58 protein-coding genes (2 of these 58 running past the window's edge) are annotated in these 55,321 nt (G+C 58.9%); 28 read left to right on the top strand and 30 right to left on the bottom strand.

Features of this window, described 5'->3' with window-relative positions; genetic code table 11:
* The 3 genes from PL640_RS15580 to rplS all read right to left on the bottom strand — a co-directional run.
* Positions 1-381 carry the start of an amino acid ABC transporter permease gene (locus PL640_RS15580; RefSeq protein ID WP_271362534.1) on the bottom strand. Its footprint begins 453 nt before the window's first position, so 381 of the gene's 834 nt are visible here — the first part of the coding sequence; its start codon is at positions 379-381; the stop codon falls past the left edge of the window.
* Positions 378-1,175 carry a transporter substrate-binding domain-containing protein gene (locus tag PL640_RS15575; RefSeq protein WP_271362533.1) on the bottom strand — a complete coding sequence of 266 codons (798 nt, stop codon included), beginning with the start codon at positions 1,173-1,175 and terminating at the stop codon, positions 378-380. The genes PL640_RS15580 and PL640_RS15575 overlap by 4 nt, the downstream gene beginning before the upstream one ends.
* Before the next feature lie 124 nt (positions 1,176-1,299).
* Positions 1,300-1,839, bottom strand: coding sequence for a 50S ribosomal protein L19 (gene rplS / locus PL640_RS15570; RefSeq protein ID WP_046799594.1), 540 nt, complete (start codon positions 1,837-1,839; stop codon positions 1,300-1,302).
* 267 nt (positions 1,840-2,106) lie between these two features.
* Between rplS and PL640_RS15565 the strand changes: the two genes are divergently transcribed.
* Positions 2,107-2,853, top strand: a complete 747-nt coding sequence (locus PL640_RS15565) for a sulfite exporter TauE/SafE family protein (protein ID WP_271362532.1) — start codon at positions 2,107-2,109, stop codon at positions 2,851-2,853.
* Here the strand turns inward: PL640_RS15565 and trmD are convergent.
* The 5 genes from trmD to ffh all read right to left on the bottom strand — a co-directional run bounded on the left by trmD (position 2,835) and on the right by ffh (position 6,536).
* Positions 2,835-3,533, bottom strand: a complete 699-nt coding sequence (trmD, locus tag PL640_RS15560) for a tRNA (guanosine(37)-N1)-methyltransferase TrmD (RefSeq protein ID WP_271362531.1) — start codon at positions 3,531-3,533, stop codon at positions 2,835-2,837. The two genes, PL640_RS15565 and trmD, sit on opposite strands and share 19 nt — an antisense overlap.
* 4 nt (positions 3,534-3,537) lie before the next feature.
* On the bottom strand, positions 3,538-4,104 hold the full coding sequence (gene rimM, locus PL640_RS15555; RefSeq protein ID WP_142842247.1) for a ribosome maturation factor RimM: 567 nt from the start codon (positions 4,102-4,104) through the stop codon (positions 3,538-3,540).
* Between the two features lie 120 nt (positions 4,105-4,224).
* On the bottom strand, positions 4,225-4,602 hold the full coding sequence (gene rpsP, locus PL640_RS15550; protein WP_035221728.1) for a 30S ribosomal protein S16: 378 nt from the start codon (positions 4,600-4,602) through the stop codon (positions 4,225-4,227).
* 33 nt (positions 4,603-4,635) lie between these two features.
* Positions 4,636-4,953 (bottom strand): chorismate mutase, encoded by a 318-nt coding sequence (locus tag PL640_RS15545; protein ID WP_142842248.1) that lies wholly within the window; start codon positions 4,951-4,953, stop codon positions 4,636-4,638.
* A gap of 11 nt (positions 4,954-4,964) precedes the next feature.
* Positions 4,965-6,536, bottom strand: coding sequence for a signal recognition particle protein (gene ffh, locus PL640_RS15540; protein ID WP_269701062.1), 1,572 nt, complete (start codon positions 6,534-6,536; stop codon positions 4,965-4,967).
* A 327-nt stretch (positions 6,537-6,863) separates the two neighbouring features.
* Between ffh and PL640_RS15535 the strand changes: the two genes are divergently transcribed.
* The 7 genes from PL640_RS15535 (at position 6,864) to PL640_RS15505 (ending at position 14,218) form a co-directional block, all read left to right on the top strand.
* Positions 6,864-7,937, top strand: coding sequence for an MBL fold metallo-hydrolase (locus PL640_RS15535; RefSeq protein WP_271362529.1), 1,074 nt, complete (start codon positions 6,864-6,866; stop codon positions 7,935-7,937).
* A gap of 121 nt (positions 7,938-8,058) precedes the next feature.
* The gene (gene dapF / locus PL640_RS15530; RefSeq protein WP_271362528.1) at positions 8,059-8,961 is read left to right on the top strand and encodes a diaminopimelate epimerase; all 903 of its coding nucleotides are present in this window, start codon (positions 8,059-8,061) and stop codon (positions 8,959-8,961) included.
* The gene (gene mtaB / locus PL640_RS15525; protein ID WP_269701066.1) at positions 8,958-10,232 is read left to right on the top strand and encodes a tRNA (N(6)-L-threonylcarbamoyladenosine(37)-C(2))-methylthiotransferase MtaB; all 1,275 of its coding nucleotides are present in this window, start codon (positions 8,958-8,960) and stop codon (positions 10,230-10,232) included. Before dapF ends, mtaB begins: the two co-directional genes overlap by 4 nt.
* A gap of 32 nt (positions 10,233-10,264) precedes the next feature.
* On the top strand, positions 10,265-11,698 hold the full coding sequence (ftsY, locus tag PL640_RS15520) for a signal recognition particle-docking protein FtsY (protein WP_271362527.1): 1,434 nt from the start codon (positions 10,265-10,267) through the stop codon (positions 11,696-11,698).
* A gap of 2 nt (positions 11,699-11,700) precedes the next feature.
* The gene (locus PL640_RS15515; protein ID WP_046799584.1) at positions 11,701-12,351 is read left to right on the top strand and encodes a septation protein A; all 651 of its coding nucleotides are present in this window, start codon (positions 11,701-11,703) and stop codon (positions 12,349-12,351) included.
* Complete coding sequence (locus PL640_RS15510) at positions 12,348-12,944, top strand: DUF2585 domain-containing protein (protein ID WP_271362526.1); 597 nt, start codon at positions 12,348-12,350, stop codon at positions 12,942-12,944. Before PL640_RS15515 ends, PL640_RS15510 begins: the two co-directional genes overlap by 4 nt.
* Positions 12,945-13,036: 92 nt before the next feature.
* Positions 13,037-14,218, top strand: coding sequence for a GGDEF domain-containing protein (locus PL640_RS15505; RefSeq protein WP_271362525.1), 1,182 nt, complete (start codon positions 13,037-13,039; stop codon positions 14,216-14,218).
* 17 nt (positions 14,219-14,235) lie between these two features.
* Here PL640_RS15505 and PL640_RS15500 read toward each other — a convergent pair whose 3' ends face one another.
* From PL640_RS15500 to ccmA, 5 genes are all read right to left on the bottom strand, one after another.
* On the bottom strand, positions 14,236-14,841 hold the full coding sequence (locus PL640_RS15500; protein ID WP_271362524.1) for a DsbE family thiol:disulfide interchange protein: 606 nt from the start codon (positions 14,839-14,841) through the stop codon (positions 14,236-14,238).
* Positions 14,838-15,011: a heme exporter protein CcmD gene (gene ccmD, locus PL640_RS15495; RefSeq protein ID WP_271362523.1), complete on the bottom strand. Its 174-nt coding sequence runs from the start codon at positions 15,009-15,011 to the stop codon at positions 14,838-14,840. Before ccmD ends, PL640_RS15500 begins: the two co-directional genes overlap by 4 nt.
* A gap of 4 nt (positions 15,012-15,015) precedes the next feature.
* Complete coding sequence (locus PL640_RS15490; RefSeq protein WP_065114310.1) at positions 15,016-15,777, bottom strand: heme ABC transporter permease; 762 nt, start codon at positions 15,775-15,777, stop codon at positions 15,016-15,018.
* Between the two features lie 74 nt (positions 15,778-15,851).
* Complete coding sequence (gene ccmB / locus PL640_RS15485) at positions 15,852-16,511, bottom strand: heme exporter protein CcmB (protein ID WP_271362522.1); 660 nt, start codon at positions 16,509-16,511, stop codon at positions 15,852-15,854.
* Positions 16,512-16,713: 202 nt separating this feature from the next.
* On the bottom strand, positions 16,714-17,355 hold the full coding sequence (gene ccmA, locus PL640_RS15480) for a heme ABC exporter ATP-binding protein CcmA (RefSeq protein WP_271362521.1): 642 nt from the start codon (positions 17,353-17,355) through the stop codon (positions 16,714-16,716).
* Between the two features lie 270 nt (positions 17,356-17,625).
* Between ccmA and acnA the strand changes: the two genes are divergently transcribed.
* The 3 genes from acnA to PL640_RS15465 all read left to right on the top strand — a co-directional run bounded on the left by acnA (position 17,626) and on the right by PL640_RS15465 (position 22,049).
* Positions 17,626-20,319 carry an aconitate hydratase AcnA gene (gene acnA, locus PL640_RS15475; RefSeq protein ID WP_271362520.1) on the top strand — a complete coding sequence of 898 codons (2,694 nt, stop codon included), beginning with the start codon at positions 17,626-17,628 and terminating at the stop codon, positions 20,317-20,319.
* A gap of 196 nt (positions 20,320-20,515) precedes the next feature.
* A complete protein-coding gene (locus PL640_RS15470; protein ID WP_225244922.1) occupies positions 20,516-21,256 on the top strand; it encodes a DUF1223 domain-containing protein in 741 nt (246 codons plus the stop codon).
* Between the two features lie 400 nt (positions 21,257-21,656).
* Positions 21,657-22,049 carry a DUF2794 domain-containing protein gene (locus PL640_RS15465; protein WP_142842262.1) on the top strand — a complete coding sequence of 131 codons (393 nt, stop codon included), beginning with the start codon at positions 21,657-21,659 and terminating at the stop codon, positions 22,047-22,049.
* Between the two features lie 129 nt (positions 22,050-22,178).
* Here the strand turns inward: PL640_RS15465 and PL640_RS15460 are convergent, their stop codons facing one another.
* The 3 genes from PL640_RS15460 to PL640_RS15450 all read right to left on the bottom strand — a co-directional run bounded on the left by PL640_RS15460 (position 22,179) and on the right by PL640_RS15450 (position 26,400).
* Complete coding sequence (locus PL640_RS15460) at positions 22,179-22,916, bottom strand: Bax inhibitor-1/YccA family protein (RefSeq protein ID WP_046799573.1); 738 nt, start codon at positions 22,914-22,916, stop codon at positions 22,179-22,181.
* Positions 22,917-23,131: 215 nt separating this feature from the next.
* The gene (locus tag PL640_RS15455; RefSeq protein WP_271362518.1) at positions 23,132-25,693 is read right to left on the bottom strand and encodes an ABC transporter permease; all 2,562 of its coding nucleotides are present in this window, start codon (positions 25,691-25,693) and stop codon (positions 23,132-23,134) included.
* Positions 25,690-26,400 carry an ABC transporter ATP-binding protein gene (locus PL640_RS15450; protein ID WP_271362517.1) on the bottom strand — a complete coding sequence of 237 codons (711 nt, stop codon included), beginning with the start codon at positions 26,398-26,400 and terminating at the stop codon, positions 25,690-25,692. Before PL640_RS15450 ends, PL640_RS15455 begins: the two co-directional genes overlap by 4 nt.
* 103 nt (positions 26,401-26,503) lie before the next feature.
* Between PL640_RS15450 and PL640_RS15445 the strand changes: the two genes are divergently transcribed.
* Together PL640_RS15445 and thpR are read left to right on the top strand one after the other, a co-directional pair.
* Entirely contained in the window at positions 26,504-27,154 is a 651-nt protein-coding gene (locus PL640_RS15445) for an arylesterase (RefSeq protein ID WP_271362516.1), read from the top strand.
* A gap of 68 nt (positions 27,155-27,222) precedes the next feature.
* Positions 27,223-27,816 (top strand): RNA 2',3'-cyclic phosphodiesterase, encoded by a 594-nt coding sequence (thpR, locus tag PL640_RS15440; protein ID WP_052818732.1) that lies wholly within the window; start codon positions 27,223-27,225, stop codon positions 27,814-27,816.
* Here thpR and PL640_RS15435 read toward each other — a convergent pair.
* Positions 27,750-28,229: a low molecular weight protein-tyrosine-phosphatase gene (locus PL640_RS15435; RefSeq protein ID WP_271362515.1), complete on the bottom strand. Its 480-nt coding sequence runs from the start codon at positions 28,227-28,229 to the stop codon at positions 27,750-27,752. The two genes, thpR and PL640_RS15435, sit on opposite strands and share 67 nt — an antisense overlap.
* 59 nt (positions 28,230-28,288) lie before the next feature.
* Here PL640_RS15435 and PL640_RS15430 point away from each other — a divergent pair, with 59 nt between their 5' ends.
* The 7 genes from PL640_RS15430 (at position 28,289) to PL640_RS15400 (ending at position 34,106) form a co-directional block, all read left to right on the top strand.
* Positions 28,289-28,594 (top strand): 4a-hydroxytetrahydrobiopterin dehydratase, encoded by a 306-nt coding sequence (locus PL640_RS15430; protein WP_271362514.1) that lies wholly within the window; start codon positions 28,289-28,291, stop codon positions 28,592-28,594.
* A 51-nt stretch (positions 28,595-28,645) separates the two neighbouring features.
* Entirely contained in the window at positions 28,646-29,026 is a 381-nt protein-coding gene (locus tag PL640_RS15425) for a YkvA family protein (protein ID WP_271362513.1), read from the top strand.
* Positions 29,027-29,322: 296 nt separating this feature from the next.
* Positions 29,323-29,826: an invasion associated locus B family protein gene (locus PL640_RS15420; RefSeq protein ID WP_003523183.1), complete on the top strand. Its 504-nt coding sequence runs from the start codon at positions 29,323-29,325 to the stop codon at positions 29,824-29,826.
* A gap of 266 nt (positions 29,827-30,092) precedes the next feature.
* Positions 30,093-31,265, top strand: a complete 1,173-nt coding sequence (gene rlmN, locus PL640_RS15415) for a 23S rRNA (adenine(2503)-C(2))-methyltransferase RlmN (protein WP_077998729.1) — start codon at positions 30,093-30,095, stop codon at positions 31,263-31,265.
* A gap of 108 nt (positions 31,266-31,373) precedes the next feature.
* Complete coding sequence (locus PL640_RS15410; protein WP_142842269.1) at positions 31,374-32,327, top strand: ABC transporter substrate-binding protein; 954 nt, start codon at positions 31,374-31,376, stop codon at positions 32,325-32,327.
* A gap of 106 nt (positions 32,328-32,433) precedes the next feature.
* Positions 32,434-33,315 carry an ABC transporter permease gene (locus tag PL640_RS15405; protein WP_080827112.1) on the top strand — a complete coding sequence of 294 codons (882 nt, stop codon included), beginning with the start codon at positions 32,434-32,436 and terminating at the stop codon, positions 33,313-33,315.
* Entirely contained in the window at positions 33,312-34,106 is a 795-nt protein-coding gene (locus PL640_RS15400) for an ABC transporter ATP-binding protein (protein ID WP_271362512.1), read from the top strand. The genes PL640_RS15405 and PL640_RS15400 overlap by 4 nt, the downstream gene beginning before the upstream one ends.
* 40 nt (positions 34,107-34,146) lie before the next feature.
* Here the strand turns inward: PL640_RS15400 and PL640_RS15395 are convergent, their stop codons facing one another.
* Both PL640_RS15395 and PL640_RS15390 read right to left on the bottom strand, forming a co-directional pair.
* Positions 34,147-34,794, bottom strand: coding sequence for a LysE family translocator (locus PL640_RS15395; protein WP_142842271.1), 648 nt, complete (start codon positions 34,792-34,794; stop codon positions 34,147-34,149).
* Positions 34,795-34,928: 134 nt separating this feature from the next.
* Entirely contained in the window at positions 34,929-35,783 is an 855-nt protein-coding gene (locus PL640_RS15390; RefSeq protein ID WP_271362511.1) for an SDR family NAD(P)-dependent oxidoreductase, read from the bottom strand.
* 315 nt (positions 35,784-36,098) lie between these two features.
* On the opposite strand from PL640_RS15390, the gene PL640_RS15385 reads away from it, so the two are divergent.
* The gene (locus PL640_RS15385) at positions 36,099-37,322 is read left to right on the top strand and encodes an argininosuccinate synthase (protein WP_046799755.1); all 1,224 of its coding nucleotides are present in this window, start codon (positions 36,099-36,101) and stop codon (positions 37,320-37,322) included.
* 54 nt (positions 37,323-37,376) lie between these two features.
* Here the strand turns inward: PL640_RS15385 and PL640_RS15380 are convergent, their stop codons facing one another.
* The 3 genes from PL640_RS15380 to PL640_RS15370 all read right to left on the bottom strand — a co-directional run bounded on the left by PL640_RS15380 (position 37,377) and on the right by PL640_RS15370 (position 39,527).
* On the bottom strand, positions 37,377-38,573 hold the full coding sequence (locus tag PL640_RS15380; RefSeq protein ID WP_271362510.1) for a multidrug effflux MFS transporter: 1,197 nt from the start codon (positions 38,571-38,573) through the stop codon (positions 37,377-37,379).
* Between the two features lie 5 nt (positions 38,574-38,578).
* A complete protein-coding gene (locus PL640_RS15375) occupies positions 38,579-39,037 on the bottom strand; it encodes a MarR family winged helix-turn-helix transcriptional regulator (RefSeq protein ID WP_142842275.1) in 459 nt (152 codons plus the stop codon).
* 133 nt (positions 39,038-39,170) lie between these two features.
* Complete coding sequence (locus PL640_RS15370; RefSeq protein ID WP_271362509.1) at positions 39,171-39,527, bottom strand: hypothetical protein; 357 nt, start codon at positions 39,525-39,527, stop codon at positions 39,171-39,173.
* Between the two features lie 244 nt (positions 39,528-39,771).
* Between PL640_RS15370 and PL640_RS15365 the strand changes: the two genes are divergently transcribed.
* The 4 genes from PL640_RS15365 (at position 39,772) to ppa (ending at position 45,229) form a co-directional block, all read left to right on the top strand.
* Positions 39,772-41,832 carry a M3 family metallopeptidase gene (locus PL640_RS15365; RefSeq protein ID WP_271362508.1) on the top strand — a complete coding sequence of 687 codons (2,061 nt, stop codon included), beginning with the start codon at positions 39,772-39,774 and terminating at the stop codon, positions 41,830-41,832.
* Positions 41,833-41,982: 150 nt separating this feature from the next.
* Entirely contained in the window at positions 41,983-43,803 is a 1,821-nt protein-coding gene (gene typA, locus PL640_RS15360; RefSeq protein WP_046799559.1) for a translational GTPase TypA, read from the top strand.
* 216 nt (positions 43,804-44,019) lie between these two features.
* Positions 44,020-44,526, top strand: coding sequence for a GNAT family N-acetyltransferase (locus tag PL640_RS15355; RefSeq protein ID WP_006310825.1), 507 nt, complete (start codon positions 44,020-44,022; stop codon positions 44,524-44,526).
* Between the two features lie 169 nt (positions 44,527-44,695).
* Positions 44,696-45,229, top strand: coding sequence for an inorganic diphosphatase (ppa, locus tag PL640_RS15350; protein WP_003492422.1), 534 nt, complete (start codon positions 44,696-44,698; stop codon positions 45,227-45,229).
* A 6-nt stretch (positions 45,230-45,235) separates the two neighbouring features.
* Here the strand turns inward: ppa and PL640_RS15345 are convergent, their stop codons facing one another.
* Together PL640_RS15345 and PL640_RS15340 are read right to left on the bottom strand one after the other, a co-directional pair.
* Positions 45,236-45,547: a DUF167 domain-containing protein gene (locus tag PL640_RS15345; RefSeq protein WP_271362507.1), complete on the bottom strand. Its 312-nt coding sequence runs from the start codon at positions 45,545-45,547 to the stop codon at positions 45,236-45,238.
* The gene (locus PL640_RS15340; protein ID WP_271362506.1) at positions 45,544-45,834 is read right to left on the bottom strand and encodes a YggT family protein; all 291 of its coding nucleotides are present in this window, start codon (positions 45,832-45,834) and stop codon (positions 45,544-45,546) included. The genes PL640_RS15345 and PL640_RS15340 overlap by 4 nt, the downstream gene beginning before the upstream one ends.
* A 137-nt stretch (positions 45,835-45,971) precedes the next feature.
* Between PL640_RS15340 and PL640_RS15335 the strand changes: the two genes are divergently transcribed.
* Positions 45,972-47,204 carry an MFS transporter gene (locus PL640_RS15335; RefSeq protein ID WP_271362505.1) on the top strand — a complete coding sequence of 411 codons (1,233 nt, stop codon included), beginning with the start codon at positions 45,972-45,974 and terminating at the stop codon, positions 47,202-47,204.
* Positions 47,205-47,317: 113 nt separating this feature from the next.
* Here the strand turns inward: PL640_RS15335 and PL640_RS15330 are convergent, their stop codons facing one another.
* The 6 genes from PL640_RS15330 to hemC form a co-directional block, all read right to left on the bottom strand.
* On the bottom strand, positions 47,318-48,049 hold the full coding sequence (locus PL640_RS15330; protein WP_271362504.1) for a glutamine amidotransferase: 732 nt from the start codon (positions 48,047-48,049) through the stop codon (positions 47,318-47,320).
* Positions 48,039-48,527 (bottom strand): tellurite resistance TerB family protein, encoded by a 489-nt coding sequence (locus PL640_RS15325; protein ID WP_142842282.1) that lies wholly within the window; start codon positions 48,525-48,527, stop codon positions 48,039-48,041. The genes PL640_RS15330 and PL640_RS15325 overlap by 11 nt, the downstream gene beginning before the upstream one ends.
* Positions 48,528-48,541: 14 nt before the next feature.
* Positions 48,542-50,164: a heme biosynthesis protein HemY gene (locus PL640_RS15320; RefSeq protein ID WP_271362503.1), complete on the bottom strand. Its 1,623-nt coding sequence runs from the start codon at positions 50,162-50,164 to the stop codon at positions 48,542-48,544.
* 4 nt (positions 50,165-50,168) lie between these two features.
* On the bottom strand, positions 50,169-51,620 hold the full coding sequence (locus tag PL640_RS15315; RefSeq protein ID WP_271362502.1) for a COG4223 family protein: 1,452 nt from the start codon (positions 51,618-51,620) through the stop codon (positions 50,169-50,171).
* A gap of 73 nt (positions 51,621-51,693) precedes the next feature.
* Positions 51,694-52,434: a uroporphyrinogen-III synthase gene (locus PL640_RS15310; protein ID WP_271362500.1), complete on the bottom strand. Its 741-nt coding sequence runs from the start codon at positions 52,432-52,434 to the stop codon at positions 51,694-51,696.
* Between the two features lie 4 nt (positions 52,435-52,438).
* Entirely contained in the window at positions 52,439-53,368 is a 930-nt protein-coding gene (gene hemC / locus PL640_RS15305) for a hydroxymethylbilane synthase (protein ID WP_271362499.1), read from the bottom strand.
* Between the two features lie 73 nt (positions 53,369-53,441).
* Here hemC and tsaD point away from each other — a divergent pair, with 73 nt between their 5' ends.
* Positions 53,442-54,539: a tRNA (adenosine(37)-N6)-threonylcarbamoyltransferase complex transferase subunit TsaD gene (gene tsaD / locus PL640_RS15300; protein WP_271362498.1), complete on the top strand. Its 1,098-nt coding sequence runs from the start codon at positions 53,442-53,444 to the stop codon at positions 54,537-54,539.
* Positions 54,539-55,321: the 5' portion of an NAD(P)H-dependent glycerol-3-phosphate dehydrogenase gene (locus tag PL640_RS15295; protein ID WP_271362497.1), read on the top strand. It continues 201 nt past the right edge of the window; only the first 783 of its 984 coding nucleotides appear in the window; it begins with the start codon at positions 54,539-54,541; its stop codon lies off the right edge, out of view. The genes tsaD and PL640_RS15295 overlap by 1 nt, the downstream gene beginning before the upstream one ends.

Here is a 55,321-nt window from a genome sequence, read left to right as displayed (position 1 = left end):
CAAGGTCAGCCAATTGTAGAGTGCCACCAGCCCCGGTGTGCCGACGAAAGCGATATAGAACAACAGGACGATAATCGGGATGCCGCGAATGACCTCGATGTAAAATCGCGCCACCTGCCGCAGCACGATATTGTCGGCCATGCCGATTAACGCGAGAGCGAGGCCGAACAGCACCGCCAGCGTGAAGGCGGCAAGCGTGACGGAGACCGTGATGCCGATGCCCTTGGCGACGGTGCTGAAAACCTGGGCGTAAATGCCATTCACTGCGATGACCGCCGCAAGGGCAATCCCGATCAAAACGATCGTGACCAGCCACCAGGGAAAATCCTCGCTCTTGCCGTTTGGCCCGCTCCGTTGCGGGGAAGTGTCGTGGAGCGTCATTCGCCGAGCTTGTAGTCGAGGAACCACTTCTTATCAAGCGCGGTAAAAGTGCCGTCCGCCTTCAGGGCTGCAATGGCGGCATTGACCGGGGCGACGAGATCCGAGCCTTTTTTGAAGATGAAGCCGAAATCGTCTCCGCCCAATGGCCCGCCAACCAGCTTCAGGGTGCCGTTGGAAGCATCGACATAACCTTTGCCCGCGACGCCGTCGGTCAGGACCAGATCGACATCGCCGGTCTTCAGCGCCTGAACGCTGGCGCCGAAGGTTTCCATCAACCGCAGGCGCGGGTTCTGTTCGTTACCATCAAGAACATCATAAACCGCGGTGTAGAAGGGTGTCGTGCCGGCTTGCGCGCCGATAAGGCCTTTTTCGAAGGCGGCGAAACTCTTCGCATCGGTGAAACGAGCCTCGTCGGCGCGCACCAGCATGAACATTTCCGATCGCATATAGGGGGCGGAAAAATCCACTTTTTGCCTGCGGTCGTCCTTGATGCTGATGCCAGTCATGCCGATGTCGTATTGCCCGGCGGAAACCGCCTGTATCATCGCATCCCAGGAGATGTTCTGGTATTCGAGCTTGAAATTCAGCCGTTGGGCGATTTCCTTCATCGCGTCATATTCCCAGCCGATGGCCTCACCGGATTTCGGATCGACGAATTGCAGCGGCGGATAGGCGTTTTCCGTGACGACGACGACGGTGCGTCCCTTCAGATCCGGCAGATCGGCGGCACTGGCGAGCGTGGGCACCATGGCCAAGGCGGCAAAGGCGGCGAGAAGCAAACGTCTGGCGATCATGGGAGCCTCCGGAAACGATTTTTCTGAAAATGCACGCTTGCCGAGGCAAGGGCAAGTCACGTCGGCACAACAAAAAAGGCGGCCCGAAGACCGCCTTTCCCGTAAATCCATTGAAATGGAAATCTTATTCCGCTGTGGCTTCTGCAGCCTTTGCTGCTTCTTCCGCTGCCTTGGCTTCTGCGGCTTCGGCTGCTGCCTTTTCGGCGGCGAGAGCCTGTGCTGCTGCTACCTTTTCGGCTTCCAGACGTGCCTTTTCTTCGGCAGCTGCCTGGCGCTCGGATTCGTTCAGCTTGCGAGCGCGCGTACCGGTGTTTTCAACGATACGGGCAGCCTTGCCGCGACGATCGCGCAGGTAGTACAGCTTCGCGCGGCGAACCTTACCACGGCGAACGATTTCAACGCCTTCAACCAGCGGGGAGTAGATCGGGAATACGCGCTCGACGCCTTCGCCGTAGGAGATCTTGCGAACGGTGAAGCTTTCGGAAAGGCCACCACCAGAACGGGCGATGCAAACGCCTTCGTAAGCCTGAACGCGGGTACGGTTACCTTCCGTCACGCGAACGTTGACGCGCAGCGTGTCGCCCGGAGAAAAGTCCGGCAGGGTGCGCTTTGCTTCGATCTTGGCAGCCTGTTCGGCTTCCAGCTGCTGAATGATATTGGTCATATTAACCTCTGATTTCTTCTGAAACAGCCAGAGCGCTCAACGGTCGTCTGTCGGTCAATGCCTTCAGACCATGCCTTGCGGCAGGAGCGGGTTCGCCATTCTTTGCTTGCGGTTAAAGGGGCAAACCCCAATTCCAAGCGCGCACATATACTAGCATGCGCCATTTGTCATCCCTTTCATGACAATATTTTATCAATTATGCGTCGCGTTGCAGCAGTTGCGAAGGGGCGTCTTGCCGGATATGGCATGAGAACCTTGGGAGGGGCCATGTCAGTTTTCATCGTTCTCATGCTGTTTGCGACCGGCTTTCTGTCTGGTGTCGTCAATGCGATCGCCGGTGGCGGCACTTTCCTGACCTTCGGGGCGATGACACTTGCCGGCCTGCCGCCCATCGTTGCCAATGCAACGTCGGCAATCGTGCAGTTTCCGGGCTACATTACCTCCGTGATCGCCTATGGGCCGGAAATTCGTGCGCACTGGCGTGAGGCGATCCTGCTGTCGGCCGTGTCTGTCGTTGGTGGGCTGGCCGGGTCGCTGCTGCTGTTATCGCTCGACAATCCCTCCTTCCGCCAGCTGGTGCCATGGCTGCTTCTGGCGGCCACCGCCGTTTTCGCTGCCGGTCCGTGGCTGCGACCCAAGACGAGTGCGGAACGCTCGCCCGGAAATCTGCCTAGCCTCGCCTTTCAGGGGCTTGCGTCGATTTATGGTGGTTTCTTCGGTGCCGGCATGGGCATCATGATGCTCGCCATCCTCGGAATAACCTCTGGCGGCAGCTATCATCACCTGAACGCGCTGAAGAACCTGCTGTCGGTGGTGATCGCCGTCATTGCAATCACAATTTTCGTCAGCGGCGGCGTCGTGTCCTGGTGGGCGGCACTCATCATGTTTCCGGCGGCGGCACTCGGCGGCTATGTGGGCGTGCACACCGCAAGGCGGGTGCCGCAATGGATCATCCGCTGGCTGGTAATTGCAGTCGGGCTGATTTTGACGGCCTATTATTTCGTCTCGGCCTGAGCTTTTTCGAGAAGGTCTGGCCGTCTTTCCTTGGTCAACACGAGCGCCTGTTCGTGCCGCCACTTGTCGATGACGGCGTGATTGCCCGATGTGAGGACGGCGGGAATGTCGCGGCCTTCCCAGACCTGCGGGCGGGTATAATGCGGATGTTCCAGCAGCCCGCCCTCGAAGCTTTCATGCACGCCGGAGAGATCGTTGCCCATGACACCAGGAAGTATGCGGACGATGGCGTCCAGCAGCGTCAGCGCCGCCGGTTCGCCGCCGGAGAGAATGTAATCGCCGATCGACACCTCCTCCAGCCCACGCGCGTCGATCACCCGCTGGTCGACACCTTCGAAACGGCCGCAGACGATGATCGCACCATCACCCGCCGCCAGTTCGCGCACGCGGTTCTGCGACAGCGGCTTGCCACGCGGGCTCATCAGCAGGCGCGGCCGCGTGTCGCCATCCGAAACATGGTCGATGGCTGCGGCCAGAATATCGGGTTTCAGCACCATGCCGGCACCGCCGCCTGCCGGCGTGTCATCGACGCTTCTGTGCCTGTCGGTGGCGAATTCGCGGATTTGCACGGCCTCGAGCGACCATTGTTCGCGCTCCAGCGCTTTGCCGGCCAGCGAATAACCCAGATGCCCCGGAAACATTTCCGGGTAGAGCGTCAGCACGGTAGCCTTAAAGGTCATGGCTTTATTTCTTGCCGAAAGGCGGTACGCCGGTTTCGTCCTTGTCGTCGGGATTGTCGATCAGGCCGGCGGCCATCGGATCTATGAGAATGCGTCCGGCTTCGAGATCGATCTCAAGTACGGCCGACTCGGAAAAGGGAATGAGGGCAGGCCGGCGGCCGGCGCCTTTCAGTTCGAGCAGATCGCCCGCGCCGAAATCGTAAACGGCGCTTACGGCGCCATAACTTTTGCCTTCAGCATCAACGGCTTCCAGCCCTTCGAGATCGGCATAATAAAACTCGTCATCATCAAGCTCGTCGTCCGGCAGATTGTCGCGGTCGATGAACAGTTCCAGCCCGTTCAGGCTTTCCGCCGCATTGCGGTCGTTGATGCCCCTGAAGCGGACGACGACGACATTCTTGCCCTCGCGCACTTCCAGAATTTCAAAGAGGCGGCCATCGGCGGTGACAAGATTACCGTAATCGCCGAGCGCCATCGGGTCGGCCGTATAGGTGCTGACACGGACTTCGCCGCGCAGGCCCTGCGCGCCGCCGATCTTTGCCATGAGTACCGGGTTTTCCAGCTTTGCCATCGGGCCGTCCGTCTTCTGGTGTTGGTTGCGTCAGCTTTAAGGTTTGTTGACGCCAAAATAAACAAAAAACGGGCGGCATGGAAAACCACGCCACCCGTTTTTCAAAAGTTACCGTGCAGATTATTCTGCAGCAGAGGCTTCTGCAGCAGCAGCGGCTGCATCTTCAGCCTTCTGCTTCTTTTCAGCAACGCGCTCCAGGGCGCGCTTGCCCGGCTTTGCCTTTTCCGGGTTGCTGCGAGCGGCGCGCTCGGCGAGACCGGCTTCGGCGAGGAAGCGCAGAACGCGGTCGGTCGGCTGTGCGCCCTTGGCGATCCATTCCTTGATGAGATCAGCCTTCAGCTCAACGCGCTGCGGGTTGTCCTTGCCGAGCATCGGGTTCCAGGAACCGACCTTCTCGAGGAAACGGCCGTCGCGGGGCGAACGGGCGTCTGCAACGACGATCTGGTAATACGGGCGCTTCTTGGAACCACCGCGTGCGAGACGAATTTTAAGTGCCATGTGATATACTCCTTAGGATGGCTTGTCCGCCGTTCAGGCGGTCTTTTCGTTACCGCCATGTTCGGCGGCGATTGCTTCATGATGCCGGATGACTTCCTTGATGATGAAGTTCAAGAACTTCTCGGCGAAATCCGGGTCCAGATTGGCGTCCTTGGCCAGATGGCGAAGGCGTTCGATCTGGTATTCCTCGCGCGCCGGGTCTGCCGGCGGCAAATTGTACTTTGCCTTCAGCACGCCCACCGCCTTGGTACAGCGGAAACGTTCGGCAAGAATGTGAACCAGTGCGGCGTCGATATTGTCGATCGACTGGCGATATTCAGAAAGCTGGGCTTTCACGTCTGTAGTGTTCACTGGCGTCCCCCTCACTTCTTTTTCGGGAAGCCGGGCAGGCCCGGCATGCCGCCGAGACCCGGCAGCTTTGCGCCACCAAGACCCGGCAATCCACCTGGCATGCCACCAAGACCCGGCATTGCACCCGGCTTGCCGAGACCGGCGGCTTCAGCCTGCTTCTGAAGCGCTTCGAGCTGCTTCGGATCGATATTCGACAGATCGGGCATACCGCCGCCCATCATGCCACCGAGCCCCATCTTGCCGGCAAGGCCGCCCATCATCTGCTTCATGATGCCGCCTTTGCCCTTGCCGCCCATGGCTTTCATCATGTCGGCCATGCCGCGATGCATTTTCAGGAGCTTGTTGATTTCGGCGGCATCCGTGCCGGAACCGGCGGCGATGCGCTTCTTGCGGCTGTGCTTGAGAATATCCGGATTGGCGCGTTCCGCTCTGGTCATGGAGGAGATGATGGCGATCTGGCGGTCGAACATCTTGTCGTTCATGCCGGCCGAAGCCATCTTGTCCTTCATGCCGGCCATGCCGGGCATTAGCCCCATGATGCCGCCCATGCCGCCCATCTTCTTCATCTGGCCAAGCTGGTCGGCGAGATCGTTGAGGTCGAACTTGCCCTTGGCCATCTTCTCGGCCATGGCGCGGGCTTTTTCCGCATCGATGTTTTCGGCGGCCTTTTCGACCAGCGAAACGATGTCGCCCATGCCGAGAATACGGTCGGCGATACGGCGCGGATGGAACTCGTCGAGTTCGTTCATGCGCTCGCCGATACCGATCAGCTTGATCGGCTTGCCGGTAACGGCGCGCATGGAGAGAGCCGCACCGCCGCGACCATCACCATCCATACGGGTGAGCACGAGGCCGGTGATGCCGACGCGCTCATCGAAATTGCGCGCCAGATTGACGGCGTCCTGACCGGTCAGCGAATCCGCCACCAGCAGGATTTCATGCGGGTTGGACTTCTTCTTGATGTCGGCCATTTCCAGCATCAAGGGTTCGTCGATATGGGTACGGCCGGCGGTATCGAGAATGACGACGTCATGGCCGCCGAGCTTGGCAGCCTGCACGGCGCGCGCGGCGATATCGGTTGGCGACTGGCCGGCGATGATCGGCAGCGTGTCGACGCCGGTCTGGACGCCGAGCTGGCGAAGCTGTTCCTGTGCGGCCGGACGACGCGTGTCGAGAGATGCCATCAGCACCTTCTTCTTCTCGCGGTCGGTCAGGCGCTTGGCGATCTTGCCCGTCGTGGTGGTTTTACCGGAACCCTGCAGACCGACCATCATGATGACGACGGGGGCGGCCGCATGCAGGTCGATCGAGACGCCTTCTGTGCCGAGCATTTCGACAAGTTCGTCATGTACGATCTTGACGACCATCTGGCCGGGCTTGATGGATTTCAGGACGGCGGCACCAACGGCCTTTTCACGCACCCTGTCGGTGAAGGAGCGCACGACTTCCAGCGCTACGTCCGCTTCCAAGAGCGCACGGCGAACCTCGCGCAGGGCGGCGGCAACATCGGCTTCCGTCAGCGCGCCACGGCCGGTCAGTCCATTCAGAATGGAACCAAGGCGGTCCTGGAGGTTTTCAAACATCGTTTCTTCCTTCTTCGTTCCGGGGTTTCCGAAACGTCGGTGCTTTCGCTGGCAAAAACAAGACGCAAAGCCAAAAAGCACCCGAGGGCGCATCGCGCTGTCGGGTGTTGACCTCCGGGATCTCTTTATACCTCTGCGGGTCCCGGTCGGCGGCTTGGAGTCGTGAAACTGCCAGCTGATTGGCGGGGATAAACAGGAAAGTGCCGGAAAAGTCAAGGCGGTGCCGGTTTTCAGCGATCGGGCCTTGCATTTCATCTTTGTGTGATCGGCTGCAAACCGCGATTGGTGCGGCTTGAACGGCACCATTCCGCTCCCTATACCTTTAGCATGAACCGTCGAAACTTCTTTCGTTTTTCAACCCTTGGATTGCTCGCTGTGGCGGGTGGTGCGCTGTTTGCCCGCCGTTCGAATGCCAGCGCCTATTATAGTGGCCCGATCTCCGATCATTTCGACGGGGTACGCTTCTTTAATCCCGGCGGCTCGCCGCCTGGCAATTTCATGGGCCTGTTGAAATGGCGTTTCAACGGCGAGCGCGCCACATGGCCGGAAAACTATCCGAGCCCTTTTCCCTTCGCGAAGCCCGAAAGCCGGGTCGAGGGCAAGGACATTCGTGTCACCTTCGTCGGCCATGCCTCCTTCCTGATCCAGACGGCAGGTCTGAATATTCTCGTCGATCCTGTGTGGTCGCAACGTACCAGCCCGTTCAGCTTCGCCGGTCCCAAACGGGTCAATCCGCCCGGCATCCGTTTCGAGGATCTGCCGCCCATCGATCTGGTGCTGCTGACGCATAATCATTACGACCATCTGGATATGGAAACGCTGAAGCGGCTGCATGTGGCGCACAAGCCGCTTTTCATCACGCCGCTCGGCAATGACGCCATCATCCGCACCGGCGTGGAGGCGGCGCGTATCAAGGTGGGCGACTGGGGCGATGTGCTGGAAGTCGGTTCGTCGGTTAAAATTCATTTCGAACCGTGCCACCATTGGTCTGCCCGCGGCCTCAACGACCGCAGCATGGCATTGTGGGCCGCCTTCGTCATCGAAGGGCCGGGTGGTAAAATCTACCACATCGGTGATACCGGCTTTCACGAAGGCCTCAATTATCACACTGCGCGCAAGAAACATGGCGAATTTCGCCTCGCCAACCTGCCTTTCGGTGCTTATGAGCCGCGCTGGTTCATGAAAGGCCAGCACCAGAACCCGGCGGAAGCCGTTGAGGGCATGAAGCTTTGTGGCGCCGCGCATGTCTGTGGCCATCATTGGGGTACGGTGCAGCTCACCGATGAGGCTGTCGATGCGCCACTTGCGGCGCTGAAAACGGCGCTTGTGGAGCAGGGTGTGGAGGAAAGCCGTTTTCGGCCCATGCGCCCCGGTGAGGTTTTCGACGTACCCTCCGCCTGAGCGCTGCCCGGTTTGCGCCGCAACAGTCTGGTAATTTGCCGGTCTTTCCGCCATATAGGGCGAAAGCGCGGGGAAAATCCCGTACGCAATCCAATTTCAGATGGTTTTCAGGTTCAAGGCGATGGCGGATACGGTCGAATTTGCGAAGATGAACGGGCTTGGCAACAAGATCCTCGTTATCGACATGCGCGGCCGCAAGGATATGGTCACGCCTGCGGCAGCCATCGCGCTCAATGCCGATCCCGCGACCCAGTTCGACCAGATCATGGCCATTCACGATCCGCGTGTCAGTGGCACGGATGCCTTTATCGACATTCTCAATTGCGATGGCACGAAGGCGCAGGCCTGCGGCAACGGTACGCGCTGCGTGGTGCAGGCACTGTCTTCCGAAACAGGCAAGACCAGCTTCACCTTCCAGACGGTGGCCGGCATTTTGAATGCCGTCGAGCATGAAGACGGCATGATATCAGTCGATATGGGCCTGCCGCGTTTCCGCTGGAGCGATATTCCGCTGTCGGAAGAATTCCACGATACGAGCCGCATCGAATTGCAGATCGGGCCGATCGATGCGCCGATCCTGCACTCGCCTGCCGTCATGTCGATGGGCAACCCGCATGCAATTTTCTGGGTGGACCGCGATCCGATGGATTTTGATCTTGAGCGGTTCGGGCCGCTGCTCGAAAACCATCCGATGTTTCCGGAAAAAGCCAATATCACACTCGCACAGGTGATGTCCGACAGTGCACTGCGCACCCGCACCTGGGAGCGTGGCGCCGGGCTGACGCTCGCCTGCGGTTCCGCCGCCTGCGCTGCCGCCGTTTCCGCTGCCCGCACCGGCCGCACGGCTAAGAGGGTCACCATCGATGTGGCCTCCAGCCCCATCCGCGTGCCGCTGACCATCGACTGGCGCGAGGACAATCATGTCATCATGACCGGCCCGGCCGAATGGGAATGGTCGGGTTCCGTCGATCCTGTTACGGGTGTCTGGTCACGGGATGCGGCGGCCGAGCAGGGGGCCGTATGAGCGGCGTCGAGGTCATAACCTTCGGCTGCCGTCTCAACACCTATGAATCGGAAGTGATGCGGGCGGAGGCCGAAAAGGCCGGGCTGAACAATGCCGTGCTGGTCAATACCTGCGCGGTGACGGGCGAGGCGGTGCGTCAGGCACGTCAGGCCATCCGCCGGGCACGGCGCGACAATCCGCATGCGCGCATCATCGTTACCGGTTGCGCCGCCCAGACGGAAAAACAGACCTTTGCCGAAATGCCCGAGGTGGATGCGGTGCTGGGCAATGAGGAAAAGCTGAAAAGCACTTCCTATCGTGCGCTGCCCGATTTTGGCGTCTCGGCGGAAGAAAAGCTGCGCGTCAACGATATCATGAGCATCAAGGCGACCGCGCCGCAGATGGTCAAGCACATTGACGGGCATGTGCGCGCCTTCATTCAGGTGCAGAATGGCTGCGATCATCGCTGCACCTTCTGCATCATTCCCTATGGGCGCGGTAATTCCCGCTCGGTGCCAATGGGTGCAGTGGTGGATCAGGCGCGCAGACTGACGGAAAGCGGTTATTGCGAGATCGTGCTGACCGGAGTGGATGCGACCAGCTATGGGGCTGATCTGCCGGGCGAACCCTCCCTCGGTTACCTCGCCAAGACTTTGCTAAAGCAGGTGCCGGATATTCTGCGCCTGCGCCTTTCCTCCATCGACAGTATCGAGGCCGACCATCATCTGATGGATCTGATTGCCGATGAGCCGCGTTTCATGCCGCATCTGCACCTGTCCCTCCAGCATGGCGATGACATGATCCTGAAACGCATGAAACGCCGCCATTCACGGGCCGATGCCATCCGCTTCTGTCGTGACGTGCGGTCGCTACGGCCGGATATCGCCTTTGGCGCGGATATGATTGCCGGTTTCCCGACCGAGACGGAAGAGATGTTCGAAAATGCTGCCACGCTTGCGGAAGAATGCGGCATTTCCAGCCTGCACGTGTTTCCCTACAGCCCGCGTGCCGGCACGCCGGCGGCGCGCATGCCGCAGCTCGACAGGGCGCTGGTGAAAGACCGGGCGGCAAGGCTTCGCGAACGCGGTGAAGCGCTTAAGGTGGCGCAGTTGCAGGATATGGTCGGTTCGGTGCAAACGATCCTGGTGGAAAACACCGGTTTTGCCCATACCGATAATTTCACGCTGGTGGCGGCGCCTGATCTTGCCCCGCGCACTCTTGCGCAGGTTGCGATTACCGGCCACAACGGCAAACATCTGAACATGAAGCTTCTGGCGGCGAATGCTGCCTGAGGCGGCTCAAGAGAAAAGACACGGGAACGACCATGGCCCTCGGCTTCATCAAAAAAGTCTTTTCGTTCGGCAAGGACAAGGCCGAAACGAATGAGCGGCCGCAAGAGGATGCTGCGCTTGAACGCGGCAATGAAAATGCCTCTTTCGAAGCGGCGCTGAGCGAGGCCGAAGCGCACACACCTGTCGACGAGGACCCGGTTTCCGAACTGGAGATGGAAACGGCTGGCGGGCCTGTTCCAGACGAGGCGGATGCCGCGCCTTCGGAAGAAGAAGATGAAGAGGACGCGCCGCTTCTGCCCGGGGCGGAGCTTTCAGGCGATATGGGGCTGGTGCCGTTGTCGTTGTTGCAGGCGGAAGCCGCCGCCGAAGAGCAGGCAGGGCCTTTGCCGGAAGCTGTCGATGCCGTGCTCGATGCTGACGCGATGGATGCGCTGCTGGATGAGGCGGAGTCGGTAGATGCCGTTGACCCCCCTGTCGTGCCGCAGGCTTTGCCGAAGGGCTTTTCATCGGCAAGCGAGCGCCAGGAGCCGGTTGTCGCCGCGCCTGAGCCGAAGCTCAGCTGGTTTCAGCGCCTGCGGGCCGGGCTTGCCCGCACCTCGTCACAGCTGACCACGCAGATTTCGGCGCTTTTTACCAAGCGCAAGCTGGACGAAGATACGCTCGACGAGCTGGAAGACCTTCTCATCCAGTCGGATCTGGGTGTCGAGACCGCCATGCGCATCACCGGCGCTTTGTCTTCGGAACGTTATGGCAAGGATGTGAGCGGTGAGGACGTGGCGCGTATCATGGCCGGTGAGATCACCAAGGTTCTGAAGCCGGTCGCCAAACCTCTGGAACTCGATCTTTCCCATAAGCCGCATGTCATTCTCGTCGTCGGCGTGAACGGCACCGGCAAGACGACGACTATCGGCAAGCTTGCCGCCAAACTCTCAGGCTCGGGCCTTAAGGTGATGCTCGCAGCTGGCGACACGTTCCGCGCAGCGGCGATAGAGCAGCTGAAGATCTGGGCGGATCGCACCGGCTCGCAATTTATCGGCACGAAGCTCGGGGCAGATGCCTCGGGTCTGGCTTACGATGCCTATGAGCAGGCGCGGGCGGAAAAGAGCGATGTGCTCATCATCGATACGGCCGGCCGTCTGCAGAACAAGACGGAACTGATGGCGGAACTGGAAAAGATCGTGCGGGTGCTCGGCAAGCTCGATCCAGATGCGCCGCACACCGTGCTTCAGACGCTGGATGCGACGACCGGGCAGAACGCCCTCAACCAGGTGGAGATATTCCGCAACGTTGCGGGTGTTTCGGGCCTGATTATGACAAAATTGGATGGCACGGCGCGGGGCGGTATCCTCGTCGCCATCGCTGCCAAACACAAGCTGCCGGTTTATTTCATCGGCGTGGGTGAAGGTGTTGATGATCTGGAGCCCTTCGAGGCGGAAGATTTCGCCAAGGCCATTGCGGGAGTTTGAGTATGGACATTGAAAGCAATTCCAAGGAAAGCGAAAAGATGGTGGCGGAAATCAGCCCGCTGCTGAAATTCGTGCTCGAACTTGGGCCGCTCATGGTGTTCTTCTTCGCCAATTCCCGCGGCGAATGGCTGGCCTCGACTTTTCCGGTTTTGACGGAGTTCGGCGGACCGATCTTCATCGCCACCGGCCTGTTCATGATCGCTACCGCCGCCGCCTTGACCGTGTCGTGGATTTTGACGCGTAAACTGCCGATCATGCCGCTGATATCAGGCATCGTGGTTTTCGTGTTCGGCGCGCTGACGCTGTGGCTGCAGAACGATACCTTCATCAAGATGAAGCCGACCATCGTCAACACGCTGTTCGGTGTCATCCTGCTGGGCGGTCTGTTCTTCGGGCAATCGCTGCTGGGTTATGTCTTCAATTCGGCTTTCAAGCTGACGGATGAGGGCTGGCGCAAGCTGACGCTGCGCTGGGGCGTGTTTTTCCTGTTTCTGGCAGTGTTGAACGAGGTCGTCTGGCGTATGTTCACCACCGACACCTGGGTTGCCTTCAAGGTGTGGGGCACGATGCCGATCACCATCATCTTCACCATGGCGCAAATGCCGCTCGTCATGCGCCATTCTGTCGAACCTCTCGGAAAGGACGAAAAATGACAATTGGGGAGATGTCGGCGTCCCGTTCGCGTTCGCTTAGATGGTTCGGCGTGGCCGCCGGGCTGCTTCTGTTGCAGATCGTCATTCTCTACGCCATGGGCCGTATTCCCATCTGCGAATGCGGTTATGTGAAGCTGTTCGAACCGGGTGTGAACACGCCGGGCAATTCCCAGCATCTGGCCGACTGGTATACGCCCTCGCATATCATCCATGGCTTTCTGTTTTATTGGTTCGCCTGGCTGCTGTTTCGCAACAAACCGTTTTCCATGCGGCTTTCTTTCGCGGTTCTGATCGAAGCGGCATGGGAACTTCTCGAAAACTCGCCCATCATTATCGATCGTTATCGCACGGCGACCATGGCGCTGGGTTACACCGGCGACAGCATTCTGAACTCGGCCATGGACACGGTTTTCATGGCGCTGGGTTTCCTTTTTGCCGCCCGCGTGCCGGTGTGGCTGACGATAATAATCGCCATCTTCTTCGAAATCTTCACGGGCTGGCTGATCCGCGATAATCTGACGCTGAACGTGGTCATGCTGGTCTGGCCGCTCGATGCGATCAAGGAATGGCAGAACGCGCTCCCGCAAATGTGAACGAGCCTGCCGGCGATATATGCAAGTTTTCTTAATGGCAGTGCGCTAGTGTGCACTGCTTAAAGGCTTGTCTCTCAGTCCGGCATAACACATTGCAAGATAATTTCGCCTATCTTCTCCCCTTCATCATGCTGACATTCGGCGTCGTGTTCCTGTTCCTGCAAAGGATCGGTCACGCTTCGGCGCGCTATTGGGGTATCGGTTATCTTGCAGCGGCTTTTGGTTTTGCCGCCCCTCTGGTGCTCGGTGGCCTGCCCTTCGAATTGCAGGCGATTATCTCGAACCTGCTGTTCTTCTCCGCGTTTTTTCTCTACGGCCATGCGCTGCTTACCCATTTCGAGCGGCCGCTTCATACGGCGGCACGGCTGTCGCTCGTGCTTGCTGCCGTTGTATTGGTTTCATTTCACGTTTTCATCACGCCCGATCTGAAGCGCGAACTCGTCATCGGCGATCTCGTTTGCGCCCTGCTGCTTGCTTTTCCGGTCTGGCTTGTGCGGAAGCGGCCGGTGACCCTTGCGGATCGGCTGATGGTGGCGATTGCGTTACTGGTTGTGCTGGAAACCTTGGTGCGTATCGGCATGCTGCTGGTGATGACGCCGAACGGCTCGATGATCGAGCTCAGCGAATTTTTCGAGTCGGATTATGCCTTCTACATGCAGCTTGCCGCGAGCATATTCGGCTTCCTGCTCGCGCTTTCCGTGCTCGCAAGCCAGATTTCCGTCACCGTCGACCGGCACCTGGATGCCGCAGAACACGACCCGTTGACGGATGTGCTGAACCGGCGCGGCTTTGACCGGCGTGTTCCCGATTTTCGCAACGACACGCCTGAAGGTGCGGTCATTGCCTGCGATATAGACCATTTCAAGCGCATCAACGATGTTTACGGCCATGCTGCCGGAGATATCGTGCTTATCGGTCTTTCCGATCTTCTCAGGCGGAACGCACCTGAAAGCGCGCTGGTGGCGCGTTTCGGCGGCGAGGAATTCGTGGTTTTCCTGCCCGGCCACACGGCCGCCGCTGCCGGTCAGCTTGCCAATGGCATGCGCTCGAACCTCTCATCCCTCGATTGGCGTAACCGAGGTGTGGCTACCCAGATCACCGCAAGCTTCGGCGTCTCGGCCGTCGCAAGGGGAGATCATTCCATCCATGACGCCATCAAGCGGGCCGATGACAGCCTTTATGCGGCAAAGCGCGGCGGTCGCGATCAGGTCGTGCTGGAAGGCATACGTTTGCCAGCTGAAGGCCCGTCGCTCAGGGTTATTTCGAAGAATTGAGCTTTCCTGTTCGGGGGCTATTTGCCGGCTGCGGCCGTGATGGCCGGCAGCAGGTCGCGCTCGACACTGCGGGCATCGAAGGGACCAACCTTTTTATAAAGGATCGTGCCGTCGGCGCCGACAAGGTAACTTTCAGGGATGCCGTAGACACCCCAGTCGATCGCGGCCTTGCCGTTCGGATCGACGCCTATCGCGGCAAAGGGATTGCCAAGTTCGCCAAGGAAGCGGAGCGCATTGTCCTGCTTATCCTTGTAATTGATGCCGACGACGGTGATGCGGCTGTCCTTCGCCAGTTCCTGCAATAGCGGATGCTCCTGCCGGCAGGGAATGCACCAGGAGGCAAAGACGTTGACCAGAGTCAGCTTGCCCTTGATGGCGGCATCGGTGAGCGCCGGCAGGTTCGAGCCCTCCAGCGGCGGCAGCGACAGTGAAGGCGCCTTGGTGCCGATGAGTGCTGAGGGAATGGCGCTGATATCGAGGCCGTTCACGTCCTGATCATAAAGCATCTTGCCCGCGACGAGGGCAAAACCACCGAAGAGCAGCAGAGGCAGCAGCGCCAGCACATAACGTGCGCGACCCGTCGTCTTGGTTTTGGTATCCTGATCCTGGCTGGCCTGCGTCATTGCACGTCACCTGCGGAACCAGCTCTTGCCCTGCGGCGCACGCCGGATGCCTCCAGCTGCTTCAGTTCCCGTTTGCGCGCCTGACCGTCCAAAACGACCCAGGCGATGAGACAGAGAACGACAAGCCCCGTCGCTGCGTAAGACATGCCGATATAAAAAGCGTGTGTCATCGCCTCAGCCCTCTCGGTTCGCCATGCGGGCGGCAAGCCGCCGCTGTGCGGCCACGCGCCGACGCCAGATTTCGTTGCGCATGGCGGCGATGTGCAGCGTGAAGAACAGCAGTGTGAAGCCGATCGCCATGGTCAGAAGCGGCCAGAGAAATTCAGCGTCGATGGCGGAACCACCCATGCGGATGACGCTTGCCGGCTGGTGCAGCGTGTTCCACCATTCGACCGAAAACTTGATGATCGGAATATTCACGAAACCGACGAGGATCAGCACGGCGCTGACGCGTGCGGCTCTGGAGGGATCGTCCATGGCGCGGTTGAGTGCGATGAGGCCGAGATACATCAGGAAAAGCACGAAGACGGAGGTCAGTCGCGCATCCCACACCCACCAGGTTCCCCACATGGGTTTGCCCCAGAGCGAGCCGGTAATGAGGGCAATCAGCGTGAATGCGGCGCCGATGGGGGCGGCGGCCTTGTGGCTGACATCCGCCAGCGGGTGACGCCAGACGAGCGTGCCGATGGCTGAAACCGCCATGACCGAATAACACATCATCGCAAGCCAGGCGGATGGCACGTGCACATACATGATGCGCACGGTGTAACCCTGCTGGTAATCGCCTTCGGTGGTGAAGGAGAGATAAAGACCAGCGGCCAGCACCAGCGCCGTGAGTGCAGCGAGCCAGGGCAGAATACGTGCCGCCAGCGCCAGAAACCGCGTGGGGTTGGCGAGGTCACTGAATTTGGTGATGGTGAAGGTCTGCTCGTTCATGTCGTTTGTGTAACCCGAGAATGGCCGTCCCGCAATTGATCCCTGTCAATCAGGGATCGGCAATCAAGGCATCATCAATCCATAACATTGCGCAGGGCCAAAGCGGCAAAGAAAGGGCCGGTCACGGCTGAAAATAACGTGATCGCGCAGAGAATGAGGAACGGCGGCATGAATGGCGCCGGATCCTGCACCGCCGCATAAGAAGCGCTGACGCCGAAAATCAGCACCGGAATGGCAAGCGGCAGAACGAGGATGGAGACCAGAAGCCCGCCGCGCGGCAGGGCGACCGCGACGGCGGCCCCTACCGCGCCGATGAAGGTGATGGCCGGTGAGCCGACAAGAAGTGTGAGCATCACAGCGCCAATCGCAATCTCGTCCATGTTCATGAACAGACCGAGCAGCGGCGAGGCCAATACCAGCGGCAGGCCGGTTCCGACCCAATGCGCCAGGCATTTGATCAGGACCGTCAGCACCAGCGGGTTTTCCTGCATGAGAATGAGGTCCAGCGAACCGTCATCCCGCTCCGCCTGAAACAGCCGGTCCAGGCCGAGAAGGGCGGACAGAAGCGCGCCGATCCAGACGATGGCGGGGCCGATGCGGGCGAGAAGATTGAGATCGGGACCGACACCGAAGGGGATGACGGCAACCACAGTCATGAAGAACAGCACGCCGATCAAGGCGCCGCCGCCGGCACGGATGGAGAGTTTGATGTCGCGGAGGAGGAGGGCGGTCATCGGGTAGGCCTCTGCGGGTGTGGTTTACCCCCCTCTGCCCTGCCGGGCATCTCCCCCTCAAGGGGGGAGATCGGCAAGATGCCCTTCCACCACTCCATTCTCGAGCGTTGAGATTGTCGAGGCCTAGCCACAGGCCGATCTCTCCCCTTGAGGGGGAGATGCCCGGCAGGGCAGAGGGGCGTGAAACCACAAGCTCCGCCGTTCACGCCCAAGCCTCCACACCCGCAAACCCCGTCATTTGCAACTCCCGCGCATTCTCCAGTCCCAGCGGCTGATGGGTCGCCGCGAGGACAATGCCACCTTTCTCAAGGTGGTTTTTCACGAGACCGGTAAACATGCCGTCCGCAGCCTTATCAAGCGCCGCCGTTGGCTCATCGAGAATCCACACCGGTCGCCATGCGATCAGAAGTTTCGCCATGGCAAAACGCCGTTGTTGGCCGGCGGAGAGATAACCGAAGGGCAGATGAGTGATGCCGGCAAGACCGACGATCTCAGCCGCCTCATCGATTGCGATGCCCGCACCACCGGAAAAATCACCGAGAAAGTCTTTCCAGAAACTCAGATTTTCCGAAACGGTCAGTTCCATTTTCATTGCGTTGCGATGGCCGAGATAATGGCAGGCTTCCGAGGGGCGCATGCCCTCTTCTATTCTTTCGCCGGCTATCTTTATCCACCCCTGTTCGGGGCGAAGCAGGCCGGCCACGGTGCGCAGGAGAGTGGATTTTCCCGAGCCGTTTCGGCCGGTGAGCACCAGCGCCTCACCGTCACTTAACTTGAAGGAAATATTCATGAATATGAAATCTTCGCCGCGTCGCACGCCAAGATTTTCCGCCGTCAAATCCATGCTGCGGTTCCGTTTCAGATTTCGTCGTCTCGATAAAAAAATCGATTAGCTTCGTTGAATGGTCTGGCACGTTTCTCCGAAATTATCTATATGAGTGTCAACCACGCCAGCGGCCGGCGTGAACATCATCTTGCGCCGGACCTGAATGTTACGAGGAGTAACTTTCACGTGCGGACAGCGGAAATGGTCGTACCCGCATCCTGATGTGCTTGCGAGCACAGGGGTCCGCACGCGCGTGTTGGCTAATCAGATTATGCGGGGTTTTAAACCGTGGCCAAATCTCTCGACAGTTTCCAATGTCGTTCCGTCCTTACCGTTGACGGTAAGGACTATGTTTATTTCAGCCTTCCCAAGGCTGAGGCAAACGGTCTCAAGGGCGTTTCCAAGCTACCTTATTCCATGAAGGTTCTTCTGGAGAACCTGCTTCGTTTCGAGGACGGCCAGTCCGTCACCAGAGAACATATTCTGGCCGTTGCCGAATGGCTTAATAATAAGGGCCTGACCGAAACGGAAATCGCCTATCGTCCCGCCCGCGTTCTCATGCAGGACTTTACAGGCGTTCCCGCCGTGGTCGATCTTGCCGCCATGCGCGATGCCATGGTGTCGCTCGGTGGCGACCCGGAGAAAATCAATCCGCTGGTTCCCGTCGATCTCGTCATCGACCACTCGGTCATCGTCGACGAATTCGGCACGCCGAATGCCTTCGCCCGCAACGTCGAACTTGAATATGAGCGCAATGGCGAGCGTTATCGCTTCCTGAAATGGGGCCAGCAGGCGTTCAAGAATTTCCGCGTGGTTCCGCCCGGCACCGGCATCTGTCACCAGGTCAATCTTGAATATCTTGGCCAGACCGTCTGGACGAAGGAAGAGGATGGCGAGACGATTGCTTACCCGGATACCTGCGTCGGCACCGACAGCCACACAACCATGATCAATGGTCTCGGCGTTCTCGGCTGGGGCGTCGGCGGTATCGAGGCTGAAGCCGCCATGCTCGGCCAGCCGGTTTCCATGCTGCTGCCCGAGGTCATCGGCTTCAAGCTGACCGGCAAGGTGAAGGAAGGCGTGACCGCGACCGACCTCGTGCTGACCGTCGTGCAGATGCTGCGCAAGAAGGGCGTCGTCTCCAAGTTCGTTGAATTCTTCGGCCCCGGCCTCGATTCGATGACGCTCGCCGACCGCGCGACCATCGGCAATATGGGTCCGGAATATGGTGCGACCTGTGGCTTCTTCCCGGTTGATGGCGAAACCATCAATTACCTGACCATGTCCGGCCGTGCCAAGGACCGCATCGCGCTTGTCGAAGCCTATTCCAAGGCGCAGGACATGTGGCGCACCGGCGATGGTTCCGACCTCGTCTTCACCGACACGCTTGAACTCGACCTCGGCGATGTCGTGCCCTCCATGGCTGGCCCGAAGCGTCCGGAAGGCCGCCTGCCGCTCGAAACCATTGCGCCGAATTTCGCGACGGCTCTCGAAAACGACTATAAAAAGCCCGGCCAGCTTTCGAACCGTTATGTGGTTGAAGGCGAGGACTTCGATCTCGGCCATGGCGACGTGGCGATTGCCGCCATCACCTCCTGCACCAACACCTCCAACCCCTCGGTTCTTATCGCTGCCGGGCTTCTCGCCCGCAATGCGGTGGCCAAGGGGCTGAAGTCCAAGCCATGGGTCAAGACCTCGCTTGCACCGGGATCTCAGGTCGTTGCCGAATATCTTGAAAAGGCTGGCCTGCAGAAGGACCTCGATGCGATCGGCTTCAATCTCGTCGGCTTTGGCTGCACCACCTGCATCGGCAATTCGGGCCCGCTGCCGCCTGCGATCTCCAAGACGATCAACGACAAGGGCCTGATCACCGCGGGTGTTCTGTCGGGCAACCGTAACTTCGAAGGTCGTATTTCCCCTGACGTTCAGGCGAACTACCTCGCTTCGCCGCCGCTCGTCGTGGCCTATGCCCTTGCCGGCACGGTCCAGAAGGACCTGACCAAGGAGCCGATTGGTGACGATCAGGACGGTAACCCTGTCTATCTCAAGGATATCTGGCCGACTTCCAAGGAAATTCAGGAATTCATACTGAAATACGTCACCCGCGAACTCTATGAAACGAAATATGCCGACGTGTTCAAGGGTGATGCGAACTGGCAGGCCGTTCAGGTTCCGCCGGGCCAGACCTATGCCTGGGACGACAAGTCGACCTATGTCCAGAACCCGCCTTATTTCGTCGGCATGGGCAAGAAGGGCACGGGCTTGAAGAACATCAAGGGCGCGCGCGTCCTCGGCCTGTTCGGCGACAAGATCACCACCGACCATATTTCCCCGGCCGGTTCGATCAAGGCCGCTTCGCCGGCCGGTGCTTATCTGACGGAAAACGGCGTCGCCGTTGCCGACTTCAACCAGTACGGCACGCGTCGTGGCAACCATGAAGTGATGATGCGCGGCACTTTTGCCAATATCCGTATCCGCAACCACATGCTTGGCCCGAACGGCAAGGAAGGTGGATACACCATCCACTATCCGTCCAAGGAAGAGCTGTCGATCTATGACGCTGCCATGAAGTACAAGGCGGAGGGCGTTCCGCTCGTCATCTTCGCCGGTGTCGAATATGGTAACGGCTCTTCCCGCGACTGGGCGGCAAAGGGCACCAATCTGCTCGGCGTCAAGGCCGTGATCGCGCAGTCCTTCGAGCGCATTCACCGCTCGAACCTCGTCGGCATGGGCGTTGTTCCCTTCGTCTTCGAGGAAGGCACGACCTGGGCAAGCCTCGATCTCAAGGGTGACGAAGTCGTCGAGATCGACGGTCTTGAAGGCGAGATCAAGCCGCGTGAAAAGAAGATCGCCAAGATCACCTACAGCGACGGTTCGGTGAAGGAAGTTCCGCTTCTGTGCCGCATCGATACGCTGGACGAAGTGATTTACATGAACAATGGTGGCATTCTGCAGACCGTTCTTCGCGATCTGGCTGGCTGATAAAGCTTAGACGAACAAGAGACGCCGGGAAAAACTCCGGCGTCTCTTCCATTTCTTGATCTGTTTTTTTGTGATTGCCGCTCACCCCTTCGTGACTTTCTATTGAAGGGCAATAGACGTTATTTTCCGGTTTGCATCCGGGCAGGATTGATCGCATCAATTCGTCTGGATATCCTGCCGGACAAAGGTTTTCGTAATGCCATTGAAATTCCCCCTGTCGATATGTCTTCTCGGCACGTTCCTCGTCACCTCCGCGCAGGCGCAGGAGGCCGTGAAGGGCGTCGTCGAATTGTTCACATCACAGGGCTGCGCATCCTGCCCGCCGGCGGATGAAGCGCTGCGCAAGATGATCCAGAAGGGCGACGTCGTCGGTCTTTCCTACCATGTCGACTACTGGAATTACCTTGGCTGGACTGATTCTTTGGCATCCAAGGAAAATACCGAACGGCAATATGGTTACATGCGGGCGCTCGGCCGTAACGGTGTTTATACGCCACAGGCCATTCTTAACGGCCGTGACCATGTCAAGGGCGCGGATGTGCGCGGTATCTATGACAGGCTCGATGCTTTCAAGCGCGAAGGCCAGGGGCTGAACGTGCCGGTCTCGTCAAAATTTGCCGGCGATGAGGTGGAGATTGACATTGGCGCCGGTAGTGGCAAGGCCGATGTCGTCGTCGCCTATTTCACCCGTGAGCAGACGGTTGATGTGCAGAAGGGCGAGAACCAGGGGAAAAAAATGTCCTACTGGCACAGTGTCTATGACGTACAGACAGTCGGCATGTGGGATGGTTCGCCGATGACGGTGAAGCTTCCGGCGAGCGTCGTGGCAAAGGTGAAAAAGGGCGGCTGCGCCGTGCTCTTGCAGACTGCCAATGCCAGCGGTGATCCCGCGGCAATCGTCGGCGCAAGTATCCTGCTTGGAAATGAAACCCCCTGATCGCCTGTTAGGCGATTGAAGATCCGGTCCGGGCATTGGGGGCTGGGGGTAAAGGGTCAATGCACCGGACCGGGTCATCTTGGTGCCTAGGCATCAATTGACAATAGGACTATTCCACCCAATTCGGGCCATGGTTTGACCGAAATACGGCAGGCCATGCGAAAATGGCTGCCTAAATGGTTACCATTTTTTACCCCTGCTTTTGTTGCAGGCAGTGTCTTTGGCATCGTTGGGCAGCAATTTTTCAGGGTTACCTTCTTCCCGTTCTATAGCCGGCTGAAAGATGTTGAGGCCCATCCAGCGACGTCTGCACCGGTGCACAAGCGTCTCGCAAGGCTTGCAATTTCGCTTTCACAGGCTCACATTAATAAGACGACTTGGGTGGAATCGGAGGTATTGGATGACCGATCAACCGGATGTGCAGCAGGTGCAGACCGCTTCACGCGATAATTCCACCGTTGTCGATCTCCGCGAATACAGAAAAGACAAGGACCCTTTGCCGGTCACCTTTCATCGGCGCGAGCTGGATGCGATTCTGCGCATCTATGGCCGCATGGTGGGGGAGGGGGAGTGGCGCGATTATGCCATTGACCACCTGAAGGAGAAGGCGGTGTTTTCCGTCTTTAAACGCTCAGGCGAAATGCCGCTTTACCGGATTGAGAAGAACCCCAAGCTGGCGGCGAAGCAGGGCGCTTATTGTGTGGTCAATACCGATGGCCGCATTCTCAAGCGTGGCCATGAGCTGCCGCAGGTTCTCAGGGTTTTCGACAAGGTTCTGAAACTGATCGAATGAACTTCTGGAAGAGATAGCCCGCTTGGTGGATGCGACCGGTGGAAGAGCGATTACCAGTTACGAATGCTCACAAATAAAAAGGCGGCCGAAGGGCCGCCTTTCGTCTGTCCGTCTGTCGAACTCTCAATCTTAGTCGTCGCGGTTACCCATGAACTGCAGCAGGAAGGTGAAGAGGTTGATGAAGTCGAGGTAGAGCGTCAGCGCGCCCATGATAGCCTTGCGGCCAGCAACGGCAACGTCATCACCGTCAAAGTACATTTCCTTGATCTTCTGCGTGTCGTAGGCGGTCAGGCCTGCGAAGATCAGCACGCCGATCGCGGAGATCGCGAACTGCAGCGCGGAGGATGCAAGGAAGATGTTGACGATGGACGCGATGATCAGGCCGAACAGACCCATGATCAGGAACGAACCGAGACCCGAAAGGTTCTTTTTCGTCGTGTAACCGTAAAGCGAGAGCGCGCCGAACGAAGCAGCGGTCACGAAGAACGTCTGAACGATGCTCTGGCCGGTGAAGACGATGAAGATCGACGACAGCGACACGCCCATCAGCGCGGCATAGACCCAGAAGGTCGTCTGCGCGGCGGAAACGCTCATGTTCTGAATACGGAAGCTAAGGAAGAAAACCAGTGCCAACGGTGCGAGCATGATGACCCAGCGCAGCGGAGATGCATAAAGCAGCTGCTGGAAGGCAGGGTTGGACGCAGCGAATGAGTAGGTTGCGAAAGCCGCAACGCCGGTGATGACCAGAGCCAGCGCCATCAGGTTGTAAACCTTCAGCATATAGGCGCGGAGACCTTCATCGATCATCGCACCAGTCTGTGCACGGGTCTGCGCCATGCGGTTCTGGTAGTTATTGAAGTCAGCCATTGTTTCCTCTTTTGAGCTCCGTAATTGCTACGGTGTCGGGATACCTCCCGGGCGCCGCTGCGGAGCTTCAGCAAGCCTGTCCAAGAATATGATGGCAGAACGTGTCCGATACAAGGCCTTTTGCAGTCGAAAAGACACCATATGCGCGAAAAGCGCTCACGTTTTGGCGATCATTACAAAGAATTAATCGCTAAAGTTAAGCGGGGCACCGATGATCATTCTCCCGCCTGCCGCAGAACCGGCGCCGCCTTCTGGCCGAGAATGCGCCAGGTGCCAATGAGGCCGATGCCAACCGTCATGACGAGGGCGACAATGAGGGTCCCTATCGCCACATCCGGCAGGAAACTGGAGGGCAACTTCATGATGCGGGCGATCACGAACCATGCGGAGACTCCACCGGCGAAAAGCGCGAAGACGGCGGTGGCGAGACCGAGCATCATATATTCGTAGGAGAACGCGCGGATCAGCAGGTTTCGCGTGCCGCCCAGCGTTTTCAGGATCACCGCATCGTGGGTACGGGCACGGTTTCCGGCGGCAAGTGCGCCGGCGAGAACCAGAACAGAGGCGATGAGTGCGACGGCTGCTGCAGCGCGGATGGCGGTGGCGAGCTGGCCGACCAGCCGGTTGACGACATCGAGAGCGTCCTTCACGCGCACGCTTGTGATCGTCGGGTAGGTATTGGTAACGGAACGCAATATCCGGCCTTCGTCGTTTGCGGAAGCGGAAGGATCGGCAAGTGTCGCCAGCCAGGCATGGGGTGCGCCGCGGAATGTATTCGGTGAAAAGACCATGACGAAATTGATCGACAGGGATTCCCATTCGACATTACGCAGATTGGCGATCTTTGCCGTGATACTGCGGCCGAGGACGTTGACGGTTACCGTGTCGCCGATCTTGAGGCCGAGTTCCTGAGCCTCTTTTGCCGCGAAGGACACCAGCGGTTCACCGCTATAGTCCGGCCCCCACCATGCACCTTCCGTGAGCTTCGCGTTTTCCGGCATGTTTTCGGAATAGGTTATGCCGCGATCACCACGCAGCAACCAGCGACCGGATGGCGGCACTTCCATCTTCGTCACATCTTCGCCGTTGAGCGCCAGAATGCGGCCGCGCAGCATCGGCACCTCGGTCAGCGTGCCTTGTGGTGCTTCCCGTTTCAGCAGATCACGGAAGCCCTGCACCTCGCTGCCCTGAATATCCACGAAAAAGAAATTCGGTGCGCGTTCCGGCAGGCTGTCGGTCAGTTCGCGGCGCAGATTGCCGTCGATCAGCGTCAGGGTCACGAGCAGGGTCAGGCCAAGGCCAAGTGAAAGAACGACCGAAGGCGTGAGCGCTCCCGGCCGGTGAATATTACCGATCGCCAGACGAAGGGCGGCGGAATGAACGCGCGGGCTGCGTTTGGCGATGGCCTTGACGCCGGATGCCACCAGCCGCAGCACCACGAAGGCAAAGGCGATGGCGGCGAGGAAAACCGAGGCGATGAAACGGTCTTCCGCCGAGAAGATGGCAAGGGCGGCCAACGCTGCCAGCAACAGGCCCGTGGCGGCCAGATAGGGCCAGGACGGCCAGCTGCCCTCCTCGAAACCCTGTTCGCGGAAAAGTGCCGTTGCCGGAACCTCACGCGCCTGGCCGAGCGGCACGATAGCGAAGGCAAACGTCGTCAGGAGGCCAAACAAAGCGGCCAGACCAAGCGCACCGGGATAGAAGGCAAGTTCTTCCGGCACGGGCAGCACACCTTCCAGAAACCGCATGGCAATCAAAGGTGCGATGGCGCCAACAACAAGACCGATGACGATACCGACGGCGGCAATGAAGGCGATCTGGAAGAGATAGGTCATGGTGACCACGGAGGCCGGCGCGCCCAGGCATTTCAGCGAGGCGATCGTGGTGCGTTTGGAATCGAGGAAGGCGCGAACGGCGTTGGCGACACCGACACCACCGACGATGAGGGCGGTGAGGCCCACCAATGTCAGGAACTGCGAGAAGCGGTTGACGTTTTCGGTGAGTGACGGTGCTGCCCGATCACTGGTGCGAATGGACCAGCCGGCATTGGGAAAGGCCTTGTTGGCCGCATCGGTCATCGTTGCCCGTGCTGCAGGATCGTTCAGCTTGATCTTGTAGGCGTGTTCGACGAGGCTGCCGGTCTGAACGAGACCGGAGGCGAAGAGGGCGTCGCGGCTGATCATCAGCCTCGGCGCGAAACCGAAACCGTCGGAGAGTGCATCCGGCTCATCGACCACCGTGCCCGTCAGTTTCAGCTTTACGTTACCAAGCAGGACTTCGTCACCGATCTTGATGCCGAGCCGTTCCAGCAGCAGCGGTGCGGCAATCGCGCCATAGGTGTCGCCATTGCCGGCCAGAAGTTCACCCAGCGGCCGGTTGGGATCAGCCACGAAAGTTCCATAGAGCGGATAGGTGCCGTCGATAGCCTTCACTTCCGTCAGCGTCTGTTCGGAACCATCGGCAAGGCGGGCCATGGAGCGAAGCCCGGTGGAAACAGCAACAGTGCCAAGGCCATCCAGATAGACCCGTTCCTCCTGCGTCGCCTCCCTGTTGCGCAGTTCGAAACGCACGTCGCCGGCGAGAATCGACTGGCCTTCGGTGGCAATGGCGCTGGTGACCGCACGTGACACGGAATTGACGGCAGCGATGGCGCCGGTTCCAAGCGCGATACAGGCGAGGAAAATGTAAAAGCCGCTCAACCCGCCGCGAATTTCGCGCCGTGCGAGTCTCATGGCATTTCTGACATTGGCGAAAGACGGAAGAAGGGATCCGATCATGCCGATACCGCCCGCGCCATCTGGGGGCGGGCGCTGTCGCCCTCAATCTCGCCGGAGCGCACCTTGATCTGTCGCGAGCAGCGGGCAGCGAGCGACGGATCATGGGTAACGAGGACCATGGTCATGCCGCGTTCGGCCTGTTTGGCAAAAAGAAGATCGGCGATCTGCTTGCCGGTATCTGTATCGAGATTGCCAGTTGGTTCATCGGCGATCAGCACGGCCGGTGAGGGGGCAAGCGCGCGGGCGATGGCCACACGCTGTTGCTCGCCGCCCGAAAGCTGGCCGGGATAGTGGTTGAGGCGTTCACCGAGACCGACGGCGACGAGTTCGCGTTTGGCGATTTCGAAGGGATTGGGGGTATTGGCCAGTTCCAGCGGAACGGCGACGTTTTCCAACGCCGTCATATTGGCGATGAGGTGGAAGGACTGGAAAACGATGCCGATATTCTTGCCGCGAAAATCCGCCAGCGCATCTTCGCCGAGCCTGTGCAGTTGTGTATCCGCAATGACGATTTCACCGCTGTCCAGCCGCTCGAGACCGGCGAGCACCATCAGCAGCGTTGATTTCCCCGAGCCGGAAGGGCCGACGATGCCGACCGCTTCACCTTCACCGATCGAAAGATCGATGGCCTTGAGAACGTGGACGGAGGCGGCGGCGTTGCCGAGCGTGAGGTCGGCTTTCTTCAGCTCTATGATGCTTTTCGTCACAATTCTCGTTCCTATATAGGGTGATGAAAATGGTCTGGCGGTGTCGATGCGGTCGGTATTTCAGACAAAGGGAACCAAGTTAGGCCAAGTTAGGAAAGCCGTGATGAGATTTAAAGCTGCCCTGTTTCACTTCATTGTCATTTTCGCAGCCGCCTTTTCTGCCTCTGTGGCCTCGGCCCAGGAACGGACATTGCAACTGGTCGGCCTCGGCGACAGCCTCATGGCCGGGTATCAGCTGCCGCCCGCCGACAGCTATACCGCACAGCTTGAAGCTGCATTAAAGGTGAAGGGCATCAATGCCGTCGTCGCCAATGCCGGCGTGTCCGGGGATACCTCCTCTGGCGGTTTGTCGCGGGCGGAATGGTCCGTGCCAGATGGTACGGACGGGGTCATTCTGGAACTTGGCGCCAATGATGCACTGCGTGGTATTGCCCCGGAACAGACAGAAAAGAACCTCGATGCCATCATTTCCGGTTTTCAGAAACGCAATATAGCGGTGCTGCTGGTCGGTATTATGGCGCCGCCGAACATGGGTGACGACTACGCCACGCGCTTCAATCCGATCTTTCCAAAGCTTGCGGAAAAATACAACCTGCCGCTTTATCCCTTCTTTCTGGAAGGTGTGGTGACGGATGATGCACTGAAGCTGGATGACAAGATGCACCCCAATACGAAAGGTGTTGCAATGATGGTGGAGAAATCTTTGCCGGCTGTTGAAAGCTTCATCAAGACAATCGGTGCGCAAAAAAAATAAGCACTTGCGCCCGTCTGCATTGCGTGATTCGCTATGCTTGTTCTGCCAAGAGATTCGGGGAGCTCGCCATGCCGAGACTGTTTACCGCCCTCGAAATTCCGCGCAATGCGGCTATGAGCCTCTCATTGTTGCGCGGTGGTCTGCCGGGAGCCCGGTGGATCGATGTGGAGAATTATCACATAACCCTGCGTTTTATCGGTGACATCGACGGGCGAACCGCCGATGAGGTTGTCGACAGGCTGGATCGGATCGAAAGACCGGAGTTCCAGCTCAACCTCACCGGCATGGGTTCCTTCGGTTCCAAGAAACCGCACTCCATCTGGGCCGGGGTTTCTCCCTCACCGGAAATGCATGCGCTGCAGGCCGAAGTCGAGAGAATTTGTCAAAGGATCGGTCTCCCGCCTGATCCCCGCAAATTCATGCCGCATGTGACGCTGGCACGGCTGCGCTCATCCCGTCTGGATGATGTGGTGCATTATCTTTCCGGACGCGGCAATTTCCGCACGTCGCCCTTCACGGTCGGACGTTTCGTGCTGATGTCGTCGAAGGAATCGGTGGGTGGCGGCCCTTATGTCGTGGAAGAGGCGTTTCCGCTTCACGAAGCGCGGTCCAGCTCCATCTTTTCGAGCAACGAGCTGCATCCTGCCAAAAGCATGTTGTAGACGGTCAGAAATCCGTCTTCGCCACCGAAATACGGATCCGGGACGCTCTCGTGGCGTCCCGAAGCATAGTCCAGAAACAGGTGGATTTTGTGCCTGCGGTTTTCCGGCGCCTTTTGAAGCAGTTTCGCCAGATTGCTCGTATCCATGGCAAGGATGAGATCGAATTTTTCGAAATCGGCCTGACTGACCTGCCGCGCGCGCTGCCCTGAAATATCGATGCCATGCTTGCGGGCTATCGCGATGGATCGGCGATCCGGGGCATTGCTGACATGCCAGCCGCCGGTGCCGGCGGAGTCGATCGTAAGTTGGCGGGATACACCGTCTCTATCGGCAAGGTTTGACAAAACGCCTTCGGCAAGTGGTGAGCGGCAGATATTGCCCATGCAGACAAAAAGAACAGCTATATGTTTCATGGAATATGCGTCGATCCGGTCGTTGAGGCGTTAATGGGTATCAAGCGGAGGCAAGATTGATGAAATATCCCAGAGTTGAACCGGAAGCCATCCGGCAGGCATTGTCCAGGCTCGAAGGCTGGGCCCTGCGAGAGGACGGGGCGGCGATCGTCCGGTCCTTCAAGTTTTCCAGTTTTGCGGAGGCCTTCGGTTTCATGGCTGAATCGGCTCTTGCGGCGGAAAGGCTCAATCATCACCCGGAATGGTCCAATGTCTACTCGCGCGTCAAAGTCTGCCTCACAACCCATGATTCACAGGGTGTAACCGAGCGGGATTTTCTTCTGGCCGAGGCCATGCAGAAGGCAGCAGCAGGCCGGGGGAATTGAACGGCGGACGTTAACTCCCATATAATAGCCGTGACCGGAGGACCGTCGATCATGGATGATGTGAAAATCGGTGAAATTCTTCTGCCGGGTGAAACCGACAAGCTGCAGGAGCGCGAAAATGTCGTGCGCGCCAAATTCTGGCCCAAGCTGAAGCGGGTGATGACCAAGGTGCCGTTCGCGCGTGACGCGGCGGCGGCCTATTATTGCGCGATTGATCGCGACACGCCGTTGCGCGCCAAGGGCATTATTCTCGCTGCGCTCGCCTATTTCATCATGCCCATCGATGCCGTGCCGGATATGCTGGCGGTTGTCGGTTTTACCGATGATATCGCGGTCATCACCGCCGCGCTCGCCATGATCCGCGCCCATATTAAGATGGAGCATTACGATGCGGCGGATGCCATGCTGAAGAGACAGCAGGAAGCCGGGTAACGCCTCTGTGATGTGCCCGCCCGGTGCAGCCTGGCGGGCGACAAATTCTTGCCTGAATTTGTGTGTCTTACACATGAAGGAAGGTCGTTCCGCGCCCTTCCTCCAGGGTGCGGGGAGTCGCCAATCTGTAACACCGCAAGACGTTTTAGGCATTTTATGCGTGTTGTTGACGGTTTGGTAACCGCTTCCCGACCACAATGAGAAAAGACGATCCGCACCTGAACGTGGCCGATCCAGAAAATGGAGCCCGCCGCTGCTTCGGGCTAATGGAAGACAATAACCCGGCAGGAAATTCTATGTTTGTAAGAAGTGTAGCAACCGCAGCGGCCATTTTGCTGACCAGCGTCGGCGTAGCATCTGCACAGTCGCCCACGCGCATCCAGCAGTTCAATGCTTGGGGTGCCTATTCGTACAAATCGGGCAACAGCACCGTCTGCTACGTTCTTTCCATTCCGACCGCCAAGGAACCGGCAAGCGTCGATCACGGCGATATCTTCTTCATCGTGTCGCAGCGTCCCGGCCAGAACATTTCCTATGAGCCGCAGGCCATGGTGGGTTATCCGCTGAAGCAGGGTTCCAAGGTTAATGTGACGATCGACAACAAGAACTTCGTCATGTTCACCAAGGACAAGGCTGCCTGGGTTGAAAACGCTGCCGAAGAGCCCGCTCTCGTGGCCGCCATGAAGGGCGGCAAGTCGATGACGGTCAAAGCGGTTTCCGGCCGTGGCACCGCGACGTCCTATTCCTATTCGCTCTCGGGTATTTCGGCTGCTCTCAAGCAGATCGAGAGCTGCAAGTAATCCTGACGCTTTACCGCGTTTGATAATGGCCGGTCATCGACCGGCCATTTGCGTTTTTGCTTGTTTGATGCTAAAGGCGCGGCAACATTGACAGGCGGATGCGCGAAAAGTGCTCCGCCTTTGATTTTCTCGACATGCAGACGATTTTCCGCCTATCCGACAGGCCGGTCGTGCGATGCATGGAATGATGGGATAGCGTGATGTCCGTAATGCAAGCCCCTGCCGGCCTGGCAGTCAAAACCCCGCTGATCGCCAATAGCGATCTCATGTCCGGCAAGCCGTCGCTGATCGGCCTGACGCGTGAGGAAATGGGCGAGGCGCTGGCCGAGATCGGCGTGCCGCAGAAGCAGGTGAAGATGCGCGTCAGCCAGTTGTGGAACTGGCTTTATGTGCGCGGCGTCTCGGATTTCGACAACATGACCAATGTCGCCAAGGAGCTTCGCGAGAAGCTGAAGGCGGCCTTCACCATCGCCCGTCCGGAAATCGTCGAGGAGCAGATCTCCAATGACGGCACCCGCAAATGGCTGATGCGCTTTCCGCCGCGCGGTGCCGGCCGCCCCGTCGAGATTGAAACGGTCTATATTCCGGAAGAAGGGCGCGGCACGCTGTGCATATCGAGCCAGGTGGGCTGTTCGCTGACCTGTTCCTTCTGTCACACCGGCACCCAGCGCCTGGTGCGCAACCTGACGGCCGAGGAAATTCTTGCCCAGCTGCTGCTGGCGCGTGACCGGCTCGGCGATTTTCCGGATGGTTCGACACCGGTTGGCGCTTATGTGCCGAGCGAAGGCCGCAAGGTCTCCAACATCGTGATGATGGGCATGGGCGAGCCGCTCTATAATTTCGAGCACGTGAAGACCGCGCTTCTGATCGCGACCGATGGTGACGGCCTGTCGCTCTCCAAGCGCCGCGTAACGCTCTCCACCTCAGGCGTCGTGCCGGAAATCTTCCGTACCGGTGACGAGATTGGCGTGATGCTGGCGATTTCACTGCATGCGGTGCGCGATGATCTGCGTGACATGCTGGTGCCGATCAACAAGAAATATCCGCTGAAGGAACTGATCGAGGCCTGCCGCAACTATCCGGGTCTTTCCAATGCCCGTCGCATCACCTTCGAATATGTGATGCTGAAGGATGTGAACGACAGCCTGGAAGATGCCAAGATGCTGGTGCAGCTGCTGAAGGGCGTTCCGGCCAAGATCAACCTCATTCCGTTCAATCCGTGGCCGGGCACGAACTACCAGTGCTCCGAATGGGCGCAGATCGAAAAATTCGCCGATTTCATCAATCAGGCGGGTTATGCCTCGCCGATCCGCACCCCGCGCGGCCGTGATATTCTCGCCGCCTGCGGCCAGTTGAAGTCGGAATCGGAACGCATGCGCAAGACCGAAAGGCTGGCTTTCGAGGCGATGATGATCGCCAATCACGGCGCGGATGACTGAATCAGCCGCATTTGCGCCATAAAGCTGGTTTTCCGGCGGTTCTCCGATTGATTTCGGTCTGTCTTGTTCCTAGAAAGACGAAAACAGGGAACCAACAGGAGGATATCCATGCGCGCATTCATTCTGGCTCTCGCTGCTGCGAGCGCCATCGTTCTGCCGGCCAAGGCTGAAAACGTCACCGTTGCCGTCACCGCCATCGTCGAACATCCGGCACTTGACGCTGCCCGTGATGGCGTCAAGGCGGCCCTTGCCGAAGCAGGTTACAAGGAAGGCGAGAACCTCAAGTTCCTTTACGAGTCCGCGCAGGGCAATCCCGGCACCGCAGCGCAGATCGCCCGCCAGTTCGTCGGCGACGCGCCCAACGTCATCGTGCCAATCTCCACGCCGTCGGCCCAGGCCGTCGTTGCGGCCACGCGTGACATTCCGGTTGTCTTCACGGCCGTCTCCGATCCGGTTGGCGCACAGCTCATCAAGAGCATGGAAAAGCCCGGCGGCAATGTGACCGGCCTTTCCGACATGCTGCCGGTTGGTGAGCATCTGGCGCTCATCAAGGAAATTTCGCCGAACGCCAAGTCCATCGGCTTCATCTACAACTCCGCCGAAGCCAATTCCGCCTCGACGCTCGCCCTGCTGAAGGCCGAGGCCGAAAAGGCCGGCCTGAAGGTTGTCGAATCCGTCGCCACCAAGTCGGCTGAAGTTCAGGGCGCAACCCGCGCTCTGGTCGGCAAGGCCGACGTGATCTACGTTCCGACCGACAACACGATCGTTTCCGCTTTCGAGGCGGCAGCCGGTGTTGCGAGCGAAGCCAAGATCCCGCTTTACGCCGCTGATACGGATTCCGTGGCGCGTGGTGCGGTTGCGGCCCTCGGCTTCAACTATTTCGACGTTGGCAAACAGACCGGCGCCGTTGTTGTCCGCATCCTCAAGGGTGAAAAGCCCGGTGAAATTCCGGCAACCGTGGCTGTCGGCACCGATCTCGTCATCAACAAGAAGGTTGCCGAAAAAGTTGGCGTCACCTTCCCTGAAAGCGTGACGAAGCGCGCCACCAAGGTCATCGACTGAACCGAAACCAGACTGAATTGCGGGCGGCGGTATTTCGCCGCCCGTTTTACGTGGCACGAGACGGTGCCCGTATCCGCCTGATGGCGGCAATAACAAGGACATTACCGTGAGCCAAATCGCCTTCTGGGGTGCCGTGGAGCTGGGACTGGTCTTCGCTTTCGTGGCGATCGGCGTCTATCTCGCTTTCCGGGTGCTTGATTTTCCTGACCTGACCGTGGACGGTTCGTTTCCGCTCGGCGCTGCTGTTGCTGCCGTGCTGATCATCGCCGGTCTGAATGCCTGGGTCGCGACGGCGGTTGCGATGGTTGCCGGTGCCGCTGCGGGCATGGTCACCGCAACGCTCAACGTGCGTTTCAAAATCCTCAACCTGCTTGCTTCGATCCTGACGATGATCGCGCTGTTTTCCGTCAATCTGCGGGTGATGGGAAAGCCGAATGTGGCGCTGCTTAATCAGGATACGATGATATCGCCGTTTTACGGCTTGGGCCTTTCCGAATATCTGGTGCGGCCGCTTTTCGTTGGCGCGCTCGTGCTGATCGCGGTCATTCTCGTCTGGCGTTTTCTTGAAAGCGATGCTGGCCTTGCCATGCGGGCGACGGGGGCCAATGCGCGGATGGCGCGGGCGCAGGGCGTGAAGACCGGCAACCAGATCTATCTCGGCATGGCGCTTTCGAATGCGCTGGTCGCGCTCGGCGGCGCATTGTTCGCGCAGACCAATGGTTTTGCCGATGTGACCTCCGGTGTCGGCACCATCGTCGTCGGACTTGCCGCCGTCATCATCGGCGAGACGCTGTTCGGTGCGCGCGGCATTCTGATAGCGCTCATCGGCTGTGTTTTCGGCTCGATTGCCTATCGTCTCGCCATCCAGCTTGCCTTGTCGAGCGATGTGCTGGGTCTCAAGGCATCCGATCTCAATTTCGTAACGGCGGTATTGGTGGCCATTGCATTGATCCTGCCCCGACTGCGCCGTGGGGGAGCAACATCGTGATTTCCCTTTCCGACATCCAGGTCGTCTTCGGACGTGGCACGCCACTGCAAAAGCTGGCGCTGGCCAAGATCGATCTCACCATCGAAGACGGCTCCTTCGTCACCGTCATCGGTTCCAATGGCGCCGGCAAATCCACGCTTCTCGGTGTCTTGGCCGGCGACGTTCTGCCGACGGCGGGCAAAGTGGTGATTGGTGGTGCCGATGTTACCCGCAAGCCGACTGCCAGCCGGGCCGGTCGGGTGGCACGCGTATTTCAGGATCCACTCGCGGGCAGCTGCGGCGCACTCACCATTGAAGAAAATCTGGCGCTGGCGGCGTCGCGCGGAGAGCGCCGCGGGTTGTTGTCGGCGCTTGGACGGGGCAGGCGGGATTTCTTTAGAGAACGTATCGCCTCGCTCAATCTCGGTCTCGAAAACCGACTGAAGGATCGCATGGACCTGTTGTCCGGCGGACAAAGACAGGCGGTGTCGCTTGTCATGGCGACGCTTTCCGGCTCGGATGTGCTGTTGCTTGACGAACATACGGCAGCGCTCGATCCCGGCATGGCGGAATTCGTGATGGAATTGACCCGCAAGGTGGTATCGGAGCGCAAGCTGACGACGCTGATGGTCACCCATTCCATGCGTCAGGCGCTGGATTATGGCACACGAACGATCATGCTGCATGCCGGTGAAATCGTACTCGACGTGTCCGGAGACAGCCGCAAGGATCTTGAAGTCGAAGATCTGATCGACATGTTCCGCAAGATACGCGGCCAGAAGCTGGATGACGACGAGCTTTTGATCGGCTGATCATTCTTAAAGGCGCCTTCCGGCGCCTTTTTATTTGTGCTCAGCGCGTCTGGGTGAAGAAAATCTTGACGGCGAAAAGCGAAAAGACACCGGCGATCGTGTAATCCAGTCCGCGCAGAACTTTCCGGTTGCGTTGTAGCCAGGCGGACAGGACATCGGCGGCGACAACGATGCCGATACCGATCGGCAATGCCACGATGATGGACCAGATGCCGAGGAAGATCAGCTTGCCGGTGACGTGCGGGTCGGAGGCGCTGACGAATTGCGGCAGGAAGGTCATGAAGAAGATGATGACCTTGGGGTTCAGCAGATTGACCCATATGCCGTTCAGCAAGGCCGATCTGAGCGAGGACTGCGGCTTTTCTCCATTGGTCTTCACCATCACGAAATCCGAGCCTTTACGGATCGCCTGAATGGCGAGCCAGACCAGATAGGCGGCCCCGCCGGTTTTCAGGATCAGGAAGGCTGTCGGGGAGGCGACGATGAGGGCGGCGACACCGAAGGCGACCAGCATCGTGTGCACGGTGATGCCGATATTGGTTCCGACCAGCGTCATGAAACCCGCTGCCCGGCCTTCGCGCAGCGAGCGGCTGATCCAGAGCGTCATGTCTGGCCCGGGCGTTACCGCCAGAAGCAGAATGGCAATGGTGAAGGCGATAAGTGTTGGCAAGCTTGGAACGAAATCCATCGCGGCACCCATGAAAGCGGCAAATGATGCCGTTGCTTAACGCGATTTCGGGTTTCTGCCAATGTTTTTGAGCCGCGGCGCCCAATGTGACTGTGGGGAGCCGCCACACCGTTCAAAGTGCGGCGGCTGATTATTCAGTTCTTGAGGAAGCTGGTGAAGGCTGCGGAATATTCCGTGTGCCAGCGCGACAGCGGTGGGCGGTTCTGGACGATATCCTGGGCCGCCCAGAGAATGCGCTTCTCATCCGTCGGGCGGTCTACTTCGCCGTCCGGGCAGAGAATGTAGAAATCGCCCCGGCTGACGCTCTCGATCATGAAATCGACGGTCTGCTCGCCGGTCCATGCGCCCTGCGGCTTTTCCGTCCTGCCATTGGCGGTCAGGCCGGTGAAGACGAAACCGGGAATTAGCAGATGGGCAGAAACCGCGCCTTCAGGAATATTGCGCAATTCGTGCTGAAGCGCTTCCGTGAAGGTTTTGACGCCTGACTTGGAGACGTTGTAGGCGGGATCGCCGGGCGGCGTGGTGATGCCCTGTTTAGAGCCGGTATTGATGATGAGTGCCGCCTCGCCATGGGCAACCATGCCCTGGCCGAAGACGCGGCTGCCGTTCACAACGCCCATCAAATTGACATTGATGACTTTTTCCCAATTGGCCTGTGGTCCGAAAATGGCGCTGCCGGGCTGGATGCCGGCATTGTTCATGAGAACGTGGACGCGTCCGAAACGCTGGATCACGGCGCGTTCCAGCGCCTCCAGTTCATCGAGTTTCGATACGTCGGTCGGGATGGCGACGATCTGCGCTTCGCCGTCCTTGGCGACGGTCAGAATATCCGCATGCGCTGCGGCGAGCTTTTCACCGTCGAGATCGACGAGCACGACACTCATGCCGAAACTCGCAAATTTGCGGGCGGCGGCAAGTCCGATGCCGGATGCCGCACCTGTTATGACAGCGACATTATCTTCCTTGAATGCAGGGTGGATGGTCGTCATAGGTTTCTCCTTCGCGTCGTTTCTGCTGTTTCCAGCGGTTTGCAACGTTGCCTGAACCTGAGTGGCTTCATTCACGGTCTTCAAGTCGATCGCGCCGCTTCATGATAAAGCGCGAATTTTCTAAATGCATGTGACAATCGCTTCGTTCCCATCAGCGCGGCCGGTCATCACCCGTCGCCAGACGCCTCCATCAATTGTTTTGTCGCTTATCTCACGGAAAAGCGCTTCACACATTTCGGGTTGCACTGTAAAAGTGCCGAAATCCCAAGGAAATGGCGGTACGCGGATGCCGTCATCATGCAGATGGACATCATTATGGCACTTCCGAAAGACGTTAAGAAAGTCGTTCTCGCCTATTCCGGCGGTCTCGACACCTCGATCATCCTGAAATGGCTTCAGACGGAACTCGGCGCTGAAGTCGTGACCTTCACTGCCGATCTCGGCCAGGGCGAAGAGCTTGAGCCGGCGCGCAAGAAGGCCGAGATGCTGGGCATCAAGGAAATCTTCATCGAGGACGTCCGCGAAGAATTCGTTCGTGACTTCGTGTTCCCGATGTTCCGCGCCAACGCCGTTTATGAAGGCGTCTACCTGCTCGGTACCTCGATTGCCCGTCCGCTGATTTCCAAGCACCTGATCGAGATCGCCAAAAAGACCGGTGCCGACGCCATTGCCCATGGCGCCACCGGCAAGGGCAACGACCAGGTCCGCTTCGAGCTTTCGGCCTATGCGCTGAACCCTGACATCAAGATCATCGCGCCCTGGCGTGACTGGGCGTTCAAGAGCCGTACCGACCTTCTGGAATTCGCCGAACAGAACCAGATCCCGGTCGCCAAGGACAAGAAGGGCGAAGCACCTTTCTCGGTTGACGCCAACCTGCTGCACTCCTCTTCCGAGGGTAAGGTTCTGGAAGACCCGGCACGGGAAGCGCCGGAATATGTTCACATGCGCACCATTTCCCCGGAAGCGGCGCCCGACAAGGCAACCGTTATCAAGGTCGGCTTCCGCAAGGGTGACGCCTGCTCCATCAATGGTGTTGAAATGTCGCCCGCGACGCTTCTCGCCACGCTCAACAATTATGGTCGGGAAAACGGCATCGGCCGTCTTGATCTGGTCGAGAACCGTTTCGTCGGCATGAAGTCGCGCGGCGTTTATGAAACGCCCGGCGGCACGATCCTGCTTGCCGCGCATCGCGCCATCGAATCCATCACGCTCGACCGGGGTGCAGCGCATCTCAAGGACGATCTGATGCCGCGTTACGCTGAACTCATCTATTACGGCTTCTGGTTCTCGCCGGAGCGCGAAATGCTTCAGGCTCTCATCGACAAGAGCCAGGAACATGTGGAAGGCGAAGTGACGCTGAAGCTCTACAAGGGCAATGTCATGGTAACCGGCCGCGAGAGCGAAAAGTCGCTCTATTCCGACGCGCTGGTGACCTTCGAGGACGACCACGGCGCTTACGACCAGAAGGATGCCGCTGGTTTCATCAAGCTCAATGCGCTGCGTCTTCGCACGCTCGCCAAGCGTAATCTCAGCAAGTAATCTTGCTGACGTGATAATAAAGGAACCCGCTGGCGGTGACGCCGGCGGGTTTTTTCATGACTGCCTTTTGGAGACGACGCGAAAGCCGATGTAGCTGGCGATTGCCGTGAACTCCATTATCGGGATGATAATGCCAAAGCCGGTCAGCGGGGAGCCGATGAGTGAGGCCGCAGCACCGCCCGCAAATCCCGACCCCATCTGAATGAAGCCCATCATCGCCGAGGCCGAACCGGCAATATGCGGGAAGGGGGCAAGGGCCGCCGTCACCATCGAGGGGGTCAACAACGCAATGCCGATTGTCGCGACTGCCACGGGCCCCATGATCGAGAGGAAGGATGGCGGTATCAGGAAGACCGACAGCAAAATGAGAAGGCCGCCCGCTCCCGAAAAACAGAGGCCGAGGATGACGGAACGGCGGTCACCCAGTCGCGGCGCGATATAACGCAGGGCGATGGAGCCAAAGAAATAAGCGCCGGTCTGCATCAGCATGCCGACGCCGAAGGCGGTAGGGGTCATGCCGACTTCATTGATGAGAATGAAGGTCAGCATCGTGGCCTGCGCATAAAGAGCGCCGATGGAACCGCCGAGCACGAGTGCGGCAAATAGAAAACGTGGCTGGGTCAGCAATGTGCCATAGGCAGACAGGAGACGGCGGGGGCGGATCAGGTTTTTGTCTGGCACTGTCGTTTCGCGTAGAAACACCACGACCGCAAAGATGGCGATGGCCCCGAGACCGGCCATGAGGAAAAACACCGACTGCCAGCCGAAGGCTGCAAGCGATAACCCGCCAATCGTCGGTCCCATTGCCGGGCCGACAGCCAGCATGATGCCGATGAGATTCATGATGCTGGAAGCATCAGCGCCGGTGAACTGGTCGCGTACCACGGCGCGCGCCACTGTCATTCCGACAGAGGCGCCGATGCCCTGTACCAGTCGTGCGAAGAGCAGGACTTCAATTGTCGGGGCAAAAACCGCAAGCAGCCCGCCGCCGAGAAAGATTGAAAGAAAGACCAGACTGGCCTTCCGCCGTCCAAAAGCGTCGGATGCCGGTCCGGCGATCAACTGGGCGACGGCGAAACCGGCAAAATAAAGCGACAGGCTGAGTTTGACGGCGGGTTCGGTGGTGGCAAAAACCCGTGTCAGTTCCGGCATGGCGGGTGTGTAGATCGCCATGGAAATGGGCGCCAGCGCCGTCAGTAACGCACCGAGTATTGCCGTGCGCTTTCTGGACATGATCGTTTCTGGCGACATTGCGATCAGCCGTTCTGGCTCGGCTGTTCCGGCTGCAGATTGTTGCGAAGTGTCTGCAGGAAGCTGCGGAAGAGCGCCACTTCTTCCTCGTTCAGGCCCTGGGTGGCGTGACGGACCAGCTGGTCGATTTCCTGCCGCACGGCTTCAAGCATGTCGGCGGAGGTTTTCGTCAACACGATGCGCTTGGAACGTCTGTCCTGCGGGTCCTGCTGGCGCTCGATGAGGTCAAGAGATTGCAGCTTGTCGAGATAGGCGCAGATCGTCATGGGCTCAATGCCGAGGCGGGCGGCGATGTCCGATTGTTTGCTGCCATCAACCACGGCAACCGTCAGCAATGCTCTCGCCTCGCCGGGGGTCAGGCCAAGCCCAGCCTCGGAAATGCGGCGCTCAAATGCACTGTTCAGCAGACGTGCGCCGCTGTTCAGCAAAAATGCCAATGAATCTTTTTCGCGTTTCGTGCCCATGCTTCGCCTTTTGGTAAGTCAGCCTTACTAAATTCCGGGCGATAATCAATGGTACACAAATCATATTGTCGAAAATCGAGTAAAGTATGTGTCGGTTCGGTTGTTATATGCTCGGCAAGATAGTCGAAGATCGTTACACCAAAGCAAAGAAAGACAGGATGTCCTGCATTTTTTGCGCCTCATCCGTCGTGCCGATGGAGCTGGCGATTTCGGCCCGGTCGGAAAAATACGACAGGAAGTCGAAATCCGTATCATCGGTCACGTTGGATAGGTCGATTACCTCGCCATTGGCGTTCAGTGTCTGCACCGGCAGTTCAGAGGAAAGCTCAAGCCAGGTATCGTGGCCGATTTTCCCCGCATCATAATATTCCTGAGCGATTTCGCGCAATTCGCGCGGGCTGAGGCGGGTGAAATCGATGCGCTTCACCGTCTCCTCGAAGCCAGCACCTGCATCGGATTTGGCCGCCTTGCCGAAATCGGTATTACCCACGGATCTGGCATTTCTGGAATTGTCCCTGAAAAGGAAATTATTAGAGGACCTTAAAGAATAAATCTCCATTATACATATCTCCATCATGGGATATTATTTCAATAAACCAGATCATGTCGCCGCGGCTCCGGTCAATACTTCGCCGTGGAGACATTGGCGTATTCCACACCAAATTCCGGATATTGAATTGGCGGTGGAGGCGTGCCCATATGGGTTTAAACCGGAATTGTACAAGGAAGATGAAATGCCATCCAAGACCGCGCTTTATCCCGCACTCGTTACCTGGAACGGTCACAACGGTCTGCCGAAATTCGATGCGGTCAAGGATGAGGATTTCGCTCCGGCCTTCGAAGCTGCCCTTCTCTCGCACGAACAGGAAATCGATGCGATTGCCGGCAATGCGCAGGCGCCAAGCTTTGAAAACACCGTGACCGCGCTCGAAATTGCAGGCGACGAGCTTTCGCGCATTTCAGCCCTGTTCTGGAACAAGGCAGGGGCGCATACCAATAGCGCCATTCAGACACTGGAGCGGGAAATCGCACCGAAAATGTCGCGGCACTATTCGAAGATCGGCATGAATGAGGCCCTGTTCACGCGTATCGACACATTGTGGGAAAAGCGCGAGTCGCTCGGGCTGACGGGTGAGGAAAAACGCGTTCTCGAGCGCCACTGGAAAGGTTTCGTGCGCTCCGGCGCCAAGTTGCAGAAAGACCGGCAGGAACGGCTGGCGGCAATCAACGAGGAGCTTGCCGGTCTTGGCGCCAGCTTCGGGCAGAATGTGCTGGCGGATGAAAAAAGCTGGAAGCTGCTGCTTTCCACGGAAGAGGAACTTGCCGGCATTCCCGGTTTTCTGCGCGATGCGATGGCGGGCGCTGCCCGCGAGCATGGCGAAGACGGGAAATTCGCCGTTACTCTTTCCCGCTCGATCATTGAGCCCTTTCTGACTTTTTCCGAGCGCCGAGATTTGCGCGAACAGGCCTTCAAGGCCTGGGTGGCGCGGGGTGAAAACGGCGGCGAGACCGACAATCGCGACATTGTCCGCCGCACACTCGAACTGCGCGAGGAAAAGGCAAAGCTTCTCGGTTACGCGAATTTCGCCGCTTATAAGCTCGATGATACAATGGCAAAAACGCCCGATGCCGTGAATGGCCTTCTCGGTCAGGTCTGGGAAAAGGCGGTTCTTCGCGCCGGTGAGGAAGAAGCCGAGCTTGCCGCCATCATTGCCGAGGAAGGCAGGAACCACGAAGTTTTACCCTGGGACTGGCGGCATTATGCCGAAAAGCTGCGGACGTGGAAATTCAGCTTCTCCGAGACTGAGTTGAAACCCTATCTGCAACTGGAAAAGATTATCGAGGCCTGCTTCGATGTGGCCAATCGTCTTTTTTCCATTCGGGTCACGGAAGTGAAAGGCATCGCCGCTTATCATCCGGATGTGCGGGTTTTCGAAATCCGCGATGAGAAGGGCGATCTGAAGGCCATGTTCCTTGGCGATTATTTCGCCCGTCCTTCCAAGCGTTCCGGCGCGTGGATGAGTTCGTTCCAGTCGCAGCACAAGCTGCCCTTGAAGAACGGCACCATCGGCGAAATACCGATCATCTATAATGTCTGCAATTTCGCGAAACCGGCCGAAGGAAAACCGGCACTGCTGTCGCTGGATGATGCGCGCACGCTGTTTCACGAATTTGGCCACGCGCTGCATGGCATGTTGTCTGATGTCACTTACCCTTCCGTGTCTGGAACGGGTGTCTCGCGCGATTTCGTGGAATTGCCGTCGCAGCTTTACGAACATTGGCTGACGGTGCCGGAAATTCTGGAAAAATACGCGCTGCATTATGAAACCGGTGCGCCGATGCCAAAGGCGCTGCTGGACAAGGTTCTGGCCGCGCAGACCTTCAATGCCGGTTTCAGCACGGTGGAATTCACGTCTTCGGCCATCGTAGACATGGCTTTCCACACCCGCGACAACGTCGGTGATCCAATGGCCGTGCAGGGTGAGGTGCTTTCCTCGCTCAACATGCCGAAATCCATCGTCATGCGGCATGCGACGCCGCATTTCCAGCATGTGTTCTCGGGCGATGGTTATTCCGCCGGTTATTATTCCTACATGTGGTCGGAAGTGCTGGATGCCGATGCGTTTTCCGCTTTTGAGGAAACCGGCAATGCCTTTGATGGTCAGATGGCGCGCCGGCTGAAGGAGAATATCTATTCCGTCGGCGGTTCGGTGGATCCGGAGGAGGCCTATCTTGCCTTTCGCGGCAAGATGCCGAGCCCGGATGCGATGCTTTTGAAGCGCGGCCTTGTATAAGAGACTGTCATAATTCTCAGCTAGAACCTGAGCGCAGGGGGCTTATGACACAGGCCCCCCTTTCGCATTTGCAAAAAAAAGGTTATGAGCGCGCCAAACTAAATTGGCGTTTCTCATCAATATAGCGCCCAACCTCAGAGATTTTGAACAATGGCACTTCGCAACATCGCGATCATCGCGCACGTTGACCATGGAAAAACGACGCTCGTGGACGAGCTTCTGAAGCAGTCCGGCTCGTTCCGCGACAACCAGCGCGTCGCCGAGCGTGTGATGGACAGCAACGATCTCGAAAAGGAACGTGGCATCACCATTCTCGCCAAGGCGACCTCGGTGGAGTGGAAGGGTGTTCGCATCAACATCGTCGACACCCCCGGCCACGCCGACTTCGGCGGCGAAGTCGAGCGTATCCTGTCGATGGTGGATGGCGCGATCGTTCTGGTCGACAGCTCCGAAGGCCCGATGCCGCAGACCAAGTTCGTGGTCAGCAAGGCACTGAAGGTTGGTCTTCGCCCGATCGTCGCGATCAACAAGATCGACCGTCCGGATGGCCGCCACGAAGAAGTCATCAACGAAGTGTTCGACCTTTTCGCGAACCTCGACGCCACCGACGAGCAGCTCGACTTCCCGATCCTTTACGGTTCCGGTCGTGATGGCTGGATGAACGTCAACCCGGAAGGCCCGAAGGATCAGGGTCTCGCACCGCTGCTCGATCTGGTTCTCGAGCACGTTCCGGAGCCCAAGGTCGAAGAAGGTCCGTTCCGTCTTATCGGCACGATCCTTGAAGCCAACCCCTTCCTTGGCCGTATCATCACCGGCCGCATCGCCTCCGGTTCGATCAAGCCGAACCAGGCCGTGAAGGTGCTGGGCCAGGATGGCAAGACGATCGAAACCGGCCGTATTTCCAAGATTCTCGCATTCCGCGGTATCGAGCGCACCGCGATCGATGAGGCTCATGCGGGCGACATCGTTGCGATCGCCGGCCTTTCGAAGGGTACCGTTGCAGACACCTTCTGTGATCCCTCCGTCACCGAGGCGATGACCGCGCAGCCGATCGACCCGCCGACCGTTACCATGTCCTTCATCGTCAACGACAGCCCGCTTGCCGGTACCGAAGGTGACAAGGTTACCAGCCGCGTTATCCGCGACCGTCTGTTCAAGGAAGCCGAAGGCAACGTTGCGCTGAAGATCGAAGAAGCCGAAGGCAAGGATTCGTTCTTCGTGTCCGGCCGTGGCGAATTGCAGCTGGCCGTGCTGATCGAAACCATGCGCCGTGAAGGCTTCGAACTTGCCGTGTCGCGTCCGCGCGTCGTGATGCACAAGGATGAGAACGGCACCCTGCTGGAGCCGATCGAAGAAGTCGTGATCGACGTTGACGAAGAGCATTCCGGCGTCGTCGTTCAGAAGATGTCCGAGCGCAAGGCTGAAATGGCCGAGCTGCGTCCTTCCGGCGGCAATCGCGTTCGTCTGAAGTTCTACGCCCCGACCCGTGGTCTGATCGGCTACCAGTCGGAACTGCTGACCGACACGCGCGGCACGGCAATCATGAACCGCCTGTTCCACGATTATCAGCCCTTCAAGGGCCAGATCGCCGGTCGCGTCAACGGCGTTCTGCTGTCGAATGGTTCGGGCGAAGCCGTCGCTTACGCCATGTTCAACCTTGAAGATCGCGGCCCGATGATTATCGAGCCGGGTGAAAAGGTCTATGCGGGCATGATCATCGGCATTCACACCCGCGATAACGATCTCGAAGTGAACGTGCTGAAGGGCAAGCAGCTGACCAACATCCGCGCTGCCGGCAAGGATGAAGCCGTCAAGCTCACACCGCCGATCCGCATGACGCTTGATCGCGCTCTTTCCTGGATCCAGGAAGACGAGCTGATGGAAGTGACGCCGAAGTCCATCCGTCTGCGCAAGATGTTCCTCGACGCCAACGATCGCAAGCGTTTCGAAAAGGCCAAGCTCGCTGTGTGATTGCGGCTTGTTATTACGAATTTGAAAGAACCCGGCTTCGAGCCGGGTTTTTTTATGCGTTCGTTTTTATGTGTGCATGAGTCGAAAGGTGCTTGTGTCAAAGGTTAAGGATGCGTTAATTTTTGCTGGTCGTCCACATGAATAGGCTGTGGGTAAGCTTGCCGCTGTTAACCTTTATGGCTGGCAAGTTTCCGTGGCCGGGGCCAGAATCGCGTTATGAAAACGTTATCCATCGATGTTCGCCGTGCCGAGCCGCATGATGCGCGCGCTATCTCCGAAGCGCACCGTCTGTCGTGGCAACAGGCCTATGCGGGGCTTATCCCGCATCGGCCGTTGACGCAGATGCTGGAGCGCCGCGGCGAAATCTGGTGGAAGAAGGCGACCAGAGGCTCTGCCACAATGCTGGTGGTGGAAGTGGCCGGTGTGGTTGCCGGATATGCGACGCTGGGCCTCAGCCGCGCGCGCGGCTTGCCGCATGACGGCGAGATTTACGAACTTTATCTGCGGCCGGAATATCAGGGCATCGGGCTCGGTTCGCTGCTGTTTACGGAGGCCCGCAGGCTGCTGACATCGCTCGGCTGCAATGGCATCGTCGTCTGGTGTCTCGAAGACAGCGACGTCGCCAATCGGTTCTTCCGTTCGCATGGCGGCCGTGACATTGCCGAAGGCATGGAAGATTTCGGCGGCAAGTCGTTACGCAAGGTTGGTTTCGTCTGGAACTGACAAAAGCTGCAGATGGATTACCTGCCGGTGCGGTCTTTTCGCGTCGCCATGCGTAATCGCGATAACCTCAAATCCGGCATTCTGCCTTATCCGCTCAAAGCCATGTTGCAATGCGGCGACTTTCCCAGTATCGAAAACCAAATCCAACCCGATGAATTGAGGGAAGCGAATGCGTATCGATGCAATTTCCATAGGCAAGAACCCGCCGGATGACGTGAATGTTATCGTTGAGGTGCCGGTCGGTGGCCATCCGATCAAGTACGAGATGGACAAGGACGCCGGTGCGCTGATCGTCGATCGCTTCCTCTACACGCCGATGACCTATCCGGGTAACTATGGCTTCGTGCCGCACACGCTGTCCGACGATGGCGACCCGATCGACGTTCTCATCTGCAACACCCGTCCGCTGGTTCCCGGCTGTGTTATCAACGTCCGCCCCATCGGCGTGATGATCATGGAAGATGACGGTGGCAAGGACGAGAAAATCCTCGCTGTTCCGGCTCCGAAGCTGACGCGCCGTTACGACAAGGTTCATAACTACACCGACCTGCCGGAAATCACGCTGAAGCAGATCGAACACTTCTTCGAACACTACAAGGATCTGGAGCCCGGCAAGTGGGTGAAGATGGGCGGCTGGCAGGATGTCGACGTCGCCAAGAAGCTGATCGTCGAAGCCATCGAGCGCTACAAGGCGCAGGGCTGATAGGCTTTAGTCGGCCAGCTTGTTAAAACGTTCTTCGAAATCCTCCGGCTCGGTGTCGATCCGGAGGATTTTTTTGCGCGCTGTTTCGCCTGAAATGAAGGTGATGGAAGACTTGGGCAGTCTGAGTTTTTTCGCCAGCAAAACAATCAGTGCCTTGTTCGCTTTGCCGCCTTCCGGCACGGCGCTGACGCGGGCTTTCAGATAGGCACGTCCGTCCGTATCCTGCTCCACGCCGTCAATAGCATCACGCCCGCCGCTCGGCGTCAGGCGAACGGACAGGCGGACATGATCATCGTGTTTCTGCCAGAAGCCGCTCAAACGGTCATCGGATAAAGCGTGTTCCACATGAAGGAGCGGATGAAGAAGATGAGCAGCAGCAGGATGATCGGCGAAATGTCGATGCCGCCGAGATTGGGCAGAATGCGGCGGATGGGGCGAAGGGCCGGTTCCGTGACATTGACCAGGAAGCTGCCGATGGCGTTCACAAACTGGTTGCGGGAATTGATGACGTTGAAGGCATACAGCCAGGAAAAAATGGCGCTGGCGATCAGCACCCACGTGTAGAGGTTCAAAGCCAGATCGATGGTCTGAAACAGGGCAAGCATCAATATCTCCGTATCTTGGTTGCAAGACATTTAGACATTCGCCGGTGAACCGGCAAGTGTTGCGCCAATAGGGCTGGCGATTCTTGTGATATCGCTCTATTGCAAACGTCTCATATTCTCTCGAGAGCACCCAGCCGATGTCCCTGCCTTCTGCCGAAAACCGTTTCGGTGCATTCCGGCATAGTTCCTATCGTCGCTTCTTCAGCGCCCGCTTTTTTTCAGCCTTCGCCATCCAGATTGTCAGTGTCTCAGTCGGCTGGCAGATGTATGAGGTGACCGGCAATGCCTTTTATCTTGGTCTGATCGGGCTTTTTCAGTTTCTGCCATCGCTGCTTCTGATCCTTGTTACCGGAACAGTCGCCGATAGGCACAATCGCCGGCGCATCATGGCCATTTGCCTGGTGATTGCGGCTGGCTGCGCCGCGGCGCTGCTTGGCCTGACGCTGACGCACAGTTTTTCTCCCTGGCCGGTCTTCGCCATTCTCGTGGTGTTTGGCATAGAGCGGGCATTCATGGGGCCAGCAGTTCAATCACTGGCGCCCAATCTTGTCCCTGTCGAGGATTTACCGAACGCCATTGCGTGGAATTCTTCTTCCTGGCAGATGGCATCCATTCTTGGCCCGGTTGCGGGTGGCCTGCTTTATGGTCTCGGCGCTTCCGTTGCCTATATCGTGGCATTCGTGCTCTTCATCGTGTCGGCAATGTTGGCGGTGACAATCCGTAAGCCGGAACAGCGCGGTCCCGCGAAAGCCATCAGCCTCGAAACGATGCTGGCCGGGTTCAAATTCATTTCGCAGGAAAAAATCGTCCTCGGGGCCATTTCGCTCGACCTCTTCGCGGTCCTGCTGGGCGGCGCCGTCGCGCTGATGCCGATTTTCGCCAAGGAAGTTCTGACGCTCGGGCCATGGGGTCTCGGGCTTTTACGCGCCGCCCCGGGCCTTGGTGCAATTACCGTTGCCGTCATTCTGGCCTTCAGGCCCATCCGCCATCATGCCGGCCTGCTGATGTTTATCGGTGTTGGTCTCTTCGGCATTTCCACTGTCGTATTCGGTCTTTCCGAAACCGCGTGGGTGTCGATTGCCGCACTGGTGGTTATGGGCGCATCGGACATGGTGTCGGTCTATGTGCGGGAAACTCTGATCGCGCTCTGGACGCCAGATGAGGTGCGCGGGCGTGTGAATGCGGTGAACATGGTGTTTGTAGGTGCATCGAACGAGCTGGGTGAATTCCGGGCCGGCACCATGGCGCATGTTGTCGGGGCGGTGCCGGCCGTCGTCATCGGCGGGGCAGGCACCCTTGCTGTCGCGGTCATTTGGGCGCTTGGTTTTTCGAAGCTGCGCAAGATCGACAATCTCGACGCACCGCACTGATGGCGATGGGCCTTGGATCGGCGGCAGATAATCGGAATTGGTCTCGCCGCTCCAGGCTTTTGCTTGAGCATCGGATTTTCAGAAAACCGCGATGCACTTTTCGGTGCGATGCTCTAGCGCTGTGCCTTGCCTTCAAAAACCAGATCGAGGAAATTGCTGAGCCACGAGCGGAGCGGCGTGTCGAACAACATGCGGCCCTCGAGGTGCTGGCTGCCGACCTGCGCATTCGGCATGCCAAAACGTTGCGCGCCGCGCACCACCCAGCTGTGCATCATGGCGCGGGTGAGTTCGGCATGAAACTGTAGCCCCCAGGCATTTTTTCCGTATCGATAAGCCTGATTGGGATAGGTTTCGCCCGATGCCAGAAGCTCGGCTCCGCGCGGCAGCTCGAACCCTTCCTTGTGGAAATGATAGACCATCTTCGGCCAATGCGGCATCAAAAGCCGTCCATGTTCGGTGGCGTGAAGCGGATACCAGCCGATTTCCACCTTGCCTTCCCTGTCGGCCTCAACCTTGCCGCCCAGATGTTTGGACAACATCTGCGCACCAAGACAGATACCGAGAAACGGCTTGTTTTCCTTCAGCGGCACCTTCAGCCAGTCAATTTCGGCTTTAACGTAATCATGGGGGTCATTGGCGCTCATCGGGCCGCCGAAGATAATGGCCCCGGCATGTTTTTCGAGCGTTTGCGGCAGGTCGTCGCCGAGTGCGGGTCGCCTTATATCCAGCCGATAGCCTTTTTCCACCAGCATCTGGCCAACGCGGCCGGGGGTGGAACGTTCCTGATGCAGGATAATGAGCAGCGAAGGTTGTTTTCCCTGTTGCCTGGAAGGGTCAAACAGCATCGTCTTGGTTTTCGCTTTCTTCAGCCGGCCCGGACCGCGTGGCGGCCTGCTGACGTTGCAGAACCCTGTCGCGAACGGAAACACCGAGCAGATCGGCGACTCGCCAGATCACATGGTCTTCCATTTCGCTTCGTTCACCGTCAGCGTAAACAATATCCCATAATATGCCAATAAGCTCCACGCGCTGATCTTCGTCGAGATGGCGGCGGATATCGGTGGTGAAGCGGTAATAATCGACGGCTTCCTTGCCGGCCTCCTGACCGGCGGCGAGAAGAGCGTCCAGCTTGCCGGCATCGAGATGGTAATAATCCTGCAGGATTTCACGCAGGCGGTCACGCTCGCTTTTCGAGACAGTGCCATCCGCTTCCATGACCTGAAAACAGAGGGCGGCGACTGCCACCCTCAAATCATCGGGGCTGAAATCATCCGCATGCGGACCGACGAGGTTTTGAATAAACGACTGAATCCGGTTGAGCATCGATATCCTGCTGGTCAGAAGAGTTTGAGCCGGGTCTTGGGTTCGGCTTCCGCTCCGGGTTTCTTGACGCCGGGGTCATCCGGCGCGCCGCCGAAGAAGGGTACGGCTTCCGCCTTCTCATCCGCTGCATTGGTTTCAACCGGCGCTTCGATGGTGGCGGGCTTATTCTCCTTCGGAACCGATACGGCCGGCGCCACCACTATCGGTGCGGCGGGAGCGGATTTCGGCTCGGCACGAGGCTCGGGAGCAGTTTCGACGGCGATTGCTTTCGCAACCGGTTCCGGTTCCGCCCTTGCTGGCGCTGCGGCAATCGCATTTTCGATTGTCAGGTCTTCGACAGGACCTTCGAGCTGGCCAAACGGTGCTTTCCATTCGAAGGCATCGAGACGGCCCGTCACTGGCGAAACCGGCAGCCATTTTTCCGAAACGACGCTATCCGCCACCCAGGCAGGGTCACGCGGCGCGCGCAGCGCCTGCGCCATCCAGTAGCGCACCCGGCCCTGATCGCCGGTTTCGGCCTCTTCGATATCGGCCATCAGCAGGAAGATGCTTTCGCGCGGCTCGATCCGGGCTGCGGCCTCTGCCTTGGCCCGCGCCTTGGCAAATTCCTTGGCGTCGAGTGCTGCCTGCGCCACGGCGAACAGGGATTCGATATTGTTGGGCTTCAGGCTTTCGAGCCGCTCGGCACGTTTCAGCCGGTCAATGGCGGTATCACCGCTGCGGGCGCGGACATAAAGTTCGGCGATCTGCGGGTGCGGATCGGTTTTCCACACGGGCTCCAGAACCGTGGCGGCCTTGCGTAGATTGTCTTCGCGCAGATAGGATTTTGCTGCGATCAGCGCTGCCGGAACGAGGCTCTTCGCGAGCTTGAGGGCGTGTTTGGCATCCTCGCGGGCACCTATCGGATCGCTTTCCAGCTTTTCGCCGGCCTTGGCGGTGAGAAGCACGGCTTTCAGCCGCTCAGCCTCGCCGCGTTCGATGACGCTGGCTGCCTTTTGCTGGTCGAGCAGACGGATCGCGTCATCCCACTGTCCATTGCGACAACGATTTTCCAGCGTCGCCTGTGCTGCCCAGGGCAGGTAGGGGGCTTTTTCCGCCGCGTCCTCGGCATATTGCTGGGCGGCCTCATATGCACCCTGACGGCGCGCCTCAATATAAAGGCCGCGAAGGCCAAGCTCGCGGGTTTCGGGATCGCGGGCCATGGCTTCGAACTTGCGGCGCGCCTCGTCATATTTGCCTTCGATGAGATCGGCCTGCGCATCGAGCAGGTGGATCAGCGGCTCCTGATCGGCGTTGAGCAATCCTTGTGTGCGAGCCGTCATCTTGCGGGCGAGAATGGCGTTTCCGGCACCAGCGGCAATGAGGCCGGTGGAGAGCGCCTGATAACCGCGGTCACGCTTGCGGGCACGGAAATAACGGCGGGCGGCATTGGGCGAGGTCCAGACGGCGTTGACGACCCACCAGACCAGCATGACGGCCGCAACGAGCGCTGCGATGATCGAGGCGGCGACCATCAGGCTCATTTCGATCAGCTGGCCCTGCCAGACGATGGAAAGCACGCCCGGCCGGTCTGCCAGCCAGGAAAAGCCGAAACCGAGCGCCAGAACGATAAGGGCGAAAGTCAAAATTCTGGTCATGCCCTTACCCCTGCCTGCCGGTGTTGGTGATGGCACGGTTCAACGTGCCGCCGACCAGATTTTCAACCTCGATGCGTGCATCCAGGGATTTTTTATAATCGGCAGATGCCGTTCTGGCTGCCTCGGGAAGCCCGTTCCATTCAAGTGCTGCGCCCTGCAGATCACCGTTGCGCAGCTTGTTTTCCATGCGCGCGATCATGGCGTCGGGTGTTTCACCCTCGATATTTCCGACCGGGCGCACCTTTACCAGCGAAAAGGCGCTTTCCGTCAGGCGTTCCATGATGCCCTGATTGGGGTCGGGCTGGTTGATGGCTGACAGCATCGCATTGGCGATATCAGGGAATTTTTGCATCAGTTCCGAACGCGACGGCACGCCGGTTGCGGCAAAGGATTGCAGCGATGCAATGGCCGGATCATCAGGCGTGACCTTGGAGAGCGTGTCGAGTTCCGTGAGGAACGGACCACCGCGATCGATCGCGGCCTTCAGCGCGGCCGAAGCGATGGCGCGGGCGACTTCGATATCGTCGCGCGGTTCATTGATCTTGGTTTCCGCGTCAGTAAGGCGTCGCGTCAGTTCGGCTGTCGCCGAGGCCTGTGCGGATCGTTCCGACTGCAGCGCGGTTTCCAGCGCGGTGACTTTTTCCGCAAGCCCATCCACCTGCGGGGTCTCACCCTTCGCGCCTTCGAGCGTCGCGATGCGCTGCTCCAGTGCCGAGGTATCCGCCGCCGGGGCATTGGCGAGTTGCTGCCGCAGGCCGGTGATATCGGTTTTCAGTGCAGCGATCTCATCGCTTCCGGCTCTTCCGGAATTGGAGGAAGGCAGGATACCTGCATATTGCATGCTGCCGGCGGCGGCGAGTGCTATGAGGCCGCCGACGATACCCGCCGCGATAAGGCCGGAGGTTGCCGCCTGTTTGCGCTCCGCCTGCTGTGGGACGGAGGGCTTGGCTGGTCCCGAAGACGCGGTTGTGGTCGAGGGCTTGGAAGCAGAGGTGTTGCTGGATGTGCTGGAGGAGGCTGTGGAGCCAAAGGCCGGTTTCGAAGCCGCAGCCGCGGTTGCGGCGGCGCTCGATCCGGCAGTACCCGTTGTCGGTTTTGCCTCAACTTTGGGCGGAACAGCAGCCTGTAAGACTGGCTCTTTCTGCTTGTCTCCGGAGCTCTCAGCCTTCGGTTCGGCAGCTGCGGATTCCGCTTTGCCAACATTGGGCTCGGGCTCGATAGGGGTTTTTGCGGGCTGGTCCCAGACGGGTGCGGGATTGCCCGTTGCGGCTGCTTCAGGCTTCGTTTCCGGAGCACCCGGTTCTACTGGCGATGCCGGCGTTTTGTCATCGGGCTTTTCGTCCATCCTGGCAGCGTCCCCTTCGGCGGAAATTGCTTTCACGTCTTTTGCGTCCAGGTCGATTGTGACCGGTTCGGCTTTGGACTTGGAGTGGCGTGGCGGCTTTCCCGATACCATGACAACCTCATTTCTGCCTGCAGTAATCTAAACCTAGTCAGTGACGGCGGCAAAGGAAAGGGGCGAACGCCAATTAGGTTCCAGAGTACTGGCACAGAAGTTCGAACATCGCCGCCTCGCTCGGCTCTTCGGCGGCAATGGCCTTTGAGCGGAAAATTTCCGGAACCAGAGAAAGCACATTGCGGCTGATGCAGATGAACTGGACCGCCGCCAGCGCACCCACATATTTTTCCGCCGACACATGGCTAAAAAAAGCCCGTGCCGCTTCGGACGAATAGAGGAGGACTACATCGGCAGCGGTGTGGAGAAGGGCCGTTTCAAGCATGTTTTCGGAGATGTCCGAGGGCAGCATCTCGTAACAATCGACCGTTCTGAAGGGAATGCCCGCTGCGGCAAGACCTTCCTCGAAGACGGAGCCACGTGGCCTGCCGGCGAGATAGAGCAGGGGTTGTTCCTCGGAAAAAAAGGCGCGGTGCTCCGTCACCAGTGCAGTCAGACCGAGCGCATCTCCTGACGCGGTGAATATCTGCCCGAAGCCAGCTTTTTCCGCCGCTTGCGCTGTCGCTCCGCCGACGGCAAAAAGCGGTTTCGACAGATGCGGGGCCAGTCGCTCTCCGAATGTGTCCAGCGCCCGCACCGCCTCTGCGCTGGTTACCGCGATGGCCGCCAGCGGGCCGGAGAGCGCCGAGATGGCGCGTTCACCATGATGAACGGGATGAAACAGCGGAACAAGTACCGGCTCGTGGCCGAGCGCTTCAAGCTTTGCGGCCGTCCTTTCGCCCGAACGCTGCGGCCGGGTGACGACGATCCGCATCGGCTCAGCTCCAGCCTTCGAAGAAATTGCTGCCCGCCTTGGCGCGCACCTCTTCGCCGGCCTGTCGGCCGAGTTTTGCCGCATCGCTGCGGTTACCGGAGATTTCAATGCCGTGGCTCGTCTGGCCATCGGGCGTAAGGATCAGGCCGGAAAAATGCAAATCTTCGCCGTCGCAGGTCGCATAACCGGCGATCGGCGTACGACAGGAGCCGTCAAGTGCGGCCAGAAAGGCGCGCTCACAGGTCACGGCGTCAAAGGTCGGCCTGTCATTTATGGGGGCAAGCAGCTCGTCCATGCGGGTATCGCCGATGCGGCTTTCCACACAGATCGCGCCTTGCGCCGGAGCAGGGGGGAATTCCTTCGGGTCGAGAATTTCCGTCGGGACATTCTCCTTGCCGAGCCGCTTCAGGCCGGCAAAGGCGAGGAGCGTTGCATCCGCCTGGCCTTCTTCGAGCTTGCGCAGGCGGGTATCGACCAGGCCGCGGAAAACGATGACGCTCAGATCCGGCCGCAGGCGGCGGATTAGCGCCTGACGGCGCAGAGAGGCGGAGCCGACAACGGCGCCCTGCGGCAACTCCAGCAGCTTCGGCGCGGTGCGACCAATAAAGGCGTCGCGCATGTCTTCGCGTGGCAGAAAGGCGGAAAGATAGAGGCCCTCAGGCAAAATAGTCGGCATGTCCTTGGAGGAATGCACGGCAATATCGAGTTCGCCGGACAGAAGCTGATTTTCCAGTTCCTCCGTGAACAGGCCCTTGCCACCGATCTCCGACAGAGCGCGATCGGTTATCCGATCACCCTTGGTGGATAGCACGACGATTTCGAACATGTCTTCCGGCAGGCCATGCGCCGACATCAGCCGGCTGCGGGTCTCATAAGCCTGTGCGAGCGCCAGAGGGCTGCCGCGCGTGCCGATTCGGAAAGGTTTTGTTTGCATCCGCGTCTATCCATTGTTACCGGAGTTGTCTTAGACCAACTCAGCGCATGATCGCAATGAACGAACAGATTTGATGACCCCCTTTCTTCGTATCCTCGGCATAGAGACAAGCTGTGACGAAACCGCTGCATCCATTGTGGTTCGGCATGCGGACGGGCGTGGCGAGATCGTCTCCGACGTCGTTTTGTCGCAGCTTGAGGAACACAGCGCCTATGGCGGCGTGGTGCCGGAAATTGCCGCGCGCGCCCATGTCGAGGCGCTGGACACGCTGGTGGAAGAAGCGCTGGAGCAGGCGGGTGTGACGCTTGCCGATATCGACGCCATTGCCGCCACATCCGGCCCCGGCCTTATCGGCGGCCTGCTGGTAGGGCTGATGACGGGCAAGGCGATTGCGATGGCTGCGGATAAGCCGCTCTACGCCATCAACCATCTGGAGGGCCATGCGCTGACGGCGCGGCTGACCGATGGCCTGTCTTTCCCCTATCTGATGCTGCTGGTTTCCGGCGGTCATACCCAGCTGGTGCTGGTGCGTGGCGTCGGCGATTATGAGCGCTGGGGCACTACCATCGATGACGCTTTGGGTGAAGCCTTCGACAAGACGGCGAAACTTTTAGGCCTGCCCTATCCCGGTGGCCCGGCGGTCGAGAAGGCGGCGGCGAAGGGTGACCCGAACCGGTTTCCGCTGCCGCGCCCGATGGTCGGCGAAACACGGCTCGATTTTTCCTTTTCCGGTCTGAAGACAGCGGTGCGGCAGGCGGCGACCGCCATCGCACCGCTTTCGGAACAGGATATTGCCGATATCTGCGCCTCGTTCCAGAAGGCGGTGTCGCGCACGCTCAAGGATCGCATTGGCCGCGGCCTTGCCCGTTTCAGCCAGGAGTTTCCGCAGCTGGAAACCAAACCGGCGCTGGTCGTGGCCGGCGGCGTTGCGGCCAATCAGGAAATCCGCCAGACACTGCAGGCGCTTTGCGATACGCATGGCTTCCGTTTCGTTGCGCCGCCACACCGGCTTTGCACCGACAATGCGGCAATGATCGCCTGGGCGGGACTGGAGCGCATGGCGGATGGCAGGCAAGCCGATCCGCTGGAGGTACCGCCCCGCTCGCGCTGGCCACTTGATGGCAATGCGGAGACGTTGATCGGTTTCGGCAAAAGGGGAGCCAAGGCCTGATGCAGCGGGAAAAAATCGTCGTCATCGGCGCTGGCGCCTTCGGAACTGCGCTCGCCGTCGTCATTGCGCTGGAAAACCGGCATGACGTCACCTTGCTCGGCCGTGATGCATCGTTGATGGCCGACCTGAAGGTTGATCGTGTTCACGAGGCGGCTCTGCCGGGTGTCGAACTGCCGGACGTGCTTGAATTTTCGGTCGAGCCGGATGTGCTGGCTGGCGCCAATATCGTGCTCTTCGCCATGCCCTCGCAGGCCCATGCGGATGCGGCGCGTCATTATGGTCCTTATCTGGCTAACGACTCTATCATCGTCACCTGCGCCAAGGGTATCGATCGCAGCTCCGGTCGCCTGCTGACGGAACTTCTCGAGGCGGAACTGCCGCATCATCCGATTGCGGTCCTTTCCGGTCCGGGATTTGCGGCGGATATCGCGCGCGGTCTGCCCACCGCCATGGCGATTGCGGCAGAAGATGCAGCGGTTGCCGAACGGCTGGCGACCACGATTTCCGGCAGGACCTTCCGGCTGTATGCCTCCACCGACCGTATTGGCGTGCAGCTCGGCGGGGCGTTGAAGAATGTTCTCGCCATTGCCGCCGGTATCGTCGAAGGCGCGGGTCTTGGCGATTCCGCCCGGGCGGCGTTGATTTCGCGCGGCCTTGCCGAGATGTCGCGTCTCATCGTCGCCATGGGCGGCAAGGCTGATACGGTACGCGGTCTTTCCGGACTTGGTGATCTCGTGCTGACCGCCACCAGCCACCAATCGCGCAACCTGCGTTTCGGCATC

Origin of the sequence: Agrobacterium sp. ST15.16.024, from assembly GCF_027956545.1 — a bacterium.
Lineage (GTDB): Bacteria > Pseudomonadota > Alphaproteobacteria > Rhizobiales > Rhizobiaceae > Agrobacterium > Agrobacterium cucumeris.
Note: the sequence above shows the minus strand (reverse complement) of the source record. Positions and strands in the feature narration are given on the sequence as shown.

Excerpts from the sequence above, each read along its gene's own strand:
- ffh (WP_269701062.1), bottom strand. The coding sequence starts at position 6,536 with ATGTTTGAAAACCTCCAGGACCGCCTTGGTTCCATTCTGAATGGACTG.
- ccmD (WP_271362523.1), bottom strand. The coding sequence starts at position 15,011 with ATGACACACGCTTTTTATATCGGCATGTCTTACGCAGCGACGGGGCTT.
- PL640_RS15310 (WP_271362500.1), bottom strand. The coding sequence starts at position 52,434 with ATGCGGATCGTCGTCACCCGGCCGCAGCGTTCGGGCGAAAGGACGGCC.
- ppa (WP_003492422.1), top strand. The coding sequence starts at position 44,696 with ATGCGTATCGATGCAATTTCCATAGGCAAGAACCCGCCGGATGACGTG.
- PL640_RS15455 (WP_271362518.1), bottom strand. The coding sequence starts at position 25,693 with ATGATCGGATCCCTTCTTCCGTCTTTCGCCAATGTCAGAAATGCCATG.
- PL640_RS15500 (WP_271362524.1), bottom strand. The coding sequence starts at position 14,841 with ATGACGCAGGCCAGCCAGGATCAGGATACCAAAACCAAGACGACGGGT.
- mtaB (WP_269701066.1), top strand. The coding sequence starts at position 8,958 with ATGAGCGGCGTCGAGGTCATAACCTTCGGCTGCCGTCTCAACACCTAT.
- PL640_RS15385 (WP_046799755.1), top strand. The coding sequence starts at position 36,099 with ATGGCACTTCCGAAAGACGTTAAGAAAGTCGTTCTCGCCTATTCCGGC.
- PL640_RS15365 (WP_271362508.1), top strand. The coding sequence starts at position 39,772 with ATGCCATCCAAGACCGCGCTTTATCCCGCACTCGTTACCTGGAACGGT.
- PL640_RS15340 (WP_271362506.1), bottom strand. The coding sequence starts at position 45,834 with ATGCTTGCCCTGTTTCAGACCATCGATCTGGCTTTGAACCTCTACACG.
- typA (WP_046799559.1), top strand. The coding sequence starts at position 41,983 with ATGGCACTTCGCAACATCGCGATCATCGCGCACGTTGACCATGGAAAA.
- ccmA (WP_271362521.1), bottom strand. The coding sequence starts at position 17,355 with ATGGATTTGACGGCGGAAAATCTTGGCGTGCGACGCGGCGAAGATTTC.
- PL640_RS15330 (WP_271362504.1), bottom strand. The coding sequence starts at position 48,049 with ATGCTGTTTGACCCTTCCAGGCAACAGGGAAAACAACCTTCGCTGCTC.
- PL640_RS15375 (WP_142842275.1), bottom strand. The coding sequence starts at position 39,037 with ATGGGCACGAAACGCGAAAAAGATTCATTGGCATTTTTGCTGAACAGC.
- rplS (WP_046799594.1), bottom strand. The coding sequence starts at position 1,839 with ATGACCAATATCATTCAGCAGCTGGAAGCCGAACAGGCTGCCAAGATC.
- ftsY (WP_271362527.1), top strand. The coding sequence starts at position 10,265 with ATGGCCCTCGGCTTCATCAAAAAAGTCTTTTCGTTCGGCAAGGACAAG.
- tsaD (WP_271362498.1), top strand. The coding sequence starts at position 53,442 with ATGACCCCCTTTCTTCGTATCCTCGGCATAGAGACAAGCTGTGACGAA.
- PL640_RS15390 (WP_271362511.1), bottom strand. The coding sequence starts at position 35,783 with ATGACGACCATCCACCCTGCATTCAAGGAAGATAATGTCGCTGTCATA.
- PL640_RS15510 (WP_271362526.1), top strand. The coding sequence starts at position 12,348 with ATGACAATTGGGGAGATGTCGGCGTCCCGTTCGCGTTCGCTTAGATGG.
- PL640_RS15535 (WP_271362529.1), top strand. The coding sequence starts at position 6,864 with ATGAACCGTCGAAACTTCTTTCGTTTTTCAACCCTTGGATTGCTCGCT.
- PL640_RS15565 (WP_271362532.1), top strand. The coding sequence starts at position 2,107 with ATGTCAGTTTTCATCGTTCTCATGCTGTTTGCGACCGGCTTTCTGTCT.
- PL640_RS15460 (WP_046799573.1), bottom strand. The coding sequence starts at position 22,916 with ATGGCTGACTTCAATAACTACCAGAACCGCATGGCGCAGACCCGTGCA.
- PL640_RS15445 (WP_271362516.1), top strand. The coding sequence starts at position 26,504 with ATGAGATTTAAAGCTGCCCTGTTTCACTTCATTGTCATTTTCGCAGCC.
- rimM (WP_142842247.1), bottom strand. The coding sequence starts at position 4,104 with ATGGCAAAGCTGGAAAACCCGGTACTCATGGCAAAGATCGGCGGCGCG.
- PL640_RS15420 (WP_003523183.1), top strand. The coding sequence starts at position 29,323 with ATGTTTGTAAGAAGTGTAGCAACCGCAGCGGCCATTTTGCTGACCAGC.
- PL640_RS15325 (WP_142842282.1), bottom strand. The coding sequence starts at position 48,527 with ATGCTCAACCGGATTCAGTCGTTTATTCAAAACCTCGTCGGTCCGCAT.
- PL640_RS15425 (WP_271362513.1), top strand. The coding sequence starts at position 28,646 with ATGGATGATGTGAAAATCGGTGAAATTCTTCTGCCGGGTGAAACCGAC.
- trmD (WP_271362531.1), bottom strand. The coding sequence starts at position 3,533 with ATGACCTTTAAGGCTACCGTGCTGACGCTCTACCCGGAAATGTTTCCG.
- dapF (WP_271362528.1), top strand. The coding sequence starts at position 8,059 with ATGGCGGATACGGTCGAATTTGCGAAGATGAACGGGCTTGGCAACAAG.
- PL640_RS15410 (WP_142842269.1), top strand. The coding sequence starts at position 31,374 with ATGCGCGCATTCATTCTGGCTCTCGCTGCTGCGAGCGCCATCGTTCTG.
- rpsP (WP_035221728.1), bottom strand. The coding sequence starts at position 4,602 with ATGGCACTTAAAATTCGTCTCGCACGCGGTGGTTCCAAGAAGCGCCCG.
- thpR (WP_052818732.1), top strand. The coding sequence starts at position 27,223 with ATGCCGAGACTGTTTACCGCCCTCGAAATTCCGCGCAATGCGGCTATG.
- PL640_RS15470 (WP_225244922.1), top strand. The coding sequence starts at position 20,516 with ATGCCATTGAAATTCCCCCTGTCGATATGTCTTCTCGGCACGTTCCTC.
- PL640_RS15575 (WP_271362533.1), bottom strand. The coding sequence starts at position 1,175 with ATGATCGCCAGACGTTTGCTTCTCGCCGCCTTTGCCGCCTTGGCCATG.
- PL640_RS15380 (WP_271362510.1), bottom strand. The coding sequence starts at position 38,573 with ATGTCGCCAGAAACGATCATGTCCAGAAAGCGCACGGCAATACTCGGT.
- rlmN (WP_077998729.1), top strand. The coding sequence starts at position 30,093 with ATGTCCGGCAAGCCGTCGCTGATCGGCCTGACGCGTGAGGAAATGGGC.
- PL640_RS15355 (WP_006310825.1), top strand. The coding sequence starts at position 44,020 with ATGAAAACGTTATCCATCGATGTTCGCCGTGCCGAGCCGCATGATGCG.
- ccmB (WP_271362522.1), bottom strand. The coding sequence starts at position 16,511 with ATGACCGCCCTCCTCCTCCGCGACATCAAACTCTCCATCCGTGCCGGC.
- hemC (WP_271362499.1), bottom strand. The coding sequence starts at position 53,368 with ATGCAAACAAAACCTTTCCGAATCGGCACGCGCGGCAGCCCTCTGGCG.
- PL640_RS15465 (WP_142842262.1), top strand. The coding sequence starts at position 21,657 with ATGACCGATCAACCGGATGTGCAGCAGGTGCAGACCGCTTCACGCGAT.
- PL640_RS15315 (WP_271362502.1), bottom strand. The coding sequence starts at position 51,620 with ATGGTATCGGGAAAGCCGCCACGCCACTCCAAGTCCAAAGCCGAACCG.
- PL640_RS15430 (WP_271362514.1), top strand. The coding sequence starts at position 28,289 with ATGAAATATCCCAGAGTTGAACCGGAAGCCATCCGGCAGGCATTGTCC.
- PL640_RS15435 (WP_271362515.1), bottom strand. The coding sequence starts at position 28,229 with ATGAAACATATAGCTGTTCTTTTTGTCTGCATGGGCAATATCTGCCGC.
- PL640_RS15515 (WP_046799584.1), top strand. The coding sequence starts at position 11,701 with ATGGACATTGAAAGCAATTCCAAGGAAAGCGAAAAGATGGTGGCGGAA.
- PL640_RS15490 (WP_065114310.1), bottom strand. The coding sequence starts at position 15,777 with ATGAACGAGCAGACCTTCACCATCACCAAATTCAGTGACCTCGCCAAC.
- PL640_RS15395 (WP_142842271.1), bottom strand. The coding sequence starts at position 34,794 with ATGGATTTCGTTCCAAGCTTGCCAACACTTATCGCCTTCACCATTGCC.
- PL640_RS15335 (WP_271362505.1), top strand. The coding sequence starts at position 45,972 with ATGTCCCTGCCTTCTGCCGAAAACCGTTTCGGTGCATTCCGGCATAGT.
- PL640_RS15320 (WP_271362503.1), bottom strand. The coding sequence starts at position 50,164 with ATGACCAGAATTTTGACTTTCGCCCTTATCGTTCTGGCGCTCGGTTTC.